Origin of the sequence: Rhodococcus sp. 06-156-4 (assembly GCF_002259345.1) — a bacterium.
Lineage (GTDB): Bacteria > Actinomycetota > Actinomycetes > Mycobacteriales > Mycobacteriaceae > Rhodococcoides > Rhodococcoides fascians_E.
Genome location: NZ_NPGB01000031.1, coordinates 287,043 through 344,320, shown reverse-complemented (window position 1 = coordinate 344,320; position 57,278 = coordinate 287,043). Strand labels below are relative to the sequence as shown.

The following is a 57,278-nucleotide window of genomic DNA, read 5'->3' as shown; positions in this document are numbered from 1 at the left end:
CGACCTCACCCATCGAGTGCCCGATGACGGCGGCGGGCTCGGCGCCGTGCGCACGAAGCGTTGCAGCCAAAGCGATCTGGATGACGAAGATACCGACCTGCGAGTTCTCGAACTCGTACGTCTGCGAGTCGTCGAGGATGATCTCCTTGATGGAGTAGCCGGCCTCGTCGATCAGCAGTTCGTCGACCTCGTCGAGTGCCGCCGCGAAGATCGGATTGGTGCGGTACAGCGTCGATGCCATCTTGCGATGCTGCGAGCCGAAGCCGGAGAACACCCACACAGCACCGTTGGAGGCCGGCGAATCAGCGGAAAAAACACCCTGCCCGGGCTTACCGGCCGCGATGGCACGAAGCCCCGTGATCGCTTCCGCTCGGGTCTTCGCGAGAACCACTGCACGCGAACGCCCGTGGTTACGCTTGGCCAACGCACGGCCGACGTCCGCAAGAGGCGTCGTGCTGCCTTCTTCGGTCTCGAGCCAGTCGGCGAGATCCGATGCGGCGCGCTTACGGCGCGATGGCAGAGCAGCGGACACCGCGAGGACGACCGTCTCGTCGACCGAAACGGACTGCTCCAGAATTTCTTCGGCCTCGGCGACGGGATCGGTGGTCTCGATCTCCGAGACCGGCGAAACACCCTCTACCAAGACAGCTTCCGGATCAACCGCCTCCGGATCGAAACCCTCCGAAACTTCGTCGGCGACATACTCTTTCACCACGACGTGGGCGTTGGTGCCGCCGAAGCCGAAGCCGGAGATACCCGCGACGGCCTTGCCCGTGTAGCGCGGCCATTCGGAACCCTCGGGAATGACCTTCAGGTGTGCCTTGTCGAAGTCGATGTACGGGTTCGGTCCCGCGTAATTGAGCGAGGCAGGCAGACGATTCTGCTGCATGGCCAGCACGACCTTGATCAAACCTGCTGCACCGGCGGCAGATTCGAGGTGACCGAAGTTGGTCTTGGCCGATCCGAGCAGTGCCGGCTTGTCTGCGTCGCGGCCACGTCCGACGACACGTCCGAGAGCGTCGGCCTCGATGGGGTCACCGAGGATGGTTCCCGTGCCGTGCGCCTCGATGTAGTCGACGCCGGACGGTGCGATACCTGCATCGCGATAGGCGAAGCGCAGCGCGTCGGCCTGAGCATCCGGGCTCGGTGCGAGCAGCCCGTTGGAGCGTCCGTCCTGATTGACGGCCGAGCCTGCGACCACTGCGAGAATGTTGTCGCCGTCGCGCTTGGCGTCCTCGAGCCGCTTGAGTACGACGAGGCCACCACCCTCGGAGCGAATCATGCCGTTGGCGTCGGAGGAGAACGCCTTGATCTTGCCGTCGGGCGCCAGCACACCGGTCTGACCGAAGCCGACGGTAATGGGCGGTGCGAGCAACATGTTGACGCCACCGGCGACGGCGAGGTCCGACTCGCCGGTACGCAGGCTGCGCACGGCCTGGTGGACGGCGACGAGCGAGGACGAGCACGCGGTGTCGACTGCGATGGACGGGCCACGGAAGTCGTAGAAGTACGAGACGCGGTTGGCGACGATGGCCGTCGACGTTCCGGTCAGGGCGTACGGGTGCGCCTTCGGGTCGCTGACGGCGAGGAGCTGATAGTCGTTGGACGAGCTGCCGATGAAGACACCGACCTGCGAGCCCTTGACCGAGCTGGCGGGGATGCGCGCGTGCTCGAGCGCCTCCCAGGTGAGCTCCAGAGCCAGCCGCTGCTGCGGGTCGACGTTGACGACCTCGTTGGGCGACATCGCGAAGAACTCGGCGTCGAACGTCTTGACGTCGTCCAGGTAGCCGCCCTTGGTGACGGTGGCGTAGACGGCTGCCTTGATGGCCGGGTCGGAGGTGAACTCCTCCCAGCGGCCGTCGGGCAGATCGGTGATGCCGTCGCGGCCCTCGCTGAGCAGGGCCCACATCTCCTCGGGGGTGGTGCCTGCTCCGGGGAAACGGGTGGAGACGCCGACGATGGCGATGTCGTGCGAGTCTCCGGCGACGATGCCACGGGTGTAGAAGGAGTCGTCGACATCGCCCGCGGGTACCTCGGGTTCGCCCTCGATGATGATCTTCGCGAGCGACGCGATCGTCGGGTGCTGGTAGACCACCGTCGCGGTAAGCGTGACTCCGACGAGCTCCTCGATCTCACCGCTCAGTGCGACCGCGTCACGCGAGGACAGGCCGAACTCTTCCATCGGCCGGTCGTCGGAGATCTGGTCCGGTGATTGGTTGGTTGCCTCGGCGACCCAGTTCCGTAGCCACTCGCGAAGCTGAGCGACAGTCAAGTCGCCGTCGCCCTCCGCACGCTGGATCTTGTCGGTTTCTTGTTCAGCCATCACTCACCAAGTTACGTGTAGAAGGAAACGGGACCCGATCCGAAGACGTCAGTCCGGCAGTTCCGCGTCGGGGAAGGCCTGCTGCTGGTAGCCGCCGCGCAGGGTGCCCTCGATGTAGGCGGCCTTGCAGGCGCGGCGGGCGATCTTGCCGCTGGAGGTGCGGGGGATGGATCCGGCCGGGACGAGCAGTACGTCGCGGACGGTGACGCCGTGCCGTGCCGAGATGGCGGCGCGGACCTCGTCGGCGATGGGCTGCGGATCTGCCTTGCCCGCGCCCGGGGCGCGCTCGGCGACGATGACGAGTTGCTCGGCGCCGTCCTCGGGATCCTTCGTCAGCGCAGAGCCGCTGAAGTCGAAGACGATGTCCGGGAGCTGGTTGAGCGGGACCGAGAAGGCGGCGACGAAACCGGGGCGCAGTGCCTTGCTGGATTCCTGCGCCGAGAACTCGAGGTCCTGCGGGTAATGATTGCGGCCGTCGACGATGACGAGGTCCTTGACGCGGCCGGTGATGTACAGCTCGCCGTCGTGGTAGACGCCGAAGTCTCCGGTACGCATCCAGTTGGCGCCGTCCGGGGCACCGTCGGCGTGCGAGCCGGTCGCGATGCGGCTGACGAGCTTGTTGTGGAACGTCTCCGTGGTCTCGGTGTCGCGACCCCAGTAGCCCTGACCGATGTTCTCGCCGTGAAGCCAGATCTCGCCGACGTGGTCGTCGGCCTGTTCGGTCGCGGAGTCCGAGTCGACGATCGCTGCCCACTGACTACGAGCGACGGTGCCGGTCGAGACCTGCGGAATCGCGCCCGGGGCGTCGGCGTCGACGACGACGAAGTTGCCTGCGTTGAGCTCGGTGCGGTCGACGTAGACGACCTTGGCCTCGTCGGCATGCTTGCTGGTGGAGACGAACAACGTCGCCTCGGCCATGCCGTAGGACGGCTTGATGGCCGACTTCGGCAGGCCGTACGGGCCGAACGCGTCGTTGAACTTCTTCATCGACGTGGTGGTGACCGGCTCGCTGCCGTTGATGAGGCCGATGACGTTGGAGAGGTCGAGCTTCTCGCCGTTCTTCGGCAGTCCGCGCTGCGCAGCGTGCTCGAACGCGAAGTTCGGGGCGGCAGCGAAGGTGCCTGCACCGTCGGAGACCGCGGCGAGTTCCTTGATCCAGCGCCACGGCCGCTGCACGAACGCGCGGGGGCTCATGATGGTGATGTACTTGCCGCCCAGCGCGGGCAGGATGACCGTCAGCAGGCCCATGTCGTGGAACATCGGCAGCCACGTGACGCCGCGCGAGTCCTCGTTGATCTCCATGCTGTCGACCATCTGCAGCGCATTGACGCCGACCGCGCGGTGCGTGATCTCCACGCCTGCGGGGACGCGGGTGGAGCCGGAGGTGTACTGCAGGTACGCGATGTCGTCGAGCTTGGCGGCGGGCTCGACCCAGGTCTCGCCGACGCTGTCCGGGATGGCGTCGACAGCGATGACGCGGGGGCGCTCCTTGGCGGGGAGTGCGCGGAAGAAGGCGCGGACACCGGCCGCGGAGTTGGTGGCCGTCAGGATCGCGGTAGGGCTGCAGTCGCCGAGGACCGCGTGCAGACGGTCGGTGTGACCGGGCTCGTCGGGGTCGAACAGCGGCACGGCGATGGTGCCTGCGTAGATGGCGCCGAAGAATGCGACGACGTAGTCGAGGCCCTGCGGAGCAAGAATTGCGACGCGATCACCGGGCTGGGTGACCTGCTGCAGCCGTGCTGCCACCGCGCGAAGACGCTTGCCGAACTCGACCCAGGTGAGCTCGTGTGCTTCACCGTCACGTTCGCGGGAGTAATCCATGAACCGATAGGCAAGAGTGTCGGCGTTCTCGGCGACGTTCACCTCGACGTGGCGGACGAGCGTCTTGCCTTCGGCGATGGTGATGTGGCCGTTCTCATCGATGTAGTCATCGAATGTGTGGCTCATGGTGTTCGTTTCTCCTCCGACGGTGTCCGCTGCGATTGCGCTTCCCGAAGCTGGCGCCCCGGAGCTCTTTCGGCCCGCGCCCCGACTTCCTTTTCACTCACGACTCGCACCCGAACTGCGTGAATATTACTAGCTGGTAGCTTGCCTCACGGCAAATACTTGCTGTCTTCGTCATGCTCCTCCGAAACGGCGGCGCATGCCCGGAAGACACGTCCTTCGGTCACTCGCCTTTCAACAGGTCGATGACCGGAGCGAACGCTTCCATCTGAGTGGGGAAAACCCCGACATAGGACATCGTCGTTTTCGCGCGAACGTTACGGATTTGATCTGCGATCTCCTCGTATGTCCCGAATGCGAGGTACGGCGACGTCAGGATGTCCTCGACGCTCAGCTTCACGTCCACGTCGACGTTGGGCGGATATCCGTTGTCCAATGCGGCGAGCGCCATCTCCGCCATCTGCTCGCGATCGTCGGTGACGACGATGGTCGTGATGGCCCAGTTCAGTTCGATCTCGTCGAAGCGATCCCCGGCTGCTGCGCGAATGAGCTCGACGCGTTCGAGGGTCTGCTCGAGCGTCATACCGGAGAGCTTGAGCTTGCCTTCCTTCGTGCTGGCCGGAACCACCGAGATGATGTCCGCGTACTTGGCCGCGAGCGCGAGCATGCGAGGGCCGCCGCCACCGACACAGATGGGAGGACGAGGTCCCTGCCGCGGACGAGGGCTGCCCTTGAGTCCGGAGATCTGGAAGTGCTTGCCCTCGAAGTTGCACTCCTTGCCGCGCAGCAAGGTGTCGAGGATCTCGAGGCTCTCCTCCAGCTTCTCGATGCGGATACCGGGCTTGTCGTACTGGATGCCCGCCTTGTCGTACTCGTCGCGCATCCAGCCCGCGCCGAGACCGAGCTCGAGGCGACCGCCGGACAGCACGTCGATGGTGGCGGCGTCCTTGGCGAGAATCGCCGGATGCCGGAAACCGTTGGCGAGGACAGCCGTACCGAGCCTGATCTTGTCGGTCGCGACGGCCAGGGCGCCCAGCGCAGCGATCGGCCCGACCTGGTTGCCCAGGTGATCGGGGATCATGAAGCTGTCGTACCCGAGCTCCTCCGCCTGCTGAGCCAGCTTGACGAACTTACGCGCCCCGCCCTCCTCCGCGTTGCCTTCTCCGCCTGCCGCGAATCGGAACTTGCGCAGTGCCGTGACGTGCCCTTCTGCGGGCAGATCGGGGGCCTGGGCAGAACACATGTATAGGTCTCCTCGTGCGGTCATCTTCGGTGCCCAGCGCCAATCGCCAGCTGGTCCAAGGCGCCACTCTATCTGCTCACGACATGGGAATACACTTCGCGGGGTACGCCGGGACCACCTTTGTGCGTATTCCTCAGGTGCCCCGAGGCGACCTTGTGAGAACTACACGGGGTGCATCAGGAGTGCGGAATCTCCGGCGCCGACGAGATCAACCCGGCCGCCCAGCCCGCCGTCCACTGCGTCGACGTCGTGCCTGCATCGTCGACGACGAACGAGTTGTACGACGCGTGGACCGGGTTGCCTGCCGCACCCGCGAGGATGCCGATGCTCTGCGGAATGTTGCGCAGCGACAACCCTTCCGAGGGTGCCGCACAGATGAGGTCGCCCGCCGCGCAGATCTGATTCACGCGGTCGTTCAACGCTCCGAAACCGTCCGGACGCGCACCCGTCATCGTGATTCCCGGAAGGTCGAGACCACCGAGCGCGACCTCGGCACCGACGCCGTCGACGGGCGGTCCGATATCTGTTCCCGACGTGCCGTCGCGCCTACCGTCGGCGATCAACGTGACACCGAGGACCTTGTCCGCGGCGACGGGGCCGTTGCCCGCACCGATGTCGGCGGCGATGTCCCCGGCGATGACCGCACCCTGGGAGAAGCCGGCGAGAACGTAGCTCGTCAACGGGCAGCGATCGCTGACGCGAGCCAGTTCGGCTCTGGCCGCGGCGGTGCCTTCGGTCCTGCTGTTGTTGTAGGACTGTTGCCCGTCCGGTGGGAACGCGATCGGGTTGGAGAACTGGGCGACGTACGGAACCGTGTACACGCTCGCCCGCGACGGATCGAACTGTTCCTGCAGCGGGCGGGTCACGTTCAGCATCAGCGACGCCGGGTTGGCCGTCGGGTTGTACGGATCGTCGCCGACGGCCGACTCCCACGTTCCCGGAATCGCGATGACCGCGACGTCGGCGCAATCGGCGGGCTGCGACTGCGGCTGATCGGGCCCTGGCCCCGGCAGAGGCGACGGGATCTCCTTCGGGAGACGTCCGGCCAGCAGGTACCACAGGGCTACGACGATCAGCCCGAGAACGACCACCACTGCGAGCAGCTTCGGCAGCAGCCTTCTCTTGCGCTTCGTTCGATTGGCCATCGACGTGTCCGTCAGGCCTTGCAGATGGTGTTCTGAGCGGACGCGATGTAGACCTGCGCGGTCTCACCTGCCTGCTCCGCGGACACCTGGGTGCCGGCGGCACTCGCCTCCACACCGACGTTGGCGGTCACGAACGTCGCGATCTCGTCGGCGGGCACGCCCTGGGACTGGGCGGAGCAGATGTACGACGCCGTCGAGATCGCGATCTCACCGTTGCCCGCAACTGTGACGCCCTGCTTCTCGAGCTCGTCGAGGAACGCCTGGCCCCGCGCGTCGACGGGTGCCTCCGTCGGCCCGGGGAATCCCTCGGGCACCGGCTGCGGCTGCTCCGGCGGTGCGGTCGCCGCATCGCCGGGGCTGGTCGTCGGAGCCGCACTCGACGTCTCCTGCGACGAGGTTGCCTCCGCGCTGGTCGTCTCCGCCGCCGTGGTGGTCGACGACGTGGACGGTGACCCGGTCGCGGTGGAGTCGTCGCTACCGCAGGCGACGAGCAGGCCGCCCGCGGCGACGCTCAGTACCGCCAGGGACAGTGTCCGGGAAAGAGAAGTGCGCATGATGGAGAGTCCTTCGACGTTTCGTTGGGACCATGACCCGGAGGTCGATGGGTTCACGACCGGGCGGCCGGACGGACGACGACAAACCGAGACGCTACCGACGGCCACTGAGAGAACTCTGAGGGACCCTGCAGGAGCCGACGTGCCGCGACGTCACGGCGCGATGGTCACCTTGCCGTCCTTGACGGTGATGATGCCGAACTGGAAGTTCTGCTGGATTCCGCCGCCGTCCATCTCGAACTGATCGCTCGTGACGTAGCCCAGCCGGCCGGCTTCGTAGCCGACGCTCTTCCACGCGTCGAAAATCTCGCCGTTGCGGATTGCCCAGGCGCCGGTCAGGGGGCTCCAGTAGATGTTGCCGCCCTCGAACTCGTTGAACCTGCCGCCGTCCCTGATCGGGCCGAGCTCGCTGGTCTTCGGGAAGCCGAGTGGCCCGTTCTCCCACCCGATCTGGCCGTACTTTCCGAGGATCATGCCCTGCACGGAATGCGTACCGAGATCAGGGTTCCAGTACATCGCACCGATCTCGAATCCCTGGACCGCGCCGGGCTTCGACGGTGTGGCGACCTCGTCGAGCACCGGGTAGCCGAGCGGCCCGGCCTCGTAGCCCTGGCGCGCCCATTCGTCGAGGATGGCTCCTCGTACGGCGTGCGCGCCGGTCTGCGGCGTGAAGTAGACCATGCCGTTCTGGAAAGCATTGGCTCGTCCGCGGCCGTCGGGGGTTCCGAACTCACCGGTCTTCGGGAAGCCGAGGGGACCCGCAGGCCCACCCGAACCCTGGTAGTTACCGCCGATTGCTCCGGCAACGACCTGAGCGCCGGTGTCCTGGCTGAAGAACACGCGACCGAACCGGAAGTCCTGTGCACGGCCACCCGCGACGTTGTACTCCGCCGTCAGGCAGTCGCCCAGCCAGGAGTTCGCTCCCGCGGCGTTTCCGATTGCTCCGGCGACGCTGCACGACGGCTTGTCCGCCTCGACGTCGAGCGCGCTCGCGAGCTGCGGCCACAGTTGCTTGAGCTCGAACTCCCAGTACTCCCAGGTGTGCAGTCCCGACGGGCGGTAGACCACCTGAGCGGGGATGCCGAGTTTGTTGAGCTTGGTCGCGAACGTCTGCGACGTCAGGCGGGACAGGATCTCGAGGCCCATGCCGGCGTAGTTGGAGCTGACGCCGGGGATGCCCGACGGCGGATCGTACGGTCCGGCAACGCCGTTGCCGCTCGAGACGTACAGGCTCACGCCCTTCAGCTTCTCCGCGAGAAGGTACGGATCATGTTGTGCCCACAAGTCGTTCGACGGTGCGCCCCACATCGCCTTGGAGTCGAAACCACCGGCGTCCGCCATCGCGTACTGGATTGCCTGCGGCATTCCGAGGGTCGTGGTCGTCAGCATTCCGGAGAGCGACCCGGCGAACTTGAAGAAGCCTTCGTTACGAGCAGCGAGGAACATCGCAGCGGTGCCGCCCATCGACAGGCCCACGACGCCGCGGGTCTGGTTGGTGCGCCAGCTGCTTTCGAGAATCGGCGGGAGTTCCTTGGTCAGGAACGTCTCCCACTGGTAGTTCTTGCCGTTGTCCTGGTCCACCCAGTCCGAGTAGAAACTCGACTGTCCACCGACCGGCAGGACGACGTTGACGTTCTTGTCCGCGAAGTAGGACTCCGCGTCGGTCTCGGCGGTCCAGCCGTTCTCCATGTCGGTGGCACGCAGACCGTCGAGCATCCACACCGACGGGAACGTCGCCTGGGGGTTGATGTTCCAGTCACGAGCGAGCAGGAGCTGAACCTGGATGGGCGTTCCCATCGACGGGGAGTCGATCCAGAGGGCCACGCGGCGGTCGGACAGCCAGTCGACGGCCGTGACGCTCGCACCGGACGGGGCCTGAGTCTGCGACGGCGCGGTCAGGGCCGTCGGCGCGGCCTGAGCGGTGCCTGCGGCTCCGAACGGGGAGATCAGCGCAGCAGCGACGACTGCAGCCGTCGCCATCCGGCGAGCTCCTGCTTTCGTGGATTTTGCTTGCCAGGCCGCCGTTCCGGCCGTTCGACCCCGGCCGAACCTGTTGGACCCAGTACGCATGGTGGTGACTCTCTTTCTCTTACCTGATCAAGTCCGCACCGAACGCATGAGTCGCAGACTTGTAGTTCTCAAGTCTTTCTACACGCGAAGTGCGTCGGTCAGGCCGAGGCTCGCTGTGACTGATGGTGCAATTGTGAATCAGGAATCGTCGAGATCCCGACGACACTGCTGATCGAGGCCGGAAACGCACCGATGCCGCCCTGCGCACGGCAGGACGGCATCGGCGAGAGAAGCACAGGTCAGGCGTTCAGAGCCTCGAGGATCTGGCCACGAGCCTTGAACAGCTCGGCGGACCAGTAGGGCCAGCTGTGAATGCCGTTGCCCGGGAAGCTGAAGGTAGCCGGGATTCCGAGCGTTGCCAGGCGGACCTGGAATGCGCGGCTGTTGGCCAGTGCGAGAGCTTCCAGTGCCATGCCGTTCGCGGTGTTGTAGAAGTCGATCGGGGCGCGCGGCTTGTCGAACTCACCGGGCAGACCCGATGCGGCGGAGACGTACAGCGACAGTCCACGAAGCTCGGGAGCGAACACGAACGGATCGTTGCGCAGCCATGCCGGGCTCCACGGAGGTCCCCACATGGAGTCGACGTTGAACCAGGACTGGCTCAGCATCGCGACACGAATGGCTTCACGCATGCCGGGAGCGGAGATGTTGAGGTAACCGGAGAACGAGCCGGCGAACTTGAACTGATCGCGGTGGTACGCGGCCAGCGTCAGTGCAGCCGAGCCGCCCATGGAGATTCCCAGAACGGCGTTGTTGGAGCGCGAGACTCCATAGCCCTCGAGGAAGGCAGGCAGATCCTGCGTCAGGAACGTCTCCCACTTGTAGGTGACTTCCTGGCCGTTGAGGTTCGACGCCGCGTACCAGTCGCTGTAGAAGCTGGCCTGGCCACCGACCGGCATGACGAGGGTGACGTCGTCGCCTGCGAACTGGTCCTGGGCGTTGGTCTCGAAGGTCCACGCGTTGCGATCGTCGCGGGCGCGGAGGCCGTCGAGCAAGTAGAGGGCGGCGTTGCCACCGCGAGCGGCCCACTGGACCTGGACCTTGATCGGCCCCATTTCGGACGGTACCCAGAGATCTTCACGTCCACCGGCAGGAGCCTTGTGCACGACCGCGGTGGGCGCTGCAACTGCTGCTGCTCCACCGACGACACCGGCTGCGAGAGGAAGGACCAGCGCTGCTGCGCCGAGTCCGAGCAGTCGCTGCCGCCATCGTTTGGTCACACTCGGTTTGTTCGAGGGGCCGGAAAATCGCATGGATCGTGCTCTCTCTCGTTCTGCTGCGGTCTCCGCGATCTGCGGCCCCCGGCATTCCAACAGGGCTGTCTTCGGCCCCGTCGGGCCGTAGTACTGGGTATGAAGTTGTGAAGCGCACACGTCCAGTGGACATACGCACCGAAGGGAGGTTATTCCACTCCTTCGCCCCGAAGCAAAACTGTGATCTGCATCTCGCGCTTGCTTCGAGGGCGATATCAGACTGTGACACTATCCCGCGCGACCGCCGCAGGCCACCCTGTCAAACCAGTGATTTCTCACAAAACAAGGTGGCCTGCGGGTGTCGAGCGGGCAGAATCAGCCGATGTTCGCGCTGAGATCCGGTGCCATGATGTGCGCCTGCTCCTGCCAGTAGCCCCACTGGTGGGTGCCGACGGCAGGGAACGCATATGTGACATTGTTCGCACCGATGCTCGCCATGCGAATCTGGAACGCGCGGCTGTTCGCCAGTGCGATCGCCTCGAGGCCCATTGCATTGCCGGTGTTGTAGTAGTCGATGAAGCTGCGCGGGCGGTCGAGACCACCGGGCAGACCACTACCTGCGAAGACCCACACTCGGGTGCCGTTGTCACGCAGACGCGGAGCGAAGACGAACGGGTCGTTGCGCAGCCACGCCGGATCCCACGGAGGACCCCACATGGCGTCGATGTTGTAGCGACCGGAATCCAGCAGCGCCACTCGCATGGCCTCGCGCATTCCGGGTGCCGAGATGTTCAGGTAACCGGACAGCGAACCCGCGTAGGAGAACTGATCCGGGTGGTACGCCGCCAGCGTCAACGCCGCGCTTCCGCCCATGGAGATGCCGACGACGCCGTTGCGGTTGGGATTGAACCCGAGACGGTCCCGCAGGTTGTTGCGCAGGTTCTGCGTCAGGAAGGTCTCCCACTTGTACGTGGACTTCTGACCGTTGAAGTTCGAGGGCGCGTACCAGTCCGAGTAGAAGCTGGACTGTCCACCGACAGGCTGAACGACGTTGATGTTCCACGACGCAAGGTAGGCACCTGCGTCGGTCTCGTGCTCCCAACCGGAGATGTCGTTGGTGGCGCGGAGTCCGTCCAGCAAGTAGACGACGCGGTCGGTGTTGCCGTCGGCCGCACGCCAGATCCTGCTCTTGATCGGGCCCATGCTCGAATCGGTCCAGAAATCCTGGGCACCGGGATCGAACGCGGCGCTGGCGGTCGCACCTGTTCCGACCACGGCCAGACCGAGCGGCAGTGCAACAGCCATCACCAGAGATGTAGCTATCCGGCGGAGGCGCCCCCCGGCACCCTTCTTCGTTCTACCCAGCATGCATTCGACCTCTCAGCAGTGTCGGTGAACCGCGCAGTCACTGCACGTAACACCCGTTTCGGCGGTCATGCCCCTCCATCGACGCTCATCGAGAGCGCTGACCCGGCCGACAGACCAGGGGCAGTCACACATATCTTTCGCATACATCGTCCGTGAGGCGCTGTCCGTTACCGAAATGAGATATCCCATCTTGGCGACGAACGGATTGCGACGCGACCCGATCGACTAATTGTGACCTTCCAGAATCGGAGGCTCCAAACCACATCGTTGTATTTCGTATTCCGGAACGCGATCGAATCGATATCCGGCGTAGAACAGCGACCGCTTGATGTTGCGAACGAACAATTCCTTCGTCAACGGCGCCCGGTACGACGCGATGAGCTCCCGCGTGTCCGCGCAGGACAACGCGACGCGAGCCTGCGTCACCCAGTCCTCGTCCATGTACCACGGTAGATACGGGTGCTCTCCGACCATTCCGAGATCCGCGACGACCCAGTCCGGGTACAGGTTCTTGTCGTGACCGATGCGGCCGTTCTCCAACCTCTCGGTGTGCGACGCCAGCGGGTACGCCAGACCCATCTGGTCGATCACCCGAACGTCGAGGCCGACGTTCATGCTGGTCATGCCCAAGTTGAGGAAGAACACCGTGTGGCCGGCGCCGCCGGGAGGAATCGGCAACGGTGGCGGTACGACATCCCAGTAGGTGAACTGTGCGCTCGGCAGCAGCAGACCGCCGTCCGGGGTGTTGTCGATGGCTTCGACCATGGCGCGCATGCGTGGGTAGTCCAGGTAGTCCGACGCCAGGATCGGATGCGCATGACCGGTGTTGAGCGCGTAGAACGCACGCTCGTCGACGATGCCGGATCTTCCGACGATCGAGCCCTCGGGCATACCCGTCGTGTTCGCCGCGAAGAACGCCCACACGACCGTCGTGACCCACACGAGACCTCCGACGGCGAAGACGACCACCTGACGGACGTCGGACATGCTCGTCGGGACTCGGAGCGGAACGACCGCCACCGGCAGCAGAAGGGTGAAGAGGGCGGGCAACAGGGTCCGTCCGTGCATGAAGTCGCCGCCGACGCGCACCGCGTAGACCAGCGACAGCACGCCACCCACCAGAACGAACACGACGACGGCCGTCGGGCTGCGGAGCCAACCCTGCGCGTCACGGATGGTGCGCGGAACCGTCGGGCGCGACGAGGACACCACACCCGCGAGCAGGAGAAGGATCAGTGGGAGCCACAGCATGTACGGGCCGAGCAGGTTCCACAGGTAGTCGAACCCCTGCGCCCACTTGGCTCCGCCTGCGTCCTTGGACACCGCGGTGTTGGGATACGGCAGACCGTAGTAGCCCATCCGCCAGATCTGGTACAGCACCGGCGTCGCACCCGCGACAGCGAAGACGAGGACGCGACTCGGCCAGCTCTGCCGGGCCAGGAAGATCATGACGAGCGACAGACCGGACAGGATCACCAGCTCCGGACGCACCAGCGGGCCGAGACCGGCCCAGAACGCCAGGAACAGCACGCCCACGGTGCTGGTGTCCCGAGTCGCCCAGCGCACCATCAGCAGCCACAGCACGGCGATCCAGAAGATCACCAGGCAGGTCTCGAGCCCGGACGTCGCGAAATCACGTGCCGGAGGAACCGCGATGTAGACGAGCACCCCGGCCGGAAGGAACGCGGTGATGCCGCCGGTCCAGCGACCGGCGCGATGCAGCGTGAACGTTCCGATCATGGCCACTGCGACGGCTGCAGTCGACAGGACGAGCGCGATCGTGAGCACCACGTACTCGAGGCGCACCTCGCTGAGCCAACTGCCCGCGTACACCAGGTAGGTCCAGATGGTGCTCGTGTTCGTCTCGACGCGTTCGCCTGCGTTGAACACCGGCCCGTTGCCCGCCAACAGGTTGCGCACCGTGCGGAGGACGATCAGCCCGTCGTCGGCGATCCAGCGCCGTTCCCAGGCCCCGATGAAAAAGAGCACCGACGTCACGATGACGCCGACGGCGAAGATCGCCTTGCTCGTCAGGCCCCCGCGTGAAGCCTGCTGATCTACCTCAGCCGGCGACGTATACAGCGACACCGACTACTCCGATCCACGCAAGAGCCAGCACCTGCAGCACCCTGTCGCCGAGCGCGATCTCTTCGGGCTCACCGGCCTGCCCACCGTCGACATCCACCGCGTAGCGCAGGATCGCGATCGTGAACGGAATCATCGAGATGGCGAACCAGTTCGTGTTCGTCTCGGCGTCTTGTTCGAAGGCCCACAGTCCATAGCAAATCACGACTGCCGTGGCGGAGAGCGTCCAGACGAAGCGAAGGTAGGTGGTGGTGTAGTTCTCGAGAGACTTGCGGATCTTCGCGCCGGTGCTCTCCGCGAGCTGAAGCTCGGCGTAGCGCTTGCCTGCGGCCATGAACAGCGAGCCGAACGCCATGATCAACAGGAACCACTGCGACAGCGGAATCGACGCGGCGACGCCACCGGCGATCGCGCGCAGCAGGAAGCCGGACGACACGATGCAGATGTCCAGCACGGCCTGATGCTTGAGGCCGAAGCAGTACGCCAGCTGGATCGCGATGTAGACGCCGATGACCAGCGCGAGCTTCCAGTTGGCGATGAACGACAGGCCGATCGCACCGCCCAGGCACACCACAGCCATCGCGTACGCGAGGTTGACCGGAAGGACACCCGCCGCGATCGGACGGAAACGCTTGGTGGGGTGGGCCCGGTCGGCTTCGACGTCCATCGCGTCGTTGACGAGGTAGACACCCGACGCCGCGAGGCAGAACACGACGAACGCCAGCGCGACCGGCGCCAGCACATCGGCCTGCGTCACCGAACCAGCGGCGAGCGGCGCCGCGAGAACGAGAACGTTCTTGACCCACTGACGTGGACGAAGCGCCTTGATCACACCGTCGAGCAGATTCTTCGGTGGCGCTCCGACGGCGGTGGCTTCCTCGCTCATTTGTCTCCTTCGAACTTGCACACTGCGGCTGCAGACAAAGCGCCGAGCGCAGATCCTGCAAGAACATCTGTGGGGTAATGCACGCCGAGCACCAGCCGCGACAGCAACATCGGCGGTACCAGGACCGCAGGCAAGGGTAGCCCCGTCAACCGACCGAGCAACACGGCGGCTGCTGTGGTCGACGTGGCGTGCGAGGACGGGAAGCTGAGCTTGCTCGGTGTCGACACGTTGATCTTCACCGACGGATCGTTGGGACGAGGGCGCCTGATGATGCGCTTGACGACTATCGACGCGGCGTGCGCGCCGACTGCTCCGACGGCCACTCCCGCCCACTGCCTGCGCCGCCCGGGATCGGCGACGGCGCCGATGCCTGCCACAGCCACCCAACCGAGTGCGTGCTCGCCGAAGTGGGACATGCCCCTCGCGACCGACACCACGCCGGGCTGTGCACCGATCGTCGACTGGATCGCCGACAGGACGCGCACCTCGGCGGCGGATTCGGGCTGGTTCTTACGCCTCGTAACGAAAGACACGTTCCCAGGTTTCCTTACTGGTGAGGTGAGGGACGGCGTCGCGGTAGCGACCCTTCAGTTCGGGGAACCGGCGCGACAACTCGGCTCGCAGCGACATCGCTTCCTTCAGCAGCGCTGCTGCCTTGTCTCGGTCGCGCTGGCGGTAGACGACCCCTCGCCCGTCGGCGGTGGTGACGGTGACGCCGTCCACCTGCGACAGCAGGAACCAGCGAGCGTCGAGTGTCGGGACATTGAGCTGCGGGCGCTCGTGGTGCCGCTCGTGTGCGGGCCGGACATTGTGCAGCAGTCCCGACGCGAGGCGCTTGACCTTCGCGAGCGGGTTCTTCGGCTCGCCGACGGCTCCGACTTCCTCACCGGATGCGTGCGGCAGTTCCGTCGAGGATCCGACGACGACGGCGTCGGGATAGGTCTTGCGCAGTGCGTGCACCTCGCCGAGCGACGTGGGGAGGATGTCGAGGATGTGCTCGGGTCCGGCGAGGAAGTCGCGGATCGCCTTGTTCTGGATCGCGACGGTGGAGTACTCCAGGCACAGCAGGTGCTTGACGGTCGCCTTGACGGTGTCGACCACGATGCCGCGTCCGTTGCCCGGAGCGTGCAGCGCGGCGACCACCAGGCGGTTGCGGAGGTGGAAGTACGCCTGCCAGTCGATGGCGTCGTCCTTGTCGCTCCACGCCATGTGCCAGATCGCGGCACCCGGCAAGGTGACCGTCGGATATCCGGCTTCCCTTGCACGCAAACCGTATTCAGCGTCGTCCCACTTGATGAACAGCGGCAGCGGCTGGCCGATCTCCTCGGCGACGACGCGGGGGATCATGCACATCCACCAGCCGTTGTAGTCGACGTCGATGCGGCGATGCAGCAGCTTCGACGAGCGCAGCGGGTCCTCGGAGAAATCGTGGTCGTACTCCACGTTCTGAGCGCCGGTCCACATGAAGTTGCCGCGGTTGATCACTTCACCCATGACGTGCAGGTGACTGCGCGCCTGCAGGTTCAGCATCTGACCGCCGACCAGGGTGGGGACCTTGGCGAACCGCGACATCGCGAGCGCACGCAGAATCGAGTCCGGCTCGATCTCGATGTCGTCGTCCATGAACAGGATGTGCTGCGCCGACGTGTTCTTCAACGCCTCGTACATGATGCGGCTGTATCCGCCGGAGCCACCGAGGTTCGCTTGATCGTGGACCGCCAACTTGCCGCCGAGACCGGCTGCGGCCTCGTCGAACCCGGGCTCGTCCTTGGCCTTGCGGGTGCCCTGATCCGGCATGATGACGGCCTCGACGACGTCGAGAACCAGCGGGTCCGAGCCAAGCGCGACAAGGGCTTTCACGGCGTCGGTGGGACGGTTGAACGTCGGGATGCCGACGGCGACGCTCGCCTCACCCGGTGCGTCGATCGGCGCGTACCAGCCGGCGCTCTCGAGAACGACCTCGGAGTCGGAGGTGATGTCGAACCAGATCCAGCCACCGTCCTCGAACGGACCGAGGTCGATCTCGAATTCCTGCGCCGCGTCACTCGGGGTCACTTCGCGACCTTCGACGTGAATGCGAGACGCATCGGCTTTGGACCGGTAGACGTCGACTCGGCAGTGCCCGGAAACCTCGACACGCAGCACGACGGACTTCAGGATGCTGTAGCGACGCCAGTAGCTCGCCGGGAACGCGTTGAAGTACGTCGCGAAGGACACCTCGGACTCCGCACCGATGGCGACGGACGTACGCGAGACCGAGTGTGCCCGTCGGGCATTGGTTTTGGCTTCTTCGAGGTACAGGGTGCGTACGTCGAGCGGCTCCCCGGACCGCGGCAGCAGAATCCGCTGCAGCAGTGATTTGCCGAGAACAGTTGCTACGTCGGCGATTCCGTCGTCGAGCAGATGTTTGGCAGTCATTTGTCCCCCGCCAGCGACGCACCGGTCTCGAAATGCGGTGCGAGCGTGTTGTCGTACAGGTTCAGCGCGCTGGCGATGGCCATGTGCATGTCCAGGTACTGGTAGGTGCCGAGCCGGCCACCGAACAGCACCTTGTTCGACGCGGTTTCCGCCTTGGCGCGGTTCCGGTAGGCCTCGAGCTTCTGCCGGTCGTCGGGGGTGTTGATGGGGTAGTACGGCTCGTCGCCGCTCTCGGCGAACCGAGAGAACTCGCGCATGATGACCGTCTTGTCGGCCGGGTACTCCCGCTCGGGGTGGAAGTGACGGAACTCGTGGATACGGGTGTAGCCGACGTCGCCGTCGTTGTAGTTCATCACCGGCGTTCCCTGGAAGTCACCCGTCGGCAGCACCTCGGTCTCGAAATCGAGTGTGCGCCATCCGAGTTCACCTTCGGAGTAGTCGAAGTACGCATCCAGCGGGCCAGTGTAGACGGTCGGCGCGTCCGGGCTTTCCTTCGTCAGTTCCTCGCGGACGTCGAACCAATCGGTGTTCAAGCGAACCTCGATGAGGTCACTGGCCGCCATGTTCTCGAGCCACGCGGTGTAACCGTCGACGGGAAGACCCTCGTAGGTGTCGTTGAAGTAGCGATTGTCGAAGTTGTAGCGCACCGGCAAACGCGTGATGTTGCCTGCCGGCAAATTCTTCGGGTCGGTCTGCCACTGCTTGGCCGTGTAATCGCGGATGAACGCCTCGTACAGGGGGCGACCGATCAGCGAGATCGCCTTCTCCTCGAGGTTCTGCGCATCCTTCGCGTCGAACTCGCTGGACTGCTCCTCGATGAGAGCGCGAGCCTCCGCCGGCGAGTAGTACTTGCCGAAGAACTGAGAAATAAGGCCCAGCCCCATCGGGAACTGGTACGACTGGCCCTTGTGCATCGCGAACACACGGTGCTGATAGCTCGTGAACTCCGTGAATTCGTTCACGTACTCCCACACACGCTTGTTCGACGTGTGGAACAAGTGGGCACCGTACTTGTGGATCTCGATACCCGTCTCCGGCTCCGCCTCCGAATAGGCATTACCGCCCAGGTGGTGGCGACGATCCAACACGAGCACGCGCTTGCCCAACTGGGACGCTGCACGCTCCGCCACGGTCAGGCCGAAGAACCCCGATCCGACGACGATCAGGTCGAATCGGCCGGTCACGGATGCATCGGATGAGGTGGGCTCAGGGCTTACAGCAGTCACGGGCAACCAGGGTATCCGACAGCGGAGCATTCACTTCCCATGGTCACTCCTGCAGGCTCCGCTCCCGGCCTCCCATGGTCACTCCTGCAGGCTCCGCTCCCGGCCTCCCATGGTCACTCCTGCAGGCTCCGCTCCCGGCCTCCCATGGTCACTCCTGCAGGCTCCGCAGGTACTCGTCAGCGCCGAGCACGCAGTACGTAGATATCCATCACCCAGCCGTGTCTAGCCTTCAGCTCGGCCCGGATCGACGCGATCTCGTCGATGACGTCGTCGAGAACGCCCGCCACCAACTTTTCATCTTCCGTTCCCAGGTTGGCACCCCAGTAGATGTCCCATGGCCGCGATCCGACCAACTCCCGGCAGGCCAAGCCGCCGTCGAGCATCACGACGAGATTGTCCGCACCCGCCGCGACGTCCTTCTGCAAAGCCCGGCCCGTGGTGATCACGATCGGTCCACCGATGCGGTTCAGCACGATGCGATGCGACGCCGCCAGCATCGACACACTGCTCACACCCGGCGTGACGTCGAACTCCACGCCCAACTGCTCGGCGACACGAATGGTGCTGTCGTAGAGCGACGGGTCACCCCACACCAGAAAACCCACGACAGTGTCCGACGGCAGGCCGTCCAGGACCTCCCGGTACGCGCGCGCCCGGGCCTCGTGCCAGTCGGTCACCGCCGTGCCGTAGTCACTCGGCTTCCGATCCCGCGCCGGGTCCGGCACCTGAACGACGCGGTAGTCCCCCGTCACATGGCGCCGCAGAATCTCCGTCCGCGCCTCGGCCAGATCGCCGACGCCGTCGCCCTTGTCGGCAACGAGAAAGACATCCACCTGCTGGAGCTTCTCGATCGCCTGCACCGTCACCTGATTCGGATGCCCTCCACCGACACCGACGAGATGGGCCTTCATGTCCTGGCTCGATTCGCGTCGTACAAATGAGACTCCACAGCAAGCCTCTCGGGTCGTTCCGCAGGCTCCACTCCTGGCCTTTCGGGTCGTTCCCGTCCGGGCGTGCGGCCGAGGGCCGGGCCGACCAGAATCACCGCTGCTTGTCTCAATCCGGCGGCGTCGACCTGATCCGCGATGTCCGCGAGGGTGCCCGTCAACGTCAGCTGGTCCGGCTTGCTGGCGTGGAAGACGACGACGGCCGGGCAGTCGGCACCGTAGTACCCCGTCAACTCGTCGGCGAGCTGCCTCGTGCGAGTGATCCCTAGATGCAGCACGAGCGTCGACCCGGTCGCGGCGAACGCGGCCAGCTTCTCGCCGTCGGGCATCGCCGTCGAACGGGCATGAGCTCGCGTCAACACCACCGACTGGGCTACTTCCGGGACCGTGAGCTCGACGCGCAACTCGGCCGCAGCAGCCGCGTACGCGGGCACGCCAGGCGTGACGTCCCACGGAACACCCGCTTCGTCGAGACGCGCGGACTGCTCGGCGAGCGCCGAGTAGAGAGATGGATCACCCGAGCACAGCCGTGCGACGTCTTGGCCGCGCTCGTGCGCACCGACGAGTTCCGCGGTGATCCGGTCCAGGTCGAGCTTCGCGGTATCGACTTTCCGCGCGCCCGGAGGGCAGTGGTCCAGAATCGCGTCGTCTACGTAGGTACCTGCATAAACGCATACCGGGCTGGTGCGTAGATGCTCGACGGCTCGCAGCGTCAGCAGATCTGCCGCGCCCGGTCCTGCGCCGATGAAGTGAACAGTCACGGAACAAACCTATGCCGACGCGCCGTGGGCCGGTCAATCCATGAGGTGGCTAACTCTCAAGCTAAGGTTTAGCCTTGTGTCGGATGAGGTTGATGTGACTCCTGTGACAGAAGAGTAGTCAACCTCGAAGCAATTCGCAAGCCTGTTCGAATCGTGTCGGACAGGCACGCACCAACAACCAGGGAGTACCGCCTTGCACCGTCGAACGAAGCCGTCGATCGTTCTCGGCGCTGTCGCCTTGCTGGCCGTCGCGAGTCCCGTGGCGGTCTACAGCATTTCCGGCGACTCCGCGTCCACCGATGTTCGATCGGCAAACGAGACCACCCCTGTGACCGTGCCGACCAAGATCGTCGAAACAGCACTGACTGCGGCACCGGACATCGTCGTTCCTCTGCAGGAACTGACGGGTCTGCCGTTGCCCGACCTGCGCCTGTCCGATCTGAAGTACCTGCCGCTTCCGGACAACATCACCATCCCGCCGATCCAGATTCCCGAAATCCCCGGCATCACCGTGCCGTCCCCGACGAGCCCGTCGGCCCAGGCGCCGGTGCCGGGCCGCAACGACGTCGCGGCCCCGATCGCCCCGCCTGCTGAACTCCCGGCCGGCGACGACCCGGGCGCCCCGCTCGGAGCGGTCGTGAAGGAACTGCGTCAGGACGATCCGTTCAGCATGGTCGCGTTGACGTCGACAGCCGTGGACGGTGCCGTCGCGCAGGTTCGTCGCCAGCTCGACGACGGGTCCTGGGGTCCGTGGATCGCAACCGAGCCGATCGACACCGCAGCCAGCGACGTCGCGGCCGAGCCGGACAAGAAGGGCACCGAGCCCATCTTCGTCGGAGCCACGAAAGCCGTTCAGCTTCTTCTGACACCGCCTGCCACTCCCGCTGCGCCGGCACCCGACGCTGCACCTGCCCCCGCACCCGCGGCGGCACCAGCACCGGAACAGGAGCTGGGATACACCCCGGCATCGGTTTCGAAGCCGCTGCGTCAGCAGGACACCCCGGTGGCGGACGCACTGGCCGACATCAGCGCAGTGTTGATCCAGCCAGGCAGCTCCCCCGCCGATTCAGCGCTCGCCGACATCGCGACTCCGGTCGCGGGCAACGCAGGACCGAAGGTCATCTCGCGGTCGCAGTGGGGCGCCGACGAGTCGATTCGTTGCGCCACACCGACGTACGACGACTTCCTCGGCGGTGCGACGGTGCACCACACCGCCGGCAGCAACGAGTACTCCAAGAACGAATCGGCCGAGATCGTGCGGGCGATCTACGCCTACCACGCACAGACGCTCGGCTGGTGCGACATCGGCTACAACGTGCTCGTCGACAAGTACGGTCAGATCTTCGAAGGCCGCGCAGGCGGACTCGACCGTCCCGTCCAGGGCGCACACGCCGGTGGCTTCAACGAGAACACCATGGGCATCGCAATGATGGGCGACTACTCCAGCGAAGCACCGTCGACCGAAACCCTCGACTCGGTGGGCAAGTTCCTCGGATGGCGTTTGGGCAAAGCAGGTCTCGACCCACACGGTGAGACGACGATGACGAGCGAAGGCACCAACTTCACCTTCGTCGGCAAGGGCCAGAGCGTCGACCTGCCGGTCATCTTCGCGCACCGCGACGTCGGCAACACCGCATGCCCCGGTGACGGCGCCTACGCCAAGATGGACGAAATCCGCGACATCGCCGCCGCGAACCTCGGCGGCGGAGGAAGCGTCGACACCGCTCCGGCACCGTCCGACACGGAATCCGACACCACCACGGATTCGTCCCTGCCGACCTCCGACGCGAGCAGCACTCTGGGAGAAAACATTCCAGGACTTGTCGACGAGTTGGTTCGCCTCGCCAGTTCCAACCCCATCGCCCAGAAGTGGCTGGCATCCGGCGGCGAAACCGGTACCCTCGGCACCCCCGTCAGCGGCCTCGTCCAGGTCAAGGGCGGAGGCGAAGCCGCACAGTTCGCCAACGGCTCCATCTTCACTTCCCTTGCCGGCCAAGCCGTTGCCGTGATCGGAAAAATCTTCGAACAGTTCATGGCACTCGGCGGAGAGAACGGCGAACTCGGCTTGCCGACCACCGACGAATACCGCGTCCCCGAGGGTCTGCGCACCGACTTCGAAAACGGTTCACTGATCTTCAACGAGCTCACCGGCATCGTCACCACGGTCATCAAGACCTACAACGACACCTACGAGCAGCAGATGCAGAACCCCGTCGCAGCCCCGATCGAGCCGGCCCCGGCCCCGGAGCCCGCACCGGCACCGTAAATCACCACCCTCAGTCGAGCGGCGATTCGAATCCACCGAATCGCCGCTCGACCCATCTCCGCTCCCTCCCCCACCGACCCCACCGATGACCGACCCCACCGATGACCGAATGAACCGTTCGGTCACTTGGAGTGACCGAACGCCACGTTCGCTCCCGTCGGGGGGCGAAACCCGCATTCGTACACGCCCGATGCAATGGATTGCCCGATACTTCGACGATCAGCGAAAGTCCGCCGATTTCGAAAGTATCGGGCAATTCATCTCACTGCGCATGCACCGGCGGAGCTCAGCTACCTGCCTTCCGGCAGCAGCGTCGACGCGATCGTCGTCAGAGCCTTGACTGCCGATGTGGCGTCGAGCTGGCACTGAGCTTGTACAACAGCGCCATCGATCGCCACTGCGAGCGCTTGTGCCGCGCGGGTTCGGTTGGGGCCCGGCGGAAGTGTCGCTTTGATAGCCCCGACCATATCGGCCTTGTGGCGAGTGGCGATCTCGTACACCTCCGGCAGTTCAGCCCCGATCTCGTTGACACTGTTGATGAAGGCGCATCCTCGGAAGGTATCCGAGGTCAGCCACTCCTCGACTGCCGAGACCACCACGGGCCTGCGACGGTTGCCTGCAGCGTAGCGGTCCAACGCGTCGACGAACCACTCCATCCAACGCCGATGCCGTAGGTCCAGGAACGCCAGGATCAGCGTGTCTTTGCTTGGGAAGTGGCGATAGAAGGTCACCTTTGTGACGCCTGCCTCCGCGATCACTTTGTCCACTCCGGTTGCTCGAATTCCTTCGCGGTAGAACAGCCGATACGCGGTGGCCAGTATCCGCTCCCGAGCGGGGAGGGCCGACACGTCGACCTGCGGATCAAGAGTCTGGGAGATGCTCACGTCGCAAGAGTAGACAAATCTGTCCACCGGCGCCACATGCATGTGGACAAGCCTGTCTACATGGCGTACGTTCTTGCCATGTAGACAGCATTGTCTACATGGGCAGAGCACCTCGACCAACCCTCGAAGCGAAGGACGATCAATGACTGCAAATGTGGAAACCACCACGAAGCCACCGGTTCCGCCGTTCACCGACGAATCAGCGGTACAGAAAGTCAGGCTGGCCGAAAATGCCTGGAACAGCCGTGATCCCGAGGTGGTTGCGCTGGCCTACTCGATCGACAGCGTCTGGCGGAATCGGTCCGTTTTCGTGACCGGCCGTGCGCAGATCGTCGAATTCCTTAGCGGTAAATGGAACCACGAGCACGAGTACCGCCTCATCAAGGAACTGTGGGCGCACAGTGACGACCGTATTGCCGTCCGCTTCGCCTATGAGTATCAGGATGATTCGCGTCAATGGTTTCGAGCCTACGGCAACGAGAATTGGCTCTTCGACAAGGACGGCCTGATGACGCACCGCCACGCAAGCATCAACGACGTGCCGATCGACGAAAGCGAGCGCAAGTTCTTCTGGGACCGGAATGCACCGCGACCGGCGGAGCATCCGAGCCTGTCCGACCTCGGCTTGTGACCTCCTGATGCGCCGCGTTCCGCTCCGTCCGCGCACCAGCCAACCGTCAAGGCGAGGGCGACCGAATGAACCGTTCGGTCACTTGGAGTGACCGAACGGCACGTTCGCTCCCGTCAGGGGGGCGAAACCCGCATTCGTGCACGCCCGATGCAATGGATTGCCCGATACTTCGGCGAACAGCGGAAGTCCGCCGATTTCGAAAGTATCGGGCACTCCGTCCCACCCAGTCGCACCGACCGGCGCCGCCAAAGTGGACCGGGTGAGTGAGCGAATGTGCCGTTCGGTCACTTGAAGTGACTGAACGGCACGTTCGGTCCGGAGACGGAGCTCACCACCAGCGTTCGAGGACTCTGGCCACGCCGTCGTCGGCGTTGGTTGTGGTGATTTCGTCGGCTGCGGCGACTGCTGCGGGGTGTGCGTTGCCCATTGCGACGCCGAGGCCTGCCATGTGCAGCATGGGGACGTCGTTGGGCATGTCGCCGAATGCTGCGATGTCGGCGGCCTGGACGTTGAGGCGTTCGGCGACGAGGGCGAGGCCCGATGCTTTGGTCACGCCGGGTGCGGAGAGTTCGATCAGTCCGTTGTCGGTGGAGAAGGTGATGTCGGCTCGGCCGTCGACGAGGGGTGCCAGGGCGGCCACCATGTCTCCGCTGGACGCGCTGGAGAGCCGGATCAACAGTTTCACGGCGGGGACGTCGATGACCTCGGCCAACGACACCTCGGTGTTGTCGGGGTTGAGCCATGCGTGTTCGTAGCCGGGCGAGCTGACGAACTGCGGTGTGGCGGCGTCGTGCGCTGTTTCGCCGACGCGTTCCGCGGCCAGCCCGCAACCCGGCAGGGCCTTGTATGCAAGGTCTGCGAGCCAGTGCAGCGTCTCCCCGGTCAGAACCTCGGCGTCGAGGATCCGGTCGGTCCCGGCGTCGTAGATGACGGCGCCGTTGGCGCAGACGCACATGGGCGCGAAGCCCAGCTGGTCGACGACAGGGGAAATCCAGCGCGGCGGACGACCTGTCGACAGCACGAACGGTGTGCCGTCGCCGACCATCGCCAGTACAGCGCGTCGGGTGCGCTCGGTGACCTTCTCGCGGTGGTCGAGGAGCGTTCCGTCGACATCACTGGCGACGAGGCGGGGTGCGCGGCTGGTGGTAGGCATCGAGGTCATTGTGCCTGAGGTGGCTCCGGCAGTGCCCGCCGCTGGGTCCCTTAGACTTGCGAACCGACGAGGGAGGGAGCCGACGATGCCCGGGGTGTCCGAGGATTCGCCCGACGCCCGGATCGTTGCCGCGCTGGTCGCAGGCCAACTTTCGGGCCTCGGCGACGCGTACGACAGGCATTCCGGCCACCTGTTCAGCTACGCGAAGGCAATGCTGGCCGACGAGGACGCCGCTGCCGACGTCGTCCACGACACGATGCTCATCGCCGCACGGCGGAGTGCTGTGCTTCGCGATCCGGAACGATTCCGGGCCTGGCTGTACGCGATCGCTCGGGCCGAGTGCCTGCCCCGCCCACGCCGCGACCGGTGCGACTTCACATCGACGATCGCTCCAGATGCCAGCGACGAGGAACGGTCCGTTCAGGAGTTCGTCGCGACGGCGGCAACTGCCTCGAGCGCCGAGCACCGTGAGGTCCTCGACCTGCGTATTCGTCACGGACTCGCCGACGCCGACGTCGCCGCGGTGCTGGGGATCGGAACACGTCGGGCGTCGACGCTGATCTCCCGGGCGCGAGAGGAGCTCGAGCGTTCGGCCGGAGCCGGGCAGGAGCGTGTCGTCGGAGCTGCCGCGATTCTCCGGCTGTTTCCGCTGGCAACCGCGCCGTTCGGGCTGCGGGAGAAAATTCTGACCGACTCCGAGATGGGGGTCGTCGTGAACACCACCACTCTCGATCGGACCGACCGACTCGGCTTCCCGACGCACGGTCCGGCCTCCGGGAAGGTCGTGTGGGCGGCAGTCGCCGGCGTTGCTCTGCTGATCGCCGCGGGTATCGGATTCCTGGTGGCAGAGCCCGCGAGCCGCCCGACGGCGCCGGCGCAGGTCGACGTCGCACCCGGCCCCGTCCCGAGGACCATGCCCACCACGACGACCGAACCGCCGTCCCCGTCGCCCACGGCCCCGACGACCTCCACCGCCGAGGTCGCCACGGTGGTCCCGGAATCGCCTGCTCCCGCCGTCGTACCTCCCGCACCGGCACCCGTCACCACCACCGCCGCCGTCGTGCCGACGACGACTGCCCCACCGGTGACGACCACCGATCCACCCGTCACGACGACCGAACCCACCACGACCACGCCGAACGCTCCCGCGACCACGACGACCCAGTCCCAGCCCGAGAACGGCTGAGTTTCTCAGCATCGATCCGTACACTCGGCGGGATGCTCATGACGCAAGATGCTGCGCGGGCCGCTCGCTGGCGCGGCTTCCACGCCTACCTCGACGTGGCCGTCGTCGTGCTCGTGTTGATCGCAACGAACCTCATCGCGCATTTCACGACGGTGTGGGCCAGCATCGCGACGGTCCCCATCGCTGCCGTCGTTCTCGTCGCCTTGACCCGACGCCGGGGTCTGGGCTGGTCCGAGCTCGGTTTGTCACCCAAGCAGTGGAAGACCGGTTCGATCTATGCTCTCGCAGCCGTGGGGCTGGTCCTCGCGGTCATCGCGATCGGCGCACTGCTGCCGATCACTCGGCCGTTCTTCATGGCCGATCGATACGCAACCATCTCGGCGGCGCTGGTCGCGTCGATGATCGTCATTCCGCTGCAGACCGTCATCCCGGAGGAACTCGCGTTCCGCGGCGTCCTGCACGGCACCCTGGGTCGGATCTACGGGGCGCGCGGAGTGTTCGCGGCCGGCTCCCTGCTGTTCGGCCTCTGGCACATCGCTTCGTCGCTCGGCCTCACCGCCAACAACACCGGATTCAGCAACTTCCTGGGCGGCGGACTGTTCGGCCAGGTCGTGGGCATCGTCGGCGCAGTCATCGCGACGGCCGCGGCGGGATTCGTGTTCACCTGGCTTCGCAACCGAAGCGGCAGCCTCATCGCTCCCATCGCTTTGCACTGGTCCCTCAACGGCCTCGGCGCCCTCGCCGCCGCACTGGTCTGGCACGCCTCGACCAGCTGAGCAGTCGAGGGACAGCCGACTATCCCTTTGCCCTCCGGGCTTTCTCGTCCGCTTCGATGACTGCTGCTTCGTCGAGGGTGGGTGCGCTGCCGCCCAATCGTGCCGGTACCCACCGGGCGCCTGCCGGGTGTTCGTAACCTTGCTGCGCCACGCCGAGGGCGCTTTCCAATCCACTGCGTAGAGCTGTGGTGAGTTCGTCGGGGGTTCCGTGCGGAGGAATTGCTTGTCCGACGGCGATGTGCACGGGAAAGTTGTGTCTACCCAATGCTTTCGGCATGTCCTTGGTCATGATTCGCTGCGACCCCCAGATGGCGACCGGAACGATCGGAACGCCCGCTTCCAGTGCCATCCGTGCGGCACCGGATTTGAACGCCTTCAGCTCGAAGCTTCTGCTGATGGTGGCCTCCGGATACACACAGACCAGTTCACCGTCCCGAAGCGCCTGCACAGCAGCGGCATACGACTCGGCTCCGGCTGCGCGGTCCACGCCGATGGCCTTGCAGTGTCGCATCAGGAACCCGACGACGGGATTGCGCTCGAGTTCTTTCTTCATCATGTAGCGAACCCGCCGCTTGCCCTGGCGCGCAACGAGTCCGACCTGCATGAAGTCGAGATACCCGGTGTGGTTCACGGCGAGTACGACGCCGCCGCGGCGCGGAATGTTCTCGGTTCCCCGATAGGTGATGCGTAGGCCTTGCACGGCGGTGATCGCACGAACCAACCCGGTCAACGCGGCATACACCGGTTCGCGCGACATGGCGTCAGCCCTCCCTTTTTGCCTTTCTCGCTGCCGCGTCCGCGGCGTCGAGCTTGTCCGCTTCCTCGAGGGTCGGAGCGCTGCCGCCGAGGCGTGCCGGCACCCAGTACGCACCCTGCTCGTGCGGGTATCCGTCCTGCAGTTTCAGCAGCATCTCTTTCATCGTGGAATGCAGCTTCTCGGTCAGCTCGTTCGCCGGTCCGACGGGCTCCAACGGCGCGCCGACGGCAATGCGGATGGGAGTGTTGGTGCGGCCCAGCCTCTTGGGGAATCCCTTGGTCCAGACGCGCTGCGCACCCCAGATGACCGTCGGGATGATGGGAACACCTGCTTCGATGGCCATGCGTGCCGCACCCGATTTGAATTCCTTGATCTCGAAGCTGCGGCTGATGGTCGCTTCCGGGTACACCCCGACCAGCTCGCCTCTGCGTAGATCCGCGACCGCGGCCTTGTAGGACTCCGCGCCCGCGCCGCGATCGACGGGAATGTGCTTGAGCGACCGCATGATGGGACCGGAAATCTTGTTGTCGAACACTTCCTTCTTGGCCATGAAGCGGATGTAGCGCTTCACCCGCCGAGGCGGCAGCCCGGCATAGGTGAAGTCCAGGTAACCGGTGTGGTTGACGGCGATGACCGCGCCGCCACTGGCAGGGATGTTCTCCTCGCCCTCCACCTCGAACTTCAGGCCTTGGGACGCGAAGACGACGCGGGCGATGCCGATGACAGTTCGGTAGACGGGTTCCACAGTCGGCTAGCGTAGTCGTATCGGGCGGTCGCGAGAAGAACGCTCTGGGGAGAAGCCGTGAACGGGGAAGGTCAGCTGAACATGAGTTCGCTTAGCAGAATCGCTCGTGCCGGTGCAGGGCTGCTGGGGGCAGTCCTGGTACTCACCGCGTGCGAGGGTGACGGCCAGCAGGGCATCCCCACCGATCCACCGTCGGCACCCACGACGGAAGAGACGACCACAGCGACGACCCCGACGACGTCAGCGACGACGACCACTCCCGAACCGCCTCCAGGACCCGCCGTCGGCGACGTTCCGGGCAATCCGCAGGCCGCGTCCGCACTGGGGGCGTTCCTGGCCGACCTGGAAGCCGGAGGGCCGCCGGCTGTGACGCCGACGTGTTGGACCGTGCCGCCGACGGACATTCCGGTGCGATACTCCGACGTCGCCTCGATCGTCGACGCGGCCGGTCAGCCGGGCGTCGACGGTCAGTACGCGGTGACGTGGACCGGCCCGGTGTCGACGGTGTCGATCAAGCGCAGCGAGATCGCCTCCGGTTATGCCTGCCCGAGCGTCTACCCGACCGGCACCGCACCGGTGTTCACCGACCTCGACGCGACGTACACCGTCGAGCGATACCTCGGGCGATTCACGGGAGCGCCGGTCGACCCCGCCGACCTCGAAGGCGACTACCCCCTCGTCTGCGACACCCGCCCGACGTGGGATCCGCAGGGAACAGGCGTTCCCACGCCCGCGCCGCTGGCGAACAACCCGGGCAGGCTCACGGGGTCGGCGTCCTACAACCCGGCGAGCGTCTACGTGGCCTTCACCAACGGGGACTACAAGACGGTGTACGCCGACGTGACCAACGTGTCGGGATTCGAACAGAACCAAGTGTTCACACTGGTCATCGGGGCCAACGGGTACTGCATAGGCGACATCGCCTGACGCAACGTCCACGAACGGGGGGTACGACACGATGCTGGGGATCGACACCAAGATACTGCTGCTGCTCGCCGGGCTGATCCTGCTGTGGGCACTGGGCCTCGGCGTGTGGAAGTACCGCCAGATGGCGACGTCGCCGACGGCTCTGGCCCACCCTTACGTCGACATCGCACACCGCGCTGCTCTGATGTACTCCTTCGCGACCCTGATCCTCGCAGCCCTGGCAGAGTTCTCCGGTTTCCCGACGGCCGTGAATCTGATCGCCGGACTGGTCGTCACCGTCTTCTTCGTCGCAGCCATCGCGAGCTACATGGTCCACGGGCTGTTGCGAGACACGGACAACCAATTCGAGAACCCAGTCCACGGCACCCACGCCTTCATGTGGACCCTTGCCGTCGCCGAAATCGGAGGGACCGGGGTACTGGTTGCCGGCTTCGTCGTCGGGCAGTTCTTCTAGACCTACCCGACGTGCACGTTCGGCCTTCGGTCTCGGTCGGGTTCCGCCCGGCGCAACACTTCTCGGGTCACCGGAGCGACTTCGCCGACGCCGATGAAGAGGAAACGCAGTAGGTTCACCAGCGGATTGCCCTCGGACCATTCGAAGTAGACATCGGGGCGTACATCGGTGACGTTCCTGATCTGCAGCAGCACTGCGGCAATGGAATTGGGTACGGCCGAGGCGTCGACCCACAGCACCCGATAGTCGCCCTTCTGCTCTCCGTGGACGAGGAGGTCCGAGCTGAAGTCCGAGGCATCCCGGATATTGGCCTCCAGGAACAGGATCGGCTCGTCCGCGGGAATGTTGCTGTCGCGGCGCTGCTGCTCTTCCTTCGCGGCGTACTCCGCCGGGTCCAGATGCCGGGCGTCGTGGCAGACGATGCGTATCCGTCCGCGAGCGGCTGCTTCTTCGATGTACTGCAGCGACTCCTCGTCGAATTCGACCGAATCGGTGCGCAGTTCGAAGGACCTCGTGACCCTCGACCAGAACGACACGGCCATGATCACCAGAATGAAGAACGACGCCACCTTGACGCCGTCGGGACGCTCGAAGATGTTGGTGACGGTGGTGTAGACGAAGACGACGGCGATGACCGAGAAGACCCACATCTGCACACGCTGACGGTTCCGCGCGGCGGAGATCGCGACCGCAACCGACGCGGAGGTGATGAGTACCAGAACACCCGTCGCATAGGCAGAACTCTGCGCGTCGACACTCGCGTCGAAGTAGAGCGTGACGGCGACCGCGATCAACGAGAACACAAGCACCAGTGGTCGAACCGCGCGAGCCCACTCCGGCGCCATGCCGTACTTCGGCAGGTAGCGAGGAACCAGGTTGAGCAGTCCCGCCATCGCCGACGCCCCGGCGAACCACAGAATTGCGATGGTGCTGACGTCGTAGACGGTGCCGAACACTTCGCCGAGGTATTCGTGCGAGAGATAGGACAACGCGCGTCCGTTGGCTCCGCCGCCGCTCTGGAACTCGTTCTGCGGAATGAGGACCGTGGTGATGATGCTCGACGTCAGCAGGAAGCCACTCATGATGAGAGCGGCCGTGGTGATGAGCCTTCTGGCGTCGCGAATCCGGTTGGGAAGCGCGTCGTCACCGTCGGCGGCGATCTGCGGCATGACGGCGACGCCGGTTTCGAAACCGGACAGGCCCAGTGCCAGTTTGGGAAAGACGATGAGGGCGACGGCGATCATCATGAGCGGGTTTCCGTGCTGCGCGGTCATGGCGTGCTGCCAGTCGGACAGCAGCGACGGATTCTTCGCGATCTCCCAGAATCCGACGAAGACGACGACGAGGTTCAGCGCGAGGAACGTCCCGACGAGAACGACGGCTATTCCGATCGCCTCGGTGAACCCTTTCAGGAAGACCGCGGTGAGCAACGCAAGCAGCACGAGGGTGACGATCACCTGTGCGCTGTCCAGACCTGCTGGCGCGAATGGGTTTTCGATCACGTGCGCCGATGCGTCGGCCGCGGACAGCGTCATGGTGATCAGAAAGTCGGTAGCCGCGAAGCCCAACAGAACGAGCACCAACACCTTGCCGCCCCACTTCGGCAGCAGCTTCTCGAGCATCGCGATGGAACCTTCACCCGTCGGGCTCTCTCGGGCGACGCGCCGATAGACCGGGAGAGCCCCGAACAGCGTCAACACGATCAGCACGACGGTGGCGAGCGGTGCAAGAGTGCCCGCGGCGAGGGCCGCGATTCCCGGCTGATACCCGAGCGTCGAGAAGTAGTCGACGCCCGTCAGGCACATCACTTTCCACCACGGGTGGGTGTGTTCGGTTTCGGTGGGCTTGCGGTACGGACCCAGATGCCCGGATGGGTTCTCGGTCACCTCACCGAGGAACCACGAGCGCAGACGCACCATGCGACAGAGCGTAAACCCGCCGGGCGGCACGCGGCGGAACTACTGTGGATCCCATGACTCACGTGGTGGTAGCGGGTGCCGGTCTTGCCGGAATTGCATGTGCGCACGATCTAGGCCGAAAGGGCGTCGACGTCACCCTCGTCGACCGCAACGACTATCACCAGTTCCAGCCCCTGCTGTACCAGGTGGCGACGTCGCAGCTGCCCGCCGAGGACATCGCCCGGCCGTTGGCGTCGATCTTCGAGTCGATGAAGTCGGTGCGCGTCGTCCAGGCCGAGATCACCGATCTGAACTTCTCCGAACGCTCCCTCGTAGCGGGTGGCGAGCGGGTGTCCGGCGACTACCTGGTGGTGGCTGCGGGTGCGACGGCCAACTTCTTCGGCACCCCGGGCGCCGAGGAACACTCGTTTCCGCTCTACTCCGTCGCCGACGCCGAGAAGCTGCGCCACCACGTCAGCGACCTCCTCCGGGGCGAACACGACCCGCTGGACGTGGTGATCGTCGGAGGCGGTCCTACCGGAGTCGAAACCGCGGGCGCGTTCGCCGAGCTGTTCACGGCGCTGCGCAAGATGAACCACCCGGGCGGCCGCGGCGAGGCGTGGTTGATCAACCACGGGCCCGCGCTGCTCGCGCCGTACAGCGAACGCTCCCACGAGTACGCCCACGACAAGCTCGTTCAGCACGGCGCGAAGGTGCGGCTCGGCGTCGGTGTGGCGTCTGTCGACACCGACGGTGTGCAGCTGTCCGACGGCTCTCGCCTGGCCTCCCGCACTGTCGTCTGGGCAGGCGGGGAGTCCGCGTCACCCATCGCGTCCACGGCGTCGGTGACGCCCGGCCACGGCGGCCGCATCGACGTACTCGCCGATCTGACGGTACCGACGTTCGACGACGTGTACGCCGTCGGCGACGTGGCCAACATCCCCGGTTCCGACGGAAAGGCATTGCCTCAGTTGGGATCCGTCGCGCAGCAGGCAGGAGCGTGGACCGCCCGTAACATTCTGTTGTCCATCGCGGGTGAACCTCGAAAGCCGTTCGCCTACAAGGACAAGGGAATCATGGCGATGATCGGACGCGGCGCCGCCGTCGCCGAGGTGGGAGCGCACCGTCACCAGGTGGAGGGTCCCCTCGCGTTCGCGGCCTGGTTGGGTGTGCACGCCGCCCTGCTCAGCGGCGCGCACAGCAAGGTCGACGCTTTCCTGTCCTGGGCGTGGGACTACTTCGACAGCGACCACGCTGCCATCGTCGAATGCCACGGCGACCCCAAACGCATCGCCTGGGCAGGCGACGCCAAGCCGACGATCTGACGCCGACGCTAGGTTCGGCTCTGGGCGTACTGGACAACTCGGCGTGCCGATCGTGCGACGGCCTCGTCGATCAGACGTCCGTTCTTGTCGACGCCGACGCCGGATGTCGCCTGCGCAAGGGCCTCCAGGATCTCCTCGGCCTCCTGCACCGCCTCCGACGTCGGTACGAAGGCGTCCCGTACCGGGGCCACCTGGGCCGGGTGGATGCACGCTCGGCCGCGGAACCCCAGCCTGCGCAGTTCCACGGTGTCGGCAGCGAAGGCGTCGGTGTCGCGGAACTCGACCGAGACCGCGGCGAGGGGCGGCTCTAGCCCCGCTGCCGCGCTCGCGACAACGACCTGACTGCGTGCGAACAGCAACGCGCGACCGTCGTCGCCGGGCTCGATGGACAGGTCGGCGGCGAGGTCGACCTCGCCGATCTGCAGGAACCGCAGCCTCGGGCCCGTCGCGATCGCCGGTAGGGCGAGTAGCCCCTTTCCCGTCTCGATCAGCGCCGAGAGTTCCGCGTGCGGTGCGACCGTATCCAGAATGCGCGCGGCTGCTTCGATCTCCTCGAGCGATTCGACCTTGGGTAGCCAGATGCCGGTGAGGTTCGGGCCTGCAACCGCACGGATGTCTGCATCCTGCAGAGCACCCGGATTCACCCGCACCCAGATCTCGACCTGCCCCGGTTCGCAGGCGGCCAACCACGCGGCGACGGTACTGCGCGCCTCGTCCTTGTTCGACGCGACGACTGCGTCTTCCAGGTCCAGGACCACGGCATCGGCTCCGGATCTCGACGCCTTGTCGAACCGAGCAGGTACGTCGCCCGGGACGTACAGGAACGTCAGTGCGGTCATCCGATCACTCCGTGGCCTGCCACGAGTGCCTTGGCGATGACGGTGCGCATGATGTCGTTGGTTCCTTCACCGATCGCCATCAGTGGGGCATCTCGGTACAACCGCTCGACCACGAATTCCGTGGAGTATCCGTAGCCGCCGTGGATGCGCATCGATTCCAGACTGGCTTCGATCGCGGTTTCGGAGGCGAAGTACTTGGCCATCCCGGCTTCCATGTCGACGCGTTTTCCCGAATCGGCCTGCGATGCAGCCCAGTACGTCATCAGCCGCGCGGCTTGCAACCGTGTCGCGATGTCGGCGATCTTCAGTTGGATGGCCTGGAAGTCCGCGATGGGTTGGCCGAATGCGGTGCGTTCCTTCGCGTACTTCAGTGCGGCATCGTAGGCAGCCTGGGCGATTCCGACGCTGCGGCCCGCGATGTTGAGTCGCCCGATCTCCAGCCCGGACAGCGCCTGCTGCAACCCGCGACCCTCGACACCACCGAGGAGGGCGGACGCTGGAACGCGGACGTCCTGGAGGTGGATTTCGCACGACTCGGTGCCCTTGTAACCGAGCTTGCCGAGATCGCGCTGTACTTCGAATCCCTCGGTCTCCGTGTCGATCAGCAACAGACTCATGCCTTTGTGCGCTGGATCGGCGGTGTTGTCGGTTTTCACCAGCGTCGGCAGGACGTTGGCGTAGCGGGCGTTGGTGATCCACGTCTTGGTCCCGTTGACGATGTAGTGGTCACCGTCGCGCTTGGCGGTCGTCCGAATTCCCTGCAGGTCGGTACCGGCACCGGGCTCGGTGAGGCCGACGCCGGTGCGATACACACCTGCCGCGAGTTTGGGAAGCAACTGTTCCTTCTGCTCCTGGGTACCGTGCTTGGCGATCATCCAGCAGGACAGGTTGTGACTGCCGAGGATGCCCGCCACACCCATCCACCCACGTGCGAGTTCCTCGTAGACCAGCGTGAAGGACACCTTGTCCAGGTCCAGTCCGCCGAACTCCTCGGGAGTGGTGATTCCGAACAGGCCCATCGCTTTGAGATGTTCGACGATTTCCGTCGGGTATCGGCCGCTGCGCTCGTATTCGCTTGCAACCGGGATGATTTCCTTGTCGACGAACTTTCGCAGTGCGGATCGAAAGTCCTGCTGTTGCTCGGTGAACGTGAAATCCATGACGTGTCCTAGGAGTCGGTTGTTCGGGAGATCTCCGCGGCCAGATCGAGCACGCGGGTCAGGTCGGGTTCGAGTTCGAGATTCGCGACGATGTCGGCCAGCTCGGCGGCGCGTGAATGTTCACCACAGTTGGCCAGGAACTTCGCGCGCAGTTCGTCGTCGGTCAACGGTGAACTCGGCGTCCCCCGGCTGCCACCGACCTCACCGGTGAGCGTGGAACCGTCGCGCAGGGTGATGACGGCCTTGCCCGGTGCCGCGGCGGCCGGACCGTCGGTGGGCGCGTCGATCACCTCGACCGCCTTGGCGATCTGCAGAACATCACTGCGCGAGATCGACTCGTCGGTGTAGGTCGCGATGGTCACCGACCCGTCGACGAGCAACGCGGCCACACTCCACGGCAAATCGAACTTGGCATCGTAGGTACTCCGCGGTGCGGCCGTACCCGCGTGCTCGCCGCACACGAAGGGAGACGAATCCGGATGCACGTGCACCTGCACCGACACGATGTCCGACGGGTCGACGACGGTTCCTGCCGTCGCTGCGGTCACCGCATCGAGGGTCACGTGCATGAGCTGGCATGCCGGGTACGGTTTGATGCCGATCTGCGCTGCTTCCCAGCGTGTTCCGAGGTCTTCGGTCAGCACGGCGAAGTCGACGGGCCGATCGGCAAGGGCCGCGTACACGCCTCGGCGACCGTCGAGCACGGTGCGCGGTCCGGTGGCCCCGGCAGCGGCGAGACGAGCAGCGAGGATGCCGTCGACACTGGCGCTACCCGGGTGCAGCGACTTGGTGTCCGCTGCCGTGTCGAGGAATTCGAGGAGCCCGCCGCTCGACGATCCGGCGATACCCAGTGCGTCGACGACGGTGTCCTCGCGCGAGCCGACGAGTTTCGATGCCACCACAGCTGCGGCGAGTGGTCCTGCTACCGCAGTGGCGTGCAGTCCCCGTGCATGGAATCCGTGCGGACTGACGGCGCCGAGTCGGCACACCGTCTCCATTCCGATCACCGACGCCGTCACCACCTCGGCACCCGTCGCGCCTACTTCCTGGCCGACGGCCAACGCTGCGGGAAGCACCACTGCAGTGGCATGCACGAGCCCGCCGGCGTGGGTGTCGTCGAAATCCAGTGCGTGCACCAGTATTCCGGTCGCCATGGCAGCGGCGGGCGCCGAGAGTGCGACGTCTCCGCTGAGCGCTCGGGCTTCACCCGGCCCTCCGAGTGCGTGCGCGACGGCCCACCCGGGAGCGCCCGCACCCAGCCTCCGCGCGGCGATGGCGTCGCCGATCCCGTCGAGGAGGTGCCGTTTCACGGCGTGGGCGACGGCATCCGGGACATCGTCGGAACCGAAGGAAACAACCCACCCAGCAAGGGTTTCCGATGCCGTTCTCATACGGTGCTTCCCACTGCCGTCTTCCCGAATGCGCCGCTGCGGCGCAGATCGGCGACTGTCTCGGCGTCGTAGCCGAGCGAGTCGAGCACCTCGTCCAAGTGTTCTCCGCGAAGTGGGGCGCGGGTGTAGACGGCAGGCTCGCTGCCGAATCGAACGGGCGATGCGACCTGTTTGATCGTGCCGAGATTCGGGTGTTCGGTCTCCACGATGAGGCCGCGAGCGAGAGTGTGCGGCTCGGTCAGCGCCTCCGCGATGTCGTTGATCGGTCCGGACGGCACACCCGCCGGTCCGAGCAGCGAAAGCCAATGGGCCACGGACTCCGTCGCGAAGATCTTCTCCAGTATCGGCAGGAGAGCGTCGGCGTTCTTTCCGCGTTCGGTGAAGTTCGCGAACCGCGGGTCCGACGCCAGGTCCGGCGCACCGATGGCCTCGACGAGGCGCTGCCAGAACTTCTCCTTCGCACAACCGACCACGAGCCAACCGTCGGACGCCTCGAAGGCCTGGAACGGAACGAGCGACGGATGAGCCGAGTTCTTGGTCCGGACCGGCTCGAAACCTTCGTTGAGGTGCCACGTGGCCGGATAGGTCAGCAGTCCCATGGCCGTGTCGTACAACGACAGATCGCAGTCGCCGCCGACGCCGTCACGCCGTGCCGCATGAAGGCCGGCGAGAATGCTGATGGCGGCCACGAACCCACCCGAGTAGTCGACAAGGGACAGACCTGATTTGGTCGGTGGACCGTCGGGATCACCGGTGACGGACATCCACCCGGCCAAGCCTTGGAGAATGTAGTCGTACCCGGGTTCCTTCGCGCGCGGGCCGGTCATACCGAACCCGGTGAGGCTGCAGCACACGATGGCGGGATTGAGATGCTTCAGGTCGTCGTAGGTGATGCCGATCTTCGCCGGCACGTCGCCGCGGAGGTTGGAGTAGACGACGTCGCTTTCTCGCACCAAGTCCTCGAAGACGCGGCGTCCGGACTCGGTGTTCAGGTCGATGGAGATACTGCGCTTGTTCCGGTTGAAGGTCTCGAAGAACAACGAGTCCTCCCCCGACGCATACGGAGGCACGTACCGCCCCACGTCGCCTCCGACACCGGGGTCCTCGACCTTGAGGACGTCGGCGCCGAGGTCCGCCAGGTGGAGGCTGCCGAACGGGCCGGCACCGTACTGCTCGAGCGACAAGATCCGTACGTCTTCCAGTGGTCTCATTTCGCCACCCCGTTGGTTCCGGTCGAGACGAGGGCCGACAGTTCCAGCGGCCCGGCCTTGGCGTCGGGAAAATAGTTCTGGCCGATTCCGCTTGCGCGAGTGGCGATCATGACCGACCGCTTCCAGGAGATGATTTCGTCGCCGTCCTGATTCAGTCCGCGCGTGATCATCGAGATGATCCCGGCGTACGGCCGGGACTTGGATTCGCGTTTGTCCGTGCAGAGGCTTTCCGCGTACAGGGTGTCGCCTGCGTACAGCGGGTGACTCATCTTGATGTCGGTGAACGCGAGATTGGAGATCGCGTTCTGACTCATGTCGAGCACCGAGATACCGAGAACAACGGCGACGGTGAGCCCGGAATTGACGATCACTCGCCCTTCGGTGATCGGATTCTGTTCTGCGACATGCGCATTGAAGTGATTCTGGTTCGTGTTCATCGAAAGCAGCGTGATCCACGTGTTGTCGGCTTCGCTGATGGTGCGACCGAGCGGATGCTGATACACGTCGCCGACGACGTAGTCCTCGAAGAATCGTCCGAGCGTTGCGGGGTGAGTTGCCACGGTGCCTCCTCAGGCTTGGGCTGTAGCGTTGCTCACACCATAAACATCAGATGATTAACGAGTCAAGAGCTCGATCGATCCCGCCCCAGGGTGAATCGGACCATCCTCGCGGCCCCGCAGGCTCACCTTGACGACGTAAACGTCTTATGTTTAAAGTTGGACATCTGTTACTTACGTCTCATTCACCACCGTGAGTGGCCGAGGTCATTGCGGCGACGCTCCGCCGCTCGAATCCGCAACAAGTCTACGAGGCCTGCCATGTTCCTTCATCGAACCGCCGCCCTGTCGGTGGCGTTGACACTCGCTCTCGGACTCACCGCCTGTGGGTCGGATCCGGGCCCCGACGCCGACCCCGAGAACCCCGTCACCATCGACGTCACCGTGTCCGCAGCCGCGGAGATCTACAGCATCCCGTGGCTCGTCGCCCAGCAGCAGGGCCTCTTCGAGAAGCACGGGGTCATCGTCGAGAACATCGTGCCGGGCAAAGGCGGCAGCGCCACGATGCGCACGCTGCTCGACGGGAACATCCCCATCGGCGAGGTCAGCTACCCCTCCATCGTCCAGGCCGACGCAGGCGGTTCCGAGCTCCGGATCGTCGGGGGCGGCACCCAGGGGCCATACCCCATGAATTTCTACGCGCTGGCATCGAATCCGTCGATCAACTCCATCGACGACGTTCGCCGGTGGGCGTACACCCGCCCCAATTCCGCCTCCGACGCGCTCACGCTTCTGCTACCCGACCTCGCCGGCGTCGATGCGAGCAAGATCGAACGGGTCTCGTCGGGAGGCATCGGTGAAGGCCTGGCCCTCCTGGAAGCGGGCTCCGTCGACATCGCGCTCATCCCCTCCATCGTCGCCGAGCAGCGTCCGGAGGACTTCAAGCTCATCGTCAGCAGCCCCGACTACATGCAGAGGTTTCTGCAGTCCACGATCACCACCACGAAGGACTACGCCGAATCCAATCCAGGTGTCGTCCGCGCCATCAACGCCGGATACACCGAGGCCGTGGCGTCGATCAAGGCCGATCCCGAAGCCGCGGCGCAGATCTACGCCGCCTACACCGGGTTCGACGCCGCGTCGGCACTGGCGGTGGTGGAACGCGCATCCTCGGTCGACACGTGGGGCGGCGGATTCGACCCGGCTTCCGTGACATCCGCACAAGCGGGCGTCGAGGCGTCGGGCAGCGACCGAGAACCCGACTTCTGCACTCTGTTCGACCCCGACTTCCTGGCCGACGGCGTCGCGCGCGACATGCCTGTCGACTGCACCACCTGATCTTCACTCCGCCTGCACGAGAGGGTATTCCACGTGACACAGACAGACGATCGACCACGCACCACCACCACACCGAACATCGCCGTCGCCGACTCGGTGTCCCGGCGTTTCGGAGAGGTGACCGCTCTGCACAACATCGACCTGACGATCGGACGGGGTGAGTTCGTCTCCATCGTCGGGCCCAGCGGTTGCGGCAAATCCACGCTGCTCGAAATCTTCGCGGGCCTGCAGGACCACGACGGGGGCACCGTCACCGTCGACGACCGTCCGCTCACCGGCCCACGGAGCAAGACCGCCATCATCTTCCAGGAATCGGCGACGCTTCCGTGGAGGACCGTCCGCGACAACGTCGCGTTCGCGCTCGAGGTCAAGGGCGTCGGAAAGAAGGAACGACGGGCACGCGCCGACGAACTGCTCGCCACCGTCGGACTGTCGAAGTTCGGCGACCATTTTCCGACGCAGTTGTCCGGCGGTATGCGCCAACGCGTCGCCATTGCCCGATGCCTGTCGATGGAACCCGATCTGATTCTCGCCGACGAACCGTTCGGCGCGCTCGACGAGCAAACTCGGCTCGTCATGTCCTACGAGCTGCTGAAGATCGTCGAAAAGCTCACGTGTGGAGTCCTGTTCATCACCCACAGCATTCAGGAGGCGGTGTTGTTGTCCGACAGGGTGCTCGTCATGAGCGCGCGGCCGGGCCGATTCATCGACGAGATGCCGATCGATCTTCCGCGGCCGCGGTCGGAGGACGTCTTGTCCAGCCCCGAGGCCATCACCGTTCACGAGCGAATCTGGTCGACTCTGCGGGACGAAGCCAAGAAGACGATGAGCGTGGAGCCATGACGACCACGTCCACTGCGGCAGAAACAACGCGACAACGCTCCGTCGTACCGGGTTATCTGCGTCCCGCACCGAAAGCCGTACTGAAGATTCCAGCTGCCGGCTGGACCGCAGCGGTCATCGTACTGGCTGTGCTGGTGGTGGAGATGTACGCACGCTCCCCGTTGGCCTCGCCACTCGACATCGTGCCGGTATCCGACATGGCCGCCACAGCCCTGCAGCTCATGACCGATCCGGATTTCCTCGTCGATGCACTCGGGCGGACCCTCGGCATCATCGTCGTCGCATTCGTTCTCAGTTCGCTGCTCGGGATCGGCGCGGCCTACCTGCTGTGGCGGTTCGATTTGTGGGACAGAGCATTCCAGCCCTACCTCAACGTGTACTACGCTGTGCCGACCTTCGCGCTGTACCCCATCATGGTCGTACTCTTCGGTAGCGGCATCGCCCCCATCGCCATACTCTCGACCATCTTCGCGTTCGGTGTCGTCGCGATGAACGCTCGTACAGGTTTCAACTCCGTCAGCCCCATCGTCGCCAAACTCGGGTCGACCTTGAGATTGACCCGGTGGCAGTACTTCCGGTCGATACTCCTGCCCTATGCATTGCCCAACATCGTCACCGGACTCAAGCTGGGCCTGTCCTACGCCATCATCTCCGTGCTCGCCAGCGAGTTCATCCTGTCGACCCAGGGCCTCGGTCACTACATCTCCATCGCCTACGACAGCTTCGACATCGCAGAGATGTACGCAGGAATCCTGGTCGTCACCGCTCTCGCCCTTCTCGCCACCCTCGGCATCTCCGCTGCCCTGAACCGATTCGATTGGAGGCGTCGCCGATGAGCACCGTGACCGCGAAGGTTGCCACCGCACCGAGTGCCGCACCGAAACGCTCCCCCTCGACGAAACCCAGCCTGCTGCGGCGGTTCGCACCCCCGGTCGTCGTCGCAGTCCTGGCTGTCGCTCTCTGGTGGCTCGCCGCCGTCGTGGCGAACAGCCTGATCTTCCCGACGCCCGCCGAGGCCATGTCTTCCCTCGCCGACGACCTCGGGAAAGCCGAATTCCGTGCGAACGTTCTCGATTCGTTGCGCATCCTCGCCCTCGGCTACCTCGCGAGCACCGTGGCCGGGTCGCTGCTGGGACTCGCTCTTGGAATCAGCCCGTTCTGGACGCGGTCGATCCTGCCGATCTTCTACTCGATCAACAGTATTCCCAAGATCGTCCTGTACCCGATCTTCCTGTCGTTCCTCGGGATCGGCGAACTGAGCCGAGGCGGTTTCACGTTCTACGCGGCCTTCGTACCCATGTTTCTCGTCGCCGTCGAGAGCACCGCGTCGGTCCAGCAGATCCACCTGAAGATGGCGGCGTCGCTGCAGGTCGGCTGGCCACGGCTGATCCGTCAGATCGTCATTCCCTCGGCGCTGCCGGCGTTGGCCACCGGAATGCGCATGACGTTCGGGCTCGCGTTCCTGGGATTGCTTCTCGCCGAGATGTTCTCGTCGTCCAGCGGCATCGGCTACGAACTGCTGCGCAACGTCAGCCTGGTCCGCATGGAGAACATCATGGGCACCGTCGTACTGATCATGGTGATGGCGCTGCCACCCACCATCGCACTCCAATGGCTCGAGCACCGGATCACCGCCAAGTTCGGCGGATGACCCCGCGCGTCAGCGCAGGACATCCGTTCCGACGAAGGGCACCAACGCTTCCGGTACCCGCACGGTACCGTCGGCCTGCTGGTGGTTCTCGAGGATGGCGACGATCCACCGGGTCGTCGCCAGGGTGCCGTTGAGCGTCGCCGCGATCTGGGGCTTGCCGTTCTCGTCGCGGTACCGAACGCCGAGACGACGCGCCTGGAAGGTCGTGCAGTTCGAGGTCGAGGTGAGCTCGCGGTAGGCGTTCTGGGTGGGCACCCATGCCTCGCAGTCGTACTTGCGGGCGGCCGACGAACCGAGATCGCCACCGGCGACGTCGATGATGCGGTACGGAAGCTCCACCGCGGCAAGCATCTCGCGCTCGAACTCGAGCAGCTTCTTGTGCTCGGCCGCAGCGTCCTCCGGCTTGATGTAGGAGAACATCTCGATCTTGTCGAACTGGTGGACCCGGATGATGCCGCGGGTGTCCTTGCCGTAACTGCCTGCCTCGCGGCGGAAGCACGACGACCATCCCGCGTAGCGCTTGGGACCGTCGGACAGATCGATGATCTCGCCCGAATGATAGCCCGCAAGAGCAACTTCCGACGTTCCGACGAGATAGAGGTCGTCGGCTTCGAGCCGGTAGATCTCGTCCGCGTGCGCCCCGAGGAAACCGGTGCCCGCCATGATCTCCGGGCGCACCAGCACCGGCGGAATCATCATCGTGAAACCGTTCTTCACGGCTTTCTGCGCGGCGAGTTGCAGCATTCCCTGCTGCAGCAGAGCGCCGTACCCGGTCATGAAGTAGAACCGTGAACCGGACACCTTCGCGCCGCGTTCCATGTCGATCAGGCCGAGCGACTCGCCCAGTTCGAGGTGATCCTTCGGCTCGAAATCGAACGTCGGGATGTCGCCGACGGTCTCGAGCAGAACGTAGTCGTCCTCGCCGCCGGCGGGTGCGCCCTCCTCGACGATGTTGGAGATCTTGCGGGCCGCGACGTCGAGGGCCGCGTCGGCCTCGTTCTGCGTCGCCTCGGCAGCCTTGACCTGAGCCGCCAACTCGGACGCACCGGCCAGCAGAGCCGGGCGCTCGTCGGGAGACGCCTTGCCGACCTTCTTGCCCAGCGCCTTCTGCTCGGCGCGGAGTTGATCCCCGGCCAGCACAGCTGCGCGACGAGACGCATCCGCCTCGAGCAACGCGTCCACCAGTGAAGGGTCTTCACCACGTGTGCGCTGCGAGGCTCGAACTACGTCAGGATTCTCGCGGAGGAACTTGAGGTCGATCACGGAGACAAACCTTACTTGCCGAGCAACCCCAGGTAGTCCTCGCGTCCGAACATCCGAGCTGCATCGATCGCCGACGGGTGACCCCCTGCCGGGTCGGCACCACCGTCGACGAGCGCCTTCACGACGTCGTCCTCGCCCTTGAACACAGCACCGGCGAGCGGCGTCTGACCTTTGTCGTTGGGCCGATTCACGTCCGCACCCCGCTCCACCAGGGCATTCACCGTCGCCGCATGCCCGTGGTACGCCGCGAGCATCACCAACGTGTCCCCGGCAGAATTGTTCAGATCGACCGGAACACCCGCATCGACGTACGCCGTCAGCTCCTCGGTGTCCCCGGCACGAGCCATGTCGAACAGCCGTCCGGCGAGCTCGGCAACGTCGTCGGCGTCATCAGGTCCCGTCATGACAGTAGAAGTTACTCGGGCATGATGGAAGGCGATGTCCAGCAAGCCCGAGAAACCGAACCAGCGCACCGTCACCGCCCACGTCGCGCGTCGTGGCCTGGTGCTCGTCGCCATCGGCGCCGTCGCCGCCGCGGCGATCACCCTCTTCGTGTCCGACGGTTTCTCCCAGCCCGAGAAGATCACGACGCATTCCGAGGCAGGTCCCGCCACCGACGGCCCGGTGTCCGCGGCGTCCTTCGGCTCGGCCGACCCGGGCACCTGCCTCGACTGGACGCCGACCGACGACCCCGAGACCGACCGCCAGGATCTGGCGGAGGTCTCCTGCGCCGAACCGCACCGATTCGAGGTCGCCAAGGACGTCGACATGACCGCCTACCCGGGCCTCGAGTTCGCCCCGGGAGCCGCGTACCCCGGGGCCCTACGGTTCGGGCAACTACGCGACGAACACTGCATCGACGTCGTCGACGACTACCTCGGCACCAAGTTCGATCCGAGCGGCAAGTTCAGCGTCGGGCTCATGTTCCCCAGCCAGGCCGGATGGGCGTCGGGCGAACGAACGTTGCGCTGCGGAATCCAACAGTCCTCCAACACCGGCATCCCGCAGGAGATGAGCGGCTCGGTTCAGGGACAGGACCAATCGAACGTGTGGGACGTCGGAACCTGCATCGGCATCAACCAGAACGTCCCGGCCGACCCCGTCGACTGCGCCCAGGCACACGCCTTCGAAGTCGCATCGATCATCGACCTGCAGCAGCAGTTCCCCAGCGGCATCCCCACCGAAGCCGACCAGGACGCCTACCTCGAACAGACCTGCACCGAAGCCGTCAACGGCTACCTCGGCTCGGACACCGCGCTGCGAGACAAAACGCTCACGCTCTTCTGGAACACCATCGACGTCACCAGCTGGCTCGCCGGCTCACGCCAGGTGAGCTGCTCCATCGGCAAGGAACTCGACGAAGGCGGCTTCGCGACCATCGCCGGATCCGCGAAGGGCGACATCCTCATCAACGGTGAAGCCCCCGTGCCTCCCCCCGCCGCTCCCGACGGCCGCGCCCTCCCCACTCCGCTGCCCGGCGCAGCGCCGATCACTCCCGGAGGGTGACATTCCCACCCACATGACCCGCGCCGAGTTCGAAGAAGCCGTCGCCGACGCCCTCGACACCCTCCCGCCCGACATCACCGACCGCATGGACAACGTCGTCATCCTCGTCGAAGAAGAACACCCGACGGAAGACATCCTCGGCCTGTACGAAGGCGTCGCCCTCACCGAGCGCTACGAATACAGCGGACACCTACCGGACGTCATCACGATCTACCGGCTACCCATCCTCGACATGGTCGACGACGCCGACACCGCCAAACGCGAAATCGCCATCACCGTCGCCCACGAAGTCGGCCACCACTTCGGTATCGACGACGAACGTCTGCACGAACTCGGCTTCGGCTGACCCCCGGCCCAGCTGCGGGCGGGAGGCGCTAGGCCGAGACCGCTTCCCTGGTGGGCGAGGAGGTGCGGTCGGTGAGGAAGGCGAAGACCAGGCCGAGGCCGAGCCACAGTGTTGCCTGGGTCGCGAGGGACGACAGTCGGAATTCCCAGAGCAGGGTGGCGGGGAAGTCGTCGCCGACTTCGTTGATTCCGGGTAGTAGGACGTATCCGAGTGCCGCGATGACGAGGAAGGTCAGGGTCGGGGCTCCGATGCGGATGGCGACGGAGGTCTGGGTCGACACGAGCTTGGCGACGTAGACACCGATGCCGACGGCGACGAGTCCGAGAACCACTGCTGCCAGCCACAGCCAGGTTCGCTGGGTGATCGTGTCCGGGTCTCCGACGGCGGGTGGGTTCGCGGGGTACTTGAAGAACGGGACCGCTTCGATGGCCACCCACCCGAGGAACGCCGTCGCGAGCGCGAGGATCGATCCGGGCAGTGCGGTGAATCGTCGGGCGTAGTGCAGTACCGCGGCGAAGATCGCTCCCAGAGCGAGACCGGCCAGCCCTGTCGCGAGGAACAGTCCTGCGCGTTGTCCGTCGCGGCTGACGAGAGCGTCCTCCTCGTCGTGCGAGTGTCCGGCCGCGGCCTCTTCACCGTGCGAATGCTCGCCCGCGCCTGCGGCTTCTTCGATAGCGATGGCCGAGTCGATGTGTGGCTCACCGATGGTGAAGGCCACCGCACCGGCGAGTAATCCGGCGATCAGGCCTGCCAGCAGACCGCGCACGAGAAGTTGGATGAACGTGCCTCCGAGTGTGGTCAGTGGCACGGGAGCCCCAGCAGGTGGCGTCCGTCGTGCATCAACTCGTGCATGTACATCCCGCTGCGGGAGATGGCGCCCTGGTCGAAGCCGACCAGATAGAGCACGAGGAATGCGAGAAGGATGACCGCTCCCACCACGAGGGCGAGGGCCGCGGACTCCGCGGATCTGCTGGGATGGACGACTGTAGCCATGATTCGGTGTTGCCTCCTGGGATTGTGCGTCCCGTAGAAACGTCCACGACGTGTGAGTTTTCTGGCTGACAGGCCGGGACCTGCTCACAGTGGCGCAACCGCTCCGGATTTCCACCGGATTACCTGCACACGTCGCACTTACCCGCGAACTGTGGCACCGATCTCCTACAGCTGTCAATCGGAACTACAGTGACGCGCGTGGGCAATTCGGTGCTGCGACTGACGCTGGTCAGCCATGCCGTCACCGAAGCGCAGCGTCGGGCGCGCTTCGAATCGGACGAACCGGTCATTGCTCCTGTCGCCGTTCGGTATCCAGGTATCGCCGACGCAGTCGTGATCGCTCCCGAACTACGCGCCCGGCAGACTGCGGAGGGGCTCGGATTGACGGGGTCGACGACGCAGGCGATCGCGGACATCGACTACGGCGACTGGCGTGGCTCGACGATGGACCGACTCCCCGAGCCCGACGTTCTGGCGTGGCTGACGGACACATCGTTCACACCGCCCGGTGGCGAATCCGTCGACGATCTCTTCTCTCGGGTCACCGGTTGGATGGATCGTGTCGCCTCCGATCCGACGAGGGTCTGCGCGGTGACTCATCCCGCGGTGATCAGGGCGGCGGTCGTGAGAACTCTCGACGCACCGAGGCTGTCCTTCTGGCGCGTCGACATTCCGCCGCTGACCTCGACGACAGTGCAGTGTCGGGCGGGTCGATGGACCCTCCGCTCGGTCGCGGAAAAAATTAGCTGAGCTTTTTCTCGTTCTGCTGGAACCGATCGGGTTCCGGTCTCGTCCAATCCATACGAAGGGCGAATTCTCGGCAACGAGGGCCGCCGCATCGCGAGAACAACTTGAACGAGGAGTGAGCATGCCAGGTACCGTGCGGGTCGACCCTGTGGCCCTCGACGCTGCTGCCGCGGATCTCGATGCCGCGGCCGCGCGGTTGCAGGCGAACCTCACCGCGGTGTCACTGCCCATTCAACCGATTCCCTCCGGTAGCGAGGAAGTTTCTCTGCTCGCCAACCGGTTCTTCAGAAATTCGGCAGGCACGTTCTCCCCGGCCGCGGCCCAGGCGGTGGGCGAACTGATCGAGACGGCAGCTGCCCTCCGTGCGCAGGCGGCGGCCTACCGCAACGTGGAGTTCGAGCACGGAAAAGCGCTGGGCAGCTGAGAACCTCCGCGCGCCGAAGAACCTTCTTTCACGCCCACTCATCCTTGGGAGCAAAACGATGACACTCGGAGTCACCGGTGTGGTGTGGATGCCACGCTTGGCGATGGTCAACTCGACGTCGCTGTTGGCAGGTGCGGGCGCTGCTCCGTTGGCTGCTGCCGGCGGAGCCTGGCAGGCCGTCGCGGCTGCGTACGCGGACACCTCGATCACCCTCACTCGCGTGATGGCCGTTCTCGCCGCGGGGTGGGAAGGTGAGGCCGCCAATGCCGCTCAGGAGCGACTCGGTGGTTTTCTCGCCTGGACGCAAGGCGTCACGGCGAAGGCCACTCAGATATCCGGAATGGCTGCCGGCGAAGCCGCGGCGTACTCGACGGCCGCGCTGACCATGCCCAATCCCGTCGAGATCGGTGCCGTGCAGAGCGCCAAGATCGCCGCCTACGGTGCCGGTGGTGCGCTCAACGGGAGCGCCCAGGCGCTCGAAGTCGCCGAGCGCGCCCTCGACGTCCGGGCGGGCCTGGTCATGGAGGGTTACGAGGCCGCGACGACACCCCTTGCACTGCAGGTATCGTTCGACCATCCGCCGAAGATCGTCAACGACTCTGCCGTGAGCGGAGGCATCGACAGCGCGGGACGCCCCATCGACTCCGCACGATCTCATTCGGAGACAGGCATATTCGGCTTCAGCACCAACACGTCCCCGGCTCAGGCAGCTCTCGCCGCCGTCGGTTCCGCGCTGCAGAATCCCGCGTTGGCCGGTGCCGCAGGCCAGATTGCGAGCACGGCAGGTTCGGTCGCCGGGTCGTCGGTCACCACCGTGGCATCGGCGGCAACCAACATCGGCAGCGCCGCGGTGTCGTCGCTGATGAGCTCGAACTCCAGTTCCACCGGGCAGGCGTCGACCCCTGCCTCGTTCAGAACAGAGTCCCCGACGGCGGGGACGACGTCCACCCGTGCGGTGTCCGCGTCGAACGTCGGCGTGCCGGGCGCTGGTGGGCTGCGCTCGGGCAGCGGATTCGGTTCGGCTGCAGGTTCACTCGGGAGTCCGGTCGCAGGGTCGCCGAGCTCGGGCCCCGGGGTGGGCGGCGAACGCGCAGTCGGTACCGGGTCCATGTTCGGCTCTGCCGCGCCGGACGGCGCCGCGGCGGCACGCGGAGCCCACGGCCCAGGACCCGTCGGCGCAGGCCACAGCAGCAACAACGAAGACGACGAACACGACACACCCGGTTATCTACGTCAGTTCGAGCATTTCTCCGACGGGCGCACGGTTGCTCCCTCGGTGATCGGGGCCGATCCGTCCTGGAACGATCGTTGATCGACTTGGGAACCCAACCGCTCGGCCATACTCTCCCGTTCGCCGAGTTGGACGCGGACAGAACGGATTTCCTCGTCGACAGTTTGAGCATCGTCGAGTTGCCCGTCGTTCTCGACGTGTTCCCTCGCTACGACTCGTTCGAGAAGAAACACGAATCGCTCGCACGCGGTCATGCCGGCCTGGTGCAGGACAATCTGATTGTCGACGGCTTCATCCACCCGGACCTGGAGGCATGGCTCCGGATGCTCGAGCAGCCACGATGGTACGTATCGGCGCGTCGGGTCCCCACGCCGTACACGGAGGACAGTCCGATCCTACGAATCTGCCTGGCAGCCAACAGCACCGGCACCGTGATCGCAACCAAGACGGAAGGCCGTCTACGGCTGCGGATCGCAGCTGCCGACCCGGCCGTCGAGCTGTTCACCGAGCTCGGTAGTGGCCGGCCGTTGGAATTCCGTGGATTGTCGGCTCCGACGGACGGACTCGCGGAGGCCCTCGACGCTGCGCCTACCGACTCCGGGGCCACGGCATCCCGCCTGGCCCACCTCGGAATCGACGCCGACGTGGCCCAGGAGGTGGCGTCGGCGATCAGTATGTGTTCGGCACAAGCCGAGATCACCTCGGTCACCGTCGAATCCGGCAACAGATCGGCAGGCGCTCACCCCGTCGCCTTCTTCGACACCCCGCGGGGACGGATCGCCGCGACGTCCAGCAGCGCTGCCGACGGGAGCCACTGGACCACCCTGTCCGCCGGCACCGACACCCGCATCAGAGCGGCCCTGTCCGAACTGATCGACAGGGCGCGCTGATCGACAGGCCGCTCTAGGAGATCGGGTTGTCCGCGGTCGTGCTTCCCTTGCCTTCGAACGGCGGCAGGAACGTACCCCAACGCTCGCAGGTCCAACCTGTTCCCGACGGCACCAGCTCGACGGTCTCGGTGTTGTCCAGATGGTTGTCCGCGGCGAATGTGCCGTCGACACCGGCGAGTACGGCGGCGACCAACCGGATCACGGCGCCGTGGCTGACCACAACGACATCGGCGGAATCCGGGGACGTCAGGTACTGCTCCCGCAGCTCGTCGAGAACCGGCACGTATCGGTCGAGGATACTGCGCCCACTGTCCCCGCCAGGGACCGTGGCGTCGAGATCGCCTGCGTGCCAACGGCCGTAGATCTCAGTGAAGCCCTTGTGCGCGGCGTCGTCGCTCCGGTCCTCCCATTCCCCTGCCTGCGCCTCGTGAATACCTTCGCGCTGCTGGGGATCGAGTCCGGTGGCATCACCGATGTGCGTCGCTGTCTGCACGGCACGGATCGCGAAGGAAGAGACGAGAACGCTCGGAGGTGTCGACGCGATCGAGGCGCCGTAGCGCCTGGCTTGTTCGTGACCGTGATCGGTCAGCTGCGCCCCCGGAAGCTTCGTGTCGAGGAGCTTGTCCACGTTGGAGAACGTCTGTCCATGACGGACGAGTACGAGCTTGCCCGTCATCGATCCTCCTCTTCGTCTCGGTGCGCACCCCCGCGAAGCGCACTCAACCATTCGATCTCCTCCTCCAACGACGGAGGACGGTGCCCTGTTCCCGTCGCGACGGACCAAGATCCGAGGAACCGCAATTTCATCTTGCGGTGCAGTGCACGCAGTGCCTCGCCGACGGCTTCGTCGTCGATGTGACCGGCGAGGTCGAGGTAGAACCAGTAGGTGCCGAATTGCTCACGCGTCGGACGTGATTCGATGCGTGTGAGATCGATGTCCCTGATGCCCAATTCCGCAAGAGCCCGGTTGAGCACGCCGGGAACGTTGTCCGGCATCAGCACCAACGCGGTGCGATCGGCACCGGTTCGCGGTGGTGCGGATCTCGGAGGCGCGACGAGCACGAACCTGGTGCGCGCGTTGTCGACGTCGGCGACGCCCGCGGCAAGCGTCGGCAATCCCGTTTTCTCGCCGGCCAGCGGCGTGGACACCGCCGCGTCGGCCAGCCCGGCCGCAACATCCTCCGCCGCAGCGGCATTCGAGGAGGCGAATTGCACCTCCGCACCCGGGATCGTGGCGTCGATCCATTGCCGAACCTGCGCTGCGGCAATCGGATACGCACGGATCGTACGAACATCGGCGAGCGCGACACCGGGCGCGCCGAGAATCGAGAACGCGACGTCCACCTCGGTTTCGGCGAGAATCTGCAGCCTGCTGCCCGCGCCGAGAGCGTCGAGAGTGGGTGAGACCGAACCCTCGACGGAACTCTCGATGGGCACCACCGCTGCATCGACGTCGCCTGCGCGGACCGCGTCGAGCGACGCCGGCGGACTACCGAGTGGACGTCGTTCGATATCTCCGACGAAACCGAGATCCGCGAAGACGCCCTGCGCTTCGAACTGGCCGAGTGCCATCTCGGTGAATGTTCCCGATGGACCGAAATACGCGATTGTGGGCACGGAAGACGAGATTACGCCGACGGTGCCGGAACCAAGCCCGCTGCCGCGAGATCGTGATGCGCGGCGGTGGCGTCGTCGACCTCGATGCCGAGAAGTACCGTCCGCACCGCCTCCGCGGCCTCGGGCCTCAATGCCGCCAACGCGGCCGTGTCGGGGTTCGCCCATGCGGTGGCGATGTCGTCACCGCGCAGGGCTGCGACGGTGGCGGACAGCAACGCGATGACCTCGGAACCCGACCGAGCCCGCGCGAAGAATCCGCCGTCGGCGTGGGCGACGACGGCGAGCACGTCGGCGACCTGCCGCGGCGACGCCGACGCGATCAGACCGGGGGATACGGTGTGCTTCGACGATCTGCGTGACCGCGTCGAGTGTCGGTCCGTCACCGAGGTCGGGAAACAGAACCAGCGGCGACGGGACGCGCAGGGCGGTGGCGTCGTCGATGGTCTCGGCGTCGACGTCGAGGTGGAACCGGACGGCTTCGTAGACGGCGCGGGATCTTCGGAGTTCCTCGGGATCGATGTCGAGGTCGACGACGAGTCTGCCGAGCGCAGGTTCCCCCGGATGGTCGCGCAACACCGATGCGGACACGATCGCCGGTCCGCTCGTCACCTCGTCGGCATCGCGCTCGACGCGCTCGGAACTGCGGGAACACTGGTGGAGGAGGCCGGCGACGAGGGCCCCCGGTTCCGGTCGGTGGGGCACGCCCAGGGTCAGGGGAATGGACACGGCTCTCACGCTAGCGCGGAGGAATTTTCGTCGTGCACTTGCGATACCGGCTCCCGTCATTTAACTTAGGTTTGCCTCACCTACTAGCAACCGCATCGGAGGAGCCCATGATCGGCGCCACGACGACCGGACCGTCGACCGCAGAACGAGTCCGCAGCGCTTGTGCGCGTGCCGAGGGTGCGGCTCTGGCGATCGAAGGCAGCGAACCCGTCGTCACGAGCCTTCACCACCTGCGGTCCAACGGTGAAGTAGTGCTTGCGGTGCCCAGCGATTCCGCTACCGGCGCCATTGCGTGGCAGTCGACCCGTGCAGGGGTCCCGGCTGTCCTCGAACTGACCGATCACGCACCACTGGCGTTGCGTGAGCCGGTTCGTTCGCTGGTGTGGCTGCGCGGCGAGCTACGGCCCGTGCCCGAGTCGCTGATGCGACCCATGGCCGGTGCCGTTGCCGCCGAGCACCCACACCCCGCACTGCTCGACGTCGGACATTCGACGGTGTTGCTGCGGCTGATCCTCACCTCGGCCGTCGTCGCGGACAGCACCGGCGCCGAGCCGGTTGCCGTCGACGACCTGCTCTCCGCCGAGCCGGATCCGTTCTGGGAGATGGAGACCAGCTGGCTGCAACACCTCGACGAGGACCATGCAGACCTCGTCAACCAACTTGCCCGACGCCTCCCGCCGTCGCTGCGACAGGGACGCATCCGGCCTCTCGGCATCGATCGCTACGGCATCCGGTTGCGCATCGAAAGCGACTACGGGGACAACGACGTTCGGCTCGGTTTCGCCGAACCCGTCGACGACACCATGGCGCTGAGCCGCGCGCTCCGTGTACTCGCTGGGTGCCCGTTCCTGAACGGATTGCGCGCACGGGGTTAGCTCATACTTGATTCGTGATCGATCTGAAGGGCTGGATCAACCCGCCGAACGTGCCCGACGGCCCTCCGTTGGATCCGCGAGAACGACGAGCGATCAAAATCGAGATCGTCATCGTTCTGCTGGTGACGTTCGGCCTCAGCGGCGCGAGCAGCATCCTCTCGCTCGTGGAAGACGCCCTGCTCGCGGGCAGTCTGTCCGACCGATCGGTAGCGCTGAACACGTCGAACTCCTCCCTCGGTGTCATCGATCTGCTGTACCAGGTACTGCGCATCCTGCGACTGTGCGCGTGGGGAGCCCTCGGTCTGTACCTACTGTGGCGCGCCGGGCTGGGACCGAGGCTCGTCGGGCTCGCGACACCGAAGCTCGGCAAGGACCTGCTCGCCGGCATCGGGCTCGCCGCGCTGATCGGCCTGCCAGGCCTGGTGTTCTACCTCGTCGGAAACGCCGTCGGACTCAATCTCACCGTTGTCCCCAGCACGATCGACGACACCTGGTGGCGCATTCCAGCCCTCGTGGCCTTCGCCTTCGCCAACTCCGGCGCCGAGGAGATACTCGTCGTCGCCTACCTCATCTCCCGATTGCGAAAGCTCGGACTCGGCGAGAACTCCTCACTGCTGCTCTCCGCCCTGCTCCGCGGCTCATACCACCTCTATCAGGGCCTCGGAGCCGGCGTCGGGAACTTTCTGATGGGCCTGGTGTTCGGACGGTTCTGGCAGAAGACCAACCGTCTGTGGCCACTGCTCGTCGCCCACGCCCTCATCGACATCGTCGCTTTCGTCGGCTACGCCCTCCTCCGCGACCATCTCTCCTGGCTACCCTAGATTTGTAGGTACATTCGACGGGTGAACGACGACGACCGCAGAAGACGAGGCACCCCGCCACAGGGTCCACCTGCTGCGCCTCGAAATCCAGGGCGTCGTACACCCCCGCCCGGCTACCGGCCTCCGCCGCCGGCCGGCTCTCTGCCCCCGCCCGGTCATCGTCAGCCGCCGCCTCCGGTCGATCGCCGGCCACCTCCCGCCGGCGGCCGACCACACGACGGCTACCGGCCGCCCCCTCCCGGCCCTCGCCCGCCGCTCCCACCGCGGCAGGAGGGCACTCAGATCATTCGACGCGACGGCCGGCCGGACTCGCACCGGCCACCGGCATCGCAGCAGGCGTGGTCGCAGGCACCCGAGCCGGGAGTCGTCTCCCGCGACCGCACCGCCGGATACCGCCCGACCGAGCAGTACCCGCCTCGTGACAGAGCCGATCGCTACGACGGCGATCACGCGCCGCGGCAGACTCCCCGGCCGTACGTCGAGGAACCTCCACGCCGCCGGACTCCGCCGCCCCCGCAGCGGGCCCTGCGCCGCCCCGAGCCCGCGAAGCCTCCTCGGGTTCGCAAGAAACGGCACTGGGGTCGACGCTTCGGCCTGACGTTCCTGGTGCTGCTTCTGATCGTCGGCGGACTGGTCTACTACGTCGACAGCTCGCTCACCCGGGTCGACGCGCTCACCAGCTACGACGGGCGCATCGCGGACACACCGGGAACCAACTGGCTGCTCGTCGGCTCGGACTCTCGAACCGGCTTGACGCCCGAGCAGGAGGCCTCGCTGTCGACGGGTGGCGAGACCGGCCCGTCGCGCACGGACACGATCATTCTCATCCACATTCCCGAGGGTGGTGGCGCCACGACAATGGTCAGCCTCCCGCGTGACTCGTACGTGTCCATTCCCGGTTACGGCCAGGACAAGCTGAATGCGGCATTCGCGTTCGAAGGCGCGCCTCTGCTGGTCCAGACGGTGGAAGGCGCGACGGGTCTACGCATCGACCATTACGCCGAGATCGGTTTCGGTGGCTTCGCGGGGATCGTCGACGCTGTCGGCGGCGTCGACGTCTGCCTGCAGAACGCGATTTCCGATCCCCTCGCCGGGATCGACCTGCCCGCCGGATGCCAGGAGCTGGCCGGATCGGACGCTCTCGGATTCGTTCGCACCCGCGCGACCGCGCTCGCCGACATCGACCGCATGAACAATCAGCGCCAGTTCATGTCCGCCCTGCTGGACAAGGCGACGAGTCCGTCGACATTCCTCAACCCGTTCCGTCTGTGGCCGCTGGTCAAGGACGCCGCCGGATCCCTCAGCGTCGACGACGGCGATCACATCTGGAATCTCGGCTCGCTCGCCTGGGCCATGCGCGGAGACCTCGTCACGACGACGGTGCCCGTCGCTGGATTCGAGAACACCGACGTCGGCAACGTCCTGTTGTGGGATTCCGACCGCGCCTCGCAGTTCTTCGGACTGCTGGCCGACGACCAGCAGATCCCGGAGGACCTCAGGACGTCAGGGCCCTGACGCAGGAGTGGAGCCTGCGGAACGACCGGGGGTGCTGTCACAGGAGTGGAGCCTGCGGAACGACCGGGCGCGAGCAACCCCCAGCGGTAATCTGGGGTGCATGACTTCGAGCGACGGCAGCAACGCTTTTCACGACCTTCTTCGCGCTCAGGTGCGTCACGAGTTCACGGCGTCGCAGCAGTACATCGCGATTGCGGTGTGGTTCGAGACCAATGATCTCCCCCAGCTCGCGGCGAGGTTCTACGCGCAGGCGGCCGAAGAGCGCGGGCATGCCCTGATGATCGTGCAGTACCTCATCGACCGGAAGGTGAAGGTCGGAATCTCCGGGATCGGCGACGTCGTCGACGAGTTCGACCGGGTCGCCCAGCCAGTCGAGTTGGCGCTGGCCCAGGAGAAACAGGTGACCGAGCAGATCACGGCCCTTGCGCGCACGGCACGGGACAACGGTGACTACATCGGCGAACAGTTCATGCAGTGGTTCCTGCAGGAGCAGGTCGAGGAAGTGGCCAGCATGAGGAGCCTGCTGAACATCGTGCACCGGGCAGGCAATCAACTGTTCGACGTCGAGACGTACGTTGCGAGGGAGACCGCCGCGCGAGTGAACCGCACCACAAACGCCCCCAAACAGGCCGGCGCAGTATGACTTTTTCGCTGGTCATAGTCAAGAATTAGGGCCCTCTTATTTAGGCAACCTTGACCTCAATAAGGGTGAACTTGGGTGACAATAGCCTCTGACCTGCATATTCTCTTCACCATGAGCGCAGACGTCAAAGAAACCAACCATTCCAAATTCCACGCACTCCTCCGCGATCAGATCCGGAACGAGTTCAACGCTTCGCATCAGTACATCGCCACCGCGGTCTACTTCGCCAACACCGACCTGCCGCAGTTGGCCAAGCACTTCTACGCGCAGGCCGTCGAAGAGCGCAACCACGCGATGATGATCGTCCAGTACTTCCTGGACCGCGACATCACCGTCGAGCTCACCGGAGTCGACGGCGCCAAGTCCGTCTTCACCGACGCCCGCGAGCCGATCGCTCTGGCCCTGGCCCAGGAAGAGACCGTCACCGAGCAGATCATCGCGCTCGCGAGCACCGCACGCGAAGAGGGCGATTACCTCGGCGAGCAGTTCATGCAGTGGTTCCTCAAGGAGCAGGTCGAGGAAGTTGCGAGCATGAAGACGCTGCTCAACGTCGCGGACCGTGCCGGACACAACCTGTTCGACCTCGAGCAGTTCGTTGCTCGTGAGTACAGCAACACTGTCCCCTCGGACAGCGGTGCACCTCAGGCTGCCGGCGGCGCCATCTAAGTCGCGCGTCCCGCGCTCGTGAGTGGAAATGTGTCCTGGGGGACACATTTCCACTCACAACGGATCACCTCAGCGTCACCTGACGCCCACGCAGTCCGTCGCGCGACCGCCGCTGCTCCGAGGTCAGCGGCGCATCCACAGCCAGAGCCTCGGCAAGCTTGTTTCCGAACCGAACAGTGGGCGCGACCCATTCCGTCGGGTGCATCTCCGGATCCAGATCGAACACCGGCACGAGCAGCCCGTGCGTCCGGAACGAACCGGCGTATCGCGAGCCCTCGCCGAGCGTCAGATCACCGGCAGCGTGCAGACGCGCCAACGCGAGCATCAGATCGTCCTCGCTCTCCGGACGAACCCACCGCAGATGCGCTTTGTCGCCCGCATCGACCCACCACGCAGCAGTCAGGCCCTCACCTTCGAGGCGAGCCGACGGCATGATGGCTCCATTCGCACGCTCCACCGTCGCCGCGACATCGGCAGCGGGCTCAGCGCCCTCGGGAAGCCACCAGTTGAAATCCTGATGCACCGTGATGTCGAGTTCCAGCGTCGGATCCAGCACCTCCGACAGCGCAGGAGTGTTGCCGTCCGGCCCCGCGGACTCCAACGACTCACCCGGCTGCGCGATGGACGCCCACGACAATGCACTGGACAGATCAGCAGCGACATTCGGCGAATGCACCTGAACCTGCAGGCCAGCAAAGCCCCGCACGTCGCCGCTCTCCTCACGCACCAGCGCCGCAACCGCACCGGGCAACACCGTCGCCACCGTCAGCGTGCGACCGTCGACCACAACCGGTGCCGTCGCCGACGGAACGAACTCCCGCATCGCAACGAGATCGCACTCGGCCCGCACACCATGGAACGGCCGCACCGGCGCCGCGGACAGGTTCTCCCGCTCGGCCGCGCGCTGAGCAAGCTTCGCT

56 protein-coding genes (2 of these 56 cut by a window edge) are annotated in these 57,278 nt (G+C 65.4%); 22 read left to right on the top strand and 34 right to left on the bottom strand.

Annotation, left to right across the window (positions count from 1 at the left end; translation table 11 throughout):
- The 15 genes from pks13 to CH290_RS24095 form a co-directional block, all read right to left on the bottom strand.
- Positions 1-2,323 carry the 5' end (the start) of a polyketide synthase Pks13 gene (gene pks13 / locus CH290_RS24165; protein WP_033189338.1) on the bottom strand. 2,738 nt of this gene lie to the left of the window's left edge, so only the first 2,323 of its 5,061 coding nucleotides appear in the window; the start codon lies at positions 2,321-2,323; the stop codon falls past the left edge of the window.
- 48 nt (positions 2,324-2,371) lie between these two features.
- On the bottom strand, positions 2,372-4,270 hold the full coding sequence (fadD32, locus tag CH290_RS24160) for a long-chain-fatty-acid--AMP ligase FadD32 (protein WP_019667133.1): 1,899 nt from the start codon (positions 4,268-4,270) through the stop codon (positions 2,372-2,374).
- A 220-nt stretch (positions 4,271-4,490) separates the two neighbouring features.
- Entirely contained in the window at positions 4,491-5,510 is a 1,020-nt protein-coding gene (locus tag CH290_RS24155) for an LLM class F420-dependent oxidoreductase (RefSeq protein ID WP_019667132.1), read from the bottom strand.
- A gap of 176 nt (positions 5,511-5,686) precedes the next feature.
- Positions 5,687-6,655: a cutinase family protein gene (locus tag CH290_RS24150; protein ID WP_019667131.1), complete on the bottom strand. Its 969-nt coding sequence runs from the start codon at positions 6,653-6,655 to the stop codon at positions 5,687-5,689.
- 11 nt (positions 6,656-6,666) lie between these two features.
- A complete protein-coding gene (locus CH290_RS24145) occupies positions 6,667-7,209 on the bottom strand; it encodes a DUF732 domain-containing protein (protein WP_033189339.1) in 543 nt (180 codons plus the stop codon).
- Between the two features lie 153 nt (positions 7,210-7,362).
- Positions 7,363-9,189: an alpha/beta hydrolase-fold protein gene (locus tag CH290_RS24140; RefSeq protein ID WP_033189340.1), complete on the bottom strand. Its 1,827-nt coding sequence runs from the start codon at positions 9,187-9,189 to the stop codon at positions 7,363-7,365.
- A gap of 329 nt (positions 9,190-9,518) precedes the next feature.
- Positions 9,519-10,532: an alpha/beta hydrolase gene (locus CH290_RS24135; protein WP_027498814.1), complete on the bottom strand. Its 1,014-nt coding sequence runs from the start codon at positions 10,530-10,532 to the stop codon at positions 9,519-9,521.
- 315 nt (positions 10,533-10,847) lie between these two features.
- Entirely contained in the window at positions 10,848-11,840 is a 993-nt protein-coding gene (locus CH290_RS24130; protein ID WP_026348133.1) for an alpha/beta hydrolase, read from the bottom strand.
- Positions 11,841-12,065: 225 nt separating this feature from the next.
- Entirely contained in the window at positions 12,066-13,928 is a 1,863-nt protein-coding gene (locus tag CH290_RS24125) for an arabinofuranosyltransferase AftB family protein (RefSeq protein WP_033189341.1), read from the bottom strand.
- Positions 13,903-14,811 carry a decaprenyl-phosphate phosphoribosyltransferase gene (locus tag CH290_RS24120; protein WP_019667124.1) on the bottom strand — a complete coding sequence of 303 codons (909 nt, stop codon included), beginning with the start codon at positions 14,809-14,811 and terminating at the stop codon, positions 13,903-13,905. Before CH290_RS24120 ends, CH290_RS24125 begins: the two co-directional genes overlap by 26 nt.
- Positions 14,808-15,344 (bottom strand): phosphatase PAP2 family protein, encoded by a 537-nt coding sequence (locus CH290_RS24115; RefSeq protein WP_170947525.1) that lies wholly within the window; start codon positions 15,342-15,344, stop codon positions 14,808-14,810. The genes CH290_RS24120 and CH290_RS24115 overlap by 4 nt, the downstream gene beginning before the upstream one ends.
- Positions 15,322-17,229, bottom strand: a complete 1,908-nt coding sequence (locus CH290_RS24110; protein WP_033189342.1) for a glycosyltransferase — start codon at positions 17,227-17,229, stop codon at positions 15,322-15,324. The genes CH290_RS24115 and CH290_RS24110 overlap by 23 nt, the downstream gene beginning before the upstream one ends.
- Positions 17,226-18,485: a UDP-galactopyranose mutase gene (glf, locus tag CH290_RS24105; RefSeq protein WP_371828584.1), complete on the bottom strand. Its 1,260-nt coding sequence runs from the start codon at positions 18,483-18,485 to the stop codon at positions 17,226-17,228. The genes CH290_RS24110 and glf overlap by 4 nt, the downstream gene beginning before the upstream one ends.
- A 146-nt stretch (positions 18,486-18,631) precedes the next feature.
- On the bottom strand, positions 18,632-19,366 hold the full coding sequence (gene cobF / locus CH290_RS24100; protein ID WP_033189344.1) for a precorrin-6A synthase (deacetylating): 735 nt from the start codon (positions 19,364-19,366) through the stop codon (positions 18,632-18,634).
- Entirely contained in the window at positions 19,363-20,163 is an 801-nt protein-coding gene (locus CH290_RS24095; protein ID WP_033189345.1) for a cobalt-precorrin-4/precorrin-4 C(11)-methyltransferase, read from the bottom strand. The genes cobF and CH290_RS24095 overlap by 4 nt, the downstream gene beginning before the upstream one ends.
- Positions 20,164-20,356: 193 nt before the next feature.
- Here CH290_RS24095 and CH290_RS24090 point away from each other — a divergent pair, with 193 nt between their 5' ends.
- Entirely contained in the window at positions 20,357-22,429 is a 2,073-nt protein-coding gene (locus tag CH290_RS24090; RefSeq protein WP_020111797.1) for an N-acetylmuramoyl-L-alanine amidase, read from the top strand.
- Between the two features lie 290 nt (positions 22,430-22,719).
- Here CH290_RS24090 and CH290_RS24085 read toward each other — a convergent pair whose 3' ends face one another.
- Positions 22,720-23,313, bottom strand: a complete 594-nt coding sequence (locus CH290_RS24085; protein ID WP_020111796.1) for a TetR/AcrR family transcriptional regulator — start codon at positions 23,311-23,313, stop codon at positions 22,720-22,722.
- 142 nt (positions 23,314-23,455) lie between these two features.
- Between CH290_RS24085 and CH290_RS24080 the strand changes: the two genes are divergently transcribed.
- The gene (locus tag CH290_RS24080; RefSeq protein ID WP_033189346.1) at positions 23,456-23,944 is read left to right on the top strand and encodes a nuclear transport factor 2 family protein; all 489 of its coding nucleotides are present in this window, start codon (positions 23,456-23,458) and stop codon (positions 23,942-23,944) included.
- Between the two features lie 328 nt (positions 23,945-24,272).
- On the opposite strand, the gene CH290_RS24070 is transcribed toward CH290_RS24080, so the two are convergent.
- Positions 24,273-25,106: a Cof-type HAD-IIB family hydrolase gene (locus CH290_RS24070; RefSeq protein ID WP_020111793.1), complete on the bottom strand. Its 834-nt coding sequence runs from the start codon at positions 25,104-25,106 to the stop codon at positions 24,273-24,275.
- 76 nt (positions 25,107-25,182) lie between these two features.
- On the opposite strand from CH290_RS24070, the gene CH290_RS24065 reads away from it, so the two are divergent.
- Positions 25,183-26,283, top strand: coding sequence for an RNA polymerase sigma factor (locus CH290_RS24065; protein ID WP_033189348.1), 1,101 nt, complete (start codon positions 25,183-25,185; stop codon positions 26,281-26,283).
- Positions 26,284-26,315: 32 nt separating this feature from the next.
- Complete coding sequence (locus tag CH290_RS24060) at positions 26,316-27,059, top strand: CPBP family intramembrane glutamic endopeptidase (protein ID WP_019667113.1); 744 nt, start codon at positions 26,316-26,318, stop codon at positions 27,057-27,059.
- A gap of 19 nt (positions 27,060-27,078) precedes the next feature.
- Here the strand turns inward: CH290_RS24060 and CH290_RS24055 are convergent, their stop codons facing one another.
- Positions 27,079-27,816 (bottom strand): lysophospholipid acyltransferase family protein, encoded by a 738-nt coding sequence (locus tag CH290_RS24055; protein WP_033189349.1) that lies wholly within the window; start codon positions 27,814-27,816, stop codon positions 27,079-27,081.
- A 4-nt stretch (positions 27,817-27,820) separates the two neighbouring features.
- Complete coding sequence (locus tag CH290_RS24050; protein WP_033189350.1) at positions 27,821-28,561, bottom strand: lysophospholipid acyltransferase family protein; 741 nt, start codon at positions 28,559-28,561, stop codon at positions 27,821-27,823.
- A gap of 81 nt (positions 28,562-28,642) precedes the next feature.
- On the opposite strand from CH290_RS24050, the gene CH290_RS24045 reads away from it, so the two are divergent.
- Together CH290_RS24045 and CH290_RS24040 are read left to right on the top strand one after the other, a co-directional pair.
- Positions 28,643-29,488: a hypothetical protein gene (locus tag CH290_RS24045; RefSeq protein WP_230620990.1), complete on the top strand. Its 846-nt coding sequence runs from the start codon at positions 28,643-28,645 to the stop codon at positions 29,486-29,488.
- A 31-nt stretch (positions 29,489-29,519) separates the two neighbouring features.
- Entirely contained in the window at positions 29,520-29,942 is a 423-nt protein-coding gene (locus tag CH290_RS24040) for a hypothetical protein (RefSeq protein WP_033189352.1), read from the top strand.
- Between the two features lie 2 nt (positions 29,943-29,944).
- On the opposite strand, the gene CH290_RS24035 is transcribed toward CH290_RS24040, so the two are convergent.
- Positions 29,945-31,861 carry an APC family permease gene (locus tag CH290_RS24035; RefSeq protein ID WP_033189353.1) on the bottom strand — a complete coding sequence of 639 codons (1,917 nt, stop codon included), beginning with the start codon at positions 31,859-31,861 and terminating at the stop codon, positions 29,945-29,947.
- A 53-nt stretch (positions 31,862-31,914) separates the two neighbouring features.
- Here CH290_RS24035 and CH290_RS24030 point away from each other — a divergent pair, with 53 nt between their 5' ends.
- The gene (locus CH290_RS24030) at positions 31,915-33,165 is read left to right on the top strand and encodes an NAD(P)/FAD-dependent oxidoreductase (RefSeq protein ID WP_033189354.1); all 1,251 of its coding nucleotides are present in this window, start codon (positions 31,915-31,917) and stop codon (positions 33,163-33,165) included.
- An 8-nt stretch (positions 33,166-33,173) separates the two neighbouring features.
- Here CH290_RS24030 and CH290_RS24025 read toward each other — a convergent pair whose 3' ends face one another.
- Genes CH290_RS24025 through CH290_RS24005 form a run of 5 tightly spaced genes read right to left on the bottom strand, consistent with a single transcriptional unit; the run spans position 33,174 to position 38,326 of the window.
- Positions 33,174-34,004: an HpcH/HpaI aldolase/citrate lyase family protein gene (locus CH290_RS24025; protein WP_033189355.1), complete on the bottom strand. Its 831-nt coding sequence runs from the start codon at positions 34,002-34,004 to the stop codon at positions 33,174-33,176.
- Complete coding sequence (locus CH290_RS24020) at positions 34,001-35,164, bottom strand: acyl-CoA dehydrogenase family protein (RefSeq protein WP_020111785.1); 1,164 nt, start codon at positions 35,162-35,164, stop codon at positions 34,001-34,003. The genes CH290_RS24025 and CH290_RS24020 overlap by 4 nt, the downstream gene beginning before the upstream one ends.
- Before the next feature lie 8 nt (positions 35,165-35,172).
- A complete protein-coding gene (locus CH290_RS24015) occupies positions 35,173-36,555 on the bottom strand; it encodes an MmgE/PrpD family protein (protein ID WP_033189356.1) in 1,383 nt (460 codons plus the stop codon).
- Positions 36,552-37,766: a CaiB/BaiF CoA transferase family protein gene (locus tag CH290_RS24010; protein ID WP_019667103.1), complete on the bottom strand. Its 1,215-nt coding sequence runs from the start codon at positions 37,764-37,766 to the stop codon at positions 36,552-36,554. Before CH290_RS24010 ends, CH290_RS24015 begins: the two co-directional genes overlap by 4 nt.
- Entirely contained in the window at positions 37,763-38,326 is a 564-nt protein-coding gene (locus tag CH290_RS24005; RefSeq protein WP_019667102.1) for a MaoC family dehydratase, read from the bottom strand. Before CH290_RS24005 ends, CH290_RS24010 begins: the two co-directional genes overlap by 4 nt.
- A 258-nt stretch (positions 38,327-38,584) precedes the next feature.
- On the opposite strand from CH290_RS24005, the gene CH290_RS24000 reads away from it, so the two are divergent.
- The 4 genes from CH290_RS24000 to CH290_RS23985 are packed head-to-tail and all read left to right on the top strand — an operon-like array spanning position 38,585 to position 42,095.
- Positions 38,585-39,601, top strand: coding sequence for an ABC transporter substrate-binding protein (locus CH290_RS24000; protein ID WP_019667101.1), 1,017 nt, complete (start codon positions 38,585-38,587; stop codon positions 39,599-39,601).
- Positions 39,602-39,634: 33 nt separating this feature from the next.
- Positions 39,635-40,444 (top strand): ABC transporter ATP-binding protein, encoded by an 810-nt coding sequence (locus tag CH290_RS23995; protein WP_019667100.1) that lies wholly within the window; start codon positions 39,635-39,637, stop codon positions 40,442-40,444.
- Positions 40,441-41,280 carry an ABC transporter permease gene (locus CH290_RS23990; protein WP_033189357.1) on the top strand — a complete coding sequence of 280 codons (840 nt, stop codon included), beginning with the start codon at positions 40,441-40,443 and terminating at the stop codon, positions 41,278-41,280. Before CH290_RS23995 ends, CH290_RS23990 begins: the two co-directional genes overlap by 4 nt.
- Positions 41,277-42,095, top strand: coding sequence for an ABC transporter permease (locus tag CH290_RS23985; protein WP_033189358.1), 819 nt, complete (start codon positions 41,277-41,279; stop codon positions 42,093-42,095). Before CH290_RS23990 ends, CH290_RS23985 begins: the two co-directional genes overlap by 4 nt.
- Positions 42,096-42,104: 9 nt before the next feature.
- Here CH290_RS23985 and serS read toward each other — a convergent pair whose 3' ends face one another.
- Both serS and CH290_RS23975 read right to left on the bottom strand, forming a co-directional pair.
- Positions 42,105-43,358 (bottom strand): serine--tRNA ligase, encoded by a 1,254-nt coding sequence (gene serS / locus CH290_RS23980; RefSeq protein WP_019667097.1) that lies wholly within the window; start codon positions 43,356-43,358, stop codon positions 42,105-42,107.
- A gap of 11 nt (positions 43,359-43,369) precedes the next feature.
- The gene (locus CH290_RS23975) at positions 43,370-43,762 is read right to left on the bottom strand and encodes an ankyrin repeat domain-containing protein (RefSeq protein WP_019667096.1); all 393 of its coding nucleotides are present in this window, start codon (positions 43,760-43,762) and stop codon (positions 43,370-43,372) included.
- 34 nt (positions 43,763-43,796) lie between these two features.
- Here CH290_RS23975 and CH290_RS23970 point away from each other — a divergent pair, with 34 nt between their 5' ends.
- Together CH290_RS23970 and CH290_RS23965 are read left to right on the top strand one after the other, a co-directional pair.
- Complete coding sequence (locus CH290_RS23970) at positions 43,797-44,864, top strand: septum formation family protein (RefSeq protein ID WP_019667095.1); 1,068 nt, start codon at positions 43,797-43,799, stop codon at positions 44,862-44,864.
- 13 nt (positions 44,865-44,877) lie between these two features.
- Positions 44,878-45,210, top strand: coding sequence for a metallopeptidase family protein (locus tag CH290_RS23965; protein WP_019667094.1), 333 nt, complete (start codon positions 44,878-44,880; stop codon positions 45,208-45,210).
- Between the two features lie 28 nt (positions 45,211-45,238).
- Here the strand turns inward: CH290_RS23965 and CH290_RS23960 are convergent, their stop codons facing one another.
- The gene (locus CH290_RS23960) at positions 45,239-46,018 is read right to left on the bottom strand and encodes a CbtA family protein (RefSeq protein ID WP_020111781.1); all 780 of its coding nucleotides are present in this window, start codon (positions 46,016-46,018) and stop codon (positions 45,239-45,241) included.
- A complete protein-coding gene (locus CH290_RS23955; protein ID WP_019667092.1) occupies positions 46,009-46,203 on the bottom strand; it encodes a CbtB domain-containing protein in 195 nt (64 codons plus the stop codon). The genes CH290_RS23960 and CH290_RS23955 overlap by 10 nt, the downstream gene beginning before the upstream one ends.
- A gap of 198 nt (positions 46,204-46,401) precedes the next feature.
- Between CH290_RS23955 and CH290_RS23950 the strand changes: the two genes are divergently transcribed.
- From CH290_RS23950 to CH290_RS23935, 4 genes are all read left to right on the top strand, one after another.
- Entirely contained in the window at positions 46,402-46,953 is a 552-nt protein-coding gene (locus tag CH290_RS23950) for a histidine phosphatase family protein (RefSeq protein ID WP_019667091.1), read from the top strand.
- 118 nt (positions 46,954-47,071) lie between these two features.
- Entirely contained in the window at positions 47,072-47,374 is a 303-nt protein-coding gene (locus CH290_RS23945; RefSeq protein ID WP_170947524.1) for a PE domain-containing protein, read from the top strand.
- A 58-nt stretch (positions 47,375-47,432) separates the two neighbouring features.
- Positions 47,433-48,686 (top strand): PPE domain-containing protein, encoded by a 1,254-nt coding sequence (locus CH290_RS23940; RefSeq protein ID WP_230620991.1) that lies wholly within the window; start codon positions 47,433-47,435, stop codon positions 48,684-48,686.
- A 5-nt stretch (positions 48,687-48,691) separates the two neighbouring features.
- Positions 48,692-49,495 carry an ESX secretion-associated protein EspG gene (locus CH290_RS23935; RefSeq protein WP_230620992.1) on the top strand — a complete coding sequence of 268 codons (804 nt, stop codon included), beginning with the start codon at positions 48,692-48,694 and terminating at the stop codon, positions 49,493-49,495.
- Between the two features lie 13 nt (positions 49,496-49,508).
- Here CH290_RS23935 and CH290_RS23930 read toward each other — a convergent pair whose 3' ends face one another.
- Genes CH290_RS23930 through CH290_RS23920 form a run of 4 tightly spaced genes read right to left on the bottom strand, consistent with a single transcriptional unit; the run spans position 49,509 to position 51,838 of the window.
- Positions 49,509-50,171, bottom strand: a complete 663-nt coding sequence (locus CH290_RS23930; RefSeq protein WP_019667087.1) for a histidine phosphatase family protein — start codon at positions 50,169-50,171, stop codon at positions 49,509-49,511.
- On the bottom strand, positions 50,168-51,112 hold the full coding sequence (gene pheA / locus CH290_RS23925) for a prephenate dehydratase (RefSeq protein WP_033189361.1): 945 nt from the start codon (positions 51,110-51,112) through the stop codon (positions 50,168-50,170). The genes CH290_RS23930 and pheA overlap by 4 nt, the downstream gene beginning before the upstream one ends.
- A gap of 11 nt (positions 51,113-51,123) precedes the next feature.
- Entirely contained in the window at positions 51,124-51,327 is a 204-nt protein-coding gene (locus CH290_RS30810) for a hypothetical protein (RefSeq protein ID WP_249277818.1), read from the bottom strand.
- Positions 51,293-51,838, bottom strand: coding sequence for a hypothetical protein (locus tag CH290_RS23920; RefSeq protein ID WP_249277817.1), 546 nt, complete (start codon positions 51,836-51,838; stop codon positions 51,293-51,295). The genes CH290_RS30810 and CH290_RS23920 overlap by 35 nt, the downstream gene beginning before the upstream one ends.
- 107 nt (positions 51,839-51,945) lie before the next feature.
- Here CH290_RS23920 and CH290_RS23915 point away from each other — a divergent pair, with 107 nt between their 5' ends.
- The 5 genes from CH290_RS23915 to CH290_RS23895 all read left to right on the top strand — a co-directional run bounded on the left by CH290_RS23915 (position 51,946) and on the right by CH290_RS23895 (position 56,358).
- Positions 51,946-52,713: a DUF2470 domain-containing protein gene (locus tag CH290_RS23915; protein ID WP_019667084.1), complete on the top strand. Its 768-nt coding sequence runs from the start codon at positions 51,946-51,948 to the stop codon at positions 52,711-52,713.
- A 14-nt stretch (positions 52,714-52,727) separates the two neighbouring features.
- Positions 52,728-53,534 (top strand): CPBP family intramembrane glutamic endopeptidase, encoded by an 807-nt coding sequence (locus tag CH290_RS23910; RefSeq protein ID WP_019667083.1) that lies wholly within the window; start codon positions 52,728-52,730, stop codon positions 53,532-53,534.
- 21 nt (positions 53,535-53,555) lie between these two features.
- A complete protein-coding gene (locus CH290_RS23905; protein WP_371828585.1) occupies positions 53,556-55,049 on the top strand; it encodes an LCP family protein in 1,494 nt (497 codons plus the stop codon).
- A gap of 100 nt (positions 55,050-55,149) precedes the next feature.
- Positions 55,150-55,692, top strand: a complete 543-nt coding sequence (locus tag CH290_RS23900) for a ferritin (RefSeq protein ID WP_019667081.1) — start codon at positions 55,150-55,152, stop codon at positions 55,690-55,692.
- A gap of 111 nt (positions 55,693-55,803) precedes the next feature.
- Entirely contained in the window at positions 55,804-56,358 is a 555-nt protein-coding gene (locus CH290_RS23895; protein ID WP_019667080.1) for a ferritin, read from the top strand.
- A 64-nt stretch (positions 56,359-56,422) separates the two neighbouring features.
- Here CH290_RS23895 and CH290_RS23890 read toward each other — a convergent pair whose 3' ends face one another.
- Positions 56,423-57,278: the 3' portion of a DUF5926 family protein gene (locus tag CH290_RS23890; RefSeq protein ID WP_033189363.1), read on the bottom strand. The gene runs 50 nt beyond the window's last position; the window shows 856 of its 906 coding nt (coding positions 51-906); its start codon lies off the right edge, out of view; it ends in the stop codon at positions 56,423-56,425.

Bases quoted from the DNA above. Each gene is read 5' to 3' on its own strand.
- CH290_RS24070 (WP_020111793.1), bottom strand. From the start codon at position 25,106: ATGACCTCGATGCCTACCACCAGCCGCGCACCCCGCCTCGTCGCCAGT.
- CH290_RS24155 (WP_019667132.1), bottom strand. From the start codon at position 5,510: ATGTGTTCTGCCCAGGCCCCCGATCTGCCCGCAGAAGGGCACGTCACG.
- CH290_RS23930 (WP_019667087.1), bottom strand. From the start codon at position 50,171: ATGACGGGCAAGCTCGTACTCGTCCGTCATGGACAGACGTTCTCCAAC.
- fadD32 (WP_019667133.1), bottom strand. From the start codon at position 4,270: ATGAGCCACACATTCGATGACTACATCGATGAGAACGGCCACATCACC.
- CH290_RS23970 (WP_019667095.1), top strand. From the start codon at position 43,797: ATGTCCAGCAAGCCCGAGAAACCGAACCAGCGCACCGTCACCGCCCAC.
- CH290_RS23975 (WP_019667096.1), bottom strand. From the start codon at position 43,762: ATGACGGGACCTGATGACGCCGACGACGTTGCCGAGCTCGCCGGACGG.
- CH290_RS24020 (WP_020111785.1), bottom strand. From the start codon at position 35,164: ATGGATTTCACGTTCACCGAGCAACAGCAGGACTTTCGATCCGCACTG.
- CH290_RS24000 (WP_019667101.1), top strand. From the start codon at position 38,585: ATGTTCCTTCATCGAACCGCCGCCCTGTCGGTGGCGTTGACACTCGCT.
- CH290_RS24030 (WP_033189354.1), top strand. From the start codon at position 31,915: ATGACTCACGTGGTGGTAGCGGGTGCCGGTCTTGCCGGAATTGCATGT.
- CH290_RS24080 (WP_033189346.1), top strand. From the start codon at position 23,456: ATGACTGCAAATGTGGAAACCACCACGAAGCCACCGGTTCCGCCGTTC.
- CH290_RS24055 (WP_033189349.1), bottom strand. From the start codon at position 27,816: ATGTCGCGCGAACCGGTGTATGCCGCGTTGACCGGGTTGGTTCGTGCG.
- CH290_RS24035 (WP_033189353.1), bottom strand. From the start codon at position 31,861: ATGGTGCGTCTGCGCTCGTGGTTCCTCGGTGAGGTGACCGAGAACCCA.
- CH290_RS24045 (WP_230620990.1), top strand. From the start codon at position 28,643: ATGAGTTCGCTTAGCAGAATCGCTCGTGCCGGTGCAGGGCTGCTGGGG.
- cobF (WP_033189344.1), bottom strand. From the start codon at position 19,366: ATGAAGGCCCATCTCGTCGGTGTCGGTGGAGGGCATCCGAATCAGGTG.
- CH290_RS24060 (WP_019667113.1), top strand. From the start codon at position 26,316: ATGCTCATGACGCAAGATGCTGCGCGGGCCGCTCGCTGGCGCGGCTTC.
- CH290_RS24040 (WP_033189352.1), top strand. From the start codon at position 29,520: ATGCTGGGGATCGACACCAAGATACTGCTGCTGCTCGCCGGGCTGATC.
- CH290_RS23895 (WP_019667080.1), top strand. From the start codon at position 55,804: ATGAGCGCAGACGTCAAAGAAACCAACCATTCCAAATTCCACGCACTC.
- CH290_RS24110 (WP_033189342.1), bottom strand. From the start codon at position 17,229: ATGACTGCCAAACATCTGCTCGACGACGGAATCGCCGACGTAGCAACT.
- CH290_RS24065 (WP_033189348.1), top strand. From the start codon at position 25,183: ATGCCCGGGGTGTCCGAGGATTCGCCCGACGCCCGGATCGTTGCCGCG.
- glf (WP_371828584.1), bottom strand. From the start codon at position 18,485: ATGCTCCGCTGTCGGATACCCTGGTTGCCCGTGACTGCTGTAAGCCCT.
- CH290_RS23955 (WP_019667092.1), bottom strand. From the start codon at position 46,203: ATGGCTACAGTCGTCCATCCCAGCAGATCCGCGGAGTCCGCGGCCCTC.
- CH290_RS23945 (WP_170947524.1), top strand. From the start codon at position 47,072: ATGCCAGGTACCGTGCGGGTCGACCCTGTGGCCCTCGACGCTGCTGCC.
- CH290_RS23985 (WP_033189358.1), top strand. From the start codon at position 41,277: ATGAGCACCGTGACCGCGAAGGTTGCCACCGCACCGAGTGCCGCACCG.
- CH290_RS23965 (WP_019667094.1), top strand. From the start codon at position 44,878: ATGACCCGCGCCGAGTTCGAAGAAGCCGTCGCCGACGCCCTCGACACC.
- CH290_RS23900 (WP_019667081.1), top strand. From the start codon at position 55,150: ATGACTTCGAGCGACGGCAGCAACGCTTTTCACGACCTTCTTCGCGCT.
- CH290_RS23940 (WP_230620991.1), top strand. From the start codon at position 47,433: ATGACACTCGGAGTCACCGGTGTGGTGTGGATGCCACGCTTGGCGATG.
- CH290_RS24130 (WP_026348133.1), bottom strand. From the start codon at position 11,840: ATGCTGGGTAGAACGAAGAAGGGTGCCGGGGGGCGCCTCCGCCGGATA.
- CH290_RS24010 (WP_019667103.1), bottom strand. From the start codon at position 37,766: ATGAGACCACTGGAAGACGTACGGATCTTGTCGCTCGAGCAGTACGGT.
- CH290_RS23990 (WP_033189357.1), top strand. From the start codon at position 40,441: ATGACGACCACGTCCACTGCGGCAGAAACAACGCGACAACGCTCCGTC.
- CH290_RS24140 (WP_033189340.1), bottom strand. From the start codon at position 9,189: ATGGCGACGGCTGCAGTCGTCGCTGCTGCGCTGATCTCCCCGTTCGGA.
- CH290_RS24015 (WP_033189356.1), bottom strand. From the start codon at position 36,555: ATGAGAACGGCATCGGAAACCCTTGCTGGGTGGGTTGTTTCCTTCGGT.
- CH290_RS23915 (WP_019667084.1), top strand. From the start codon at position 51,946: ATGATCGGCGCCACGACGACCGGACCGTCGACCGCAGAACGAGTCCGC.
- CH290_RS24135 (WP_027498814.1), bottom strand. From the start codon at position 10,532: ATGCGATTTTCCGGCCCCTCGAACAAACCGAGTGTGACCAAACGATGG.
- CH290_RS24120 (WP_019667124.1), bottom strand. From the start codon at position 14,811: ATGAGCGAGGAAGCCACCGCCGTCGGAGCGCCACCGAAGAATCTGCTC.
- CH290_RS24150 (WP_019667131.1), bottom strand. From the start codon at position 6,655: ATGGCCAATCGAACGAAGCGCAAGAGAAGGCTGCTGCCGAAGCTGCTC.
- CH290_RS24025 (WP_033189355.1), bottom strand. From the start codon at position 34,004: ATGACCGCACTGACGTTCCTGTACGTCCCGGGCGACGTACCTGCTCGG.
- CH290_RS24145 (WP_033189339.1), bottom strand. From the start codon at position 7,209: ATGCGCACTTCTCTTTCCCGGACACTGTCCCTGGCGGTACTGAGCGTC.